Below are 57,671 nucleotides of genomic sequence, written 5' to 3' on the forward strand. Positions count from 1 at the left end.
AAAAAATCACTTGGGAATGGTTTTAGTTTTTTGTGTAACATTTTATTTCCTCCTTTTAAATATACGGTTTTATAGTAATTTAAAACTTAATTATTTTCAATCGGTTTTCCAAAGAAAGAAACAATGTGACATAATTTAAAGAAAATAAGTAAAAAATATGCAACATTGTTGCATATCACTTTAAATATATTTTTTCATATTCGTCATTAAATTGAACAATCGACTGATAATCGTCTGTAAATAACAAAGAAAATAGACAATTAATAATATATTGAGCAGAAACCTGAAAAATCATATCTCTTAATTCAACAAAAGAGCCAATATGAATCGCAGATAAAATTTCATCACAATATCTTGCAATTGGACTATCTTTTCTCCCAGTTATTGCAATAATTTTTATTTCCTTATTTTTATGTAACTCTTGAACAACTTTAAGAATCTTTTCATCTTCTCCCCTACGGCTAATCACAAAAACAACATGCTCCTTTAATTCAGTTAAAGTTAAATAAAGCTGCTGATTTGATGTTGTATAATTGTTAGCTATCTTTCTCTCTAAGAAAAATAAATGACATGCATAATCTGCAATACATGCATTTGCATCACTACTAATAAAATCAATATATGTAGTTTTCTTTAGGAGTTCTGCTATATATTCTATTTGTTGTAATGATAATTGATTTTTTGTTTTTTCAATGACATTTTTTTCTAGTTCACTAATTTTATCAACAATTGAAATACTTTTTTCTTTTTCTGTAATTTTAATATCAGCAGCTTGATATTCTTTTAAATCATGAACAAGATGAATTTTAAAATCATTATAATTTTCATATCCAATCTTTTGCACAAACCGGATAATCGTTGAAGCATTTGTATAAGTTTCTTTTGCTAATGCTCTTGCACTCATCTTAACAACATCTTCACTGTGATTTAAAATATACTGACAAATTATATTTTGCGTTTCATTAAATTGCTTACTGTCATTTAGCAGGTCTACTAAATTCATATTAATCACCCACTCATATTTTACAATAAATTTTCTAAAAACCAAACAATTATAATTCTAACTGTAGTTATTTCATTAAAAATATTTAAATTTAATAAACTATCCTAATCTTGAGTAAAAACAATTCTTTTAATTTTACCATTTGCCTCACGTTGAACGCCTCTAGCATAACGAATTTCAGGATAACCAAACCCAACCATTAAACTAATATAATGATCCTCAGGAATTTGCAATAATTTCATTACATTAGGCATATTACCTAGAACTGCCAATGGATAACTCATACATATTGCGCCCAACCATTTGCATTACATAACAATTCAAAATATGCAGCTGCCATATTAACATCCTGAACAGCACAAGGAATATTTTTTGGTGCATGAGGAATCAAAATATGCGGTGCTCCACAAAAAATAGAGTCTGGCCGAACTGATTTTTCCCATGCCATCATTTGATTATATGAAGTTTTATCAAACCCTTGTGGATATATGCCATTATTAGCTAATTTAATCATTTCATCTCTAACTAATAAGCGAAAATAGTCCATTTCTTTACAATCATCAATAATGGTAAACTCTAACTTTCGCTTATTGCCACCAGTTGGTGCATATTGAATACTCCCCATTAATTCTTTTATAATTTTTTTATCAACATCTTTATTAAGATAACGTCTACAAGCACGACGAGTACGAACCAACGCCGACATCATTTTCCCAGCATCTTGATAATCTGGTAAAGTTACACTATTTTGAGGATCTTTATTAAAAATAGAAATTGCCCCAGTTGGACATACAGCCAAACAATGATCACACTGCCAACATCCACCCCAACCAAAACAATCAATTTCTTTTATTTTTAATTCATTCTTATCATCAAAAATAAACAAATCGCCTGGACAAACCTTCAAACATTTTCCACAATGAATACATTTTCCAAGACTCCATTTAAAATTAGTAATATTCATAAATATTTTCTCCCTTTCAATAGAATTAATTTTATAATTTTTAAGCTACTATTATAATATCAAGTAATTATTGATTAAAAAAGAAGGCACTTTTTTGTTAGAAATGAGATTTATAACACAACTACCGGCTTAGCTCTATCTTGCTTAAATGACTCTAACTATTTATAATAAAATTAACTTATCTAAAGGAGAACAGGACCAATGATAAAAAAAGAAAACTTGCCAGAATGTCCAGTTGCAACAACTGTTGAACTAATTGGAAGCAAATGGAAATTATTAATTCTGAAATATCTTCTTAACAAAACAATGCGTTATAATGAATTGAAAAGAGAAATTGATGGAATATCTCAAAAAGTCTTAACCTCAACCTTAAAGTCAATGGTTGAAGATGGAATCGTGATTAGAACATCCTATCCAGAAGTCCCACCACGTGTTGAATATAGTTTAAGTGAAATTGGTGAAAGTATGCGACCAGTAATCGACGTAATGGCTGATTGGGGAAATACATATAAAAATAAAAAATAAATTTGTGATATATCAAAAATGATTCACATATGCCATTATTTCCACAAGAGTTAATATAAAATACATATATGATTTTAGTATTTAAAACTAATTGACCAATTTCAAAGATGTTAGTATCCTATTTACTTTTATTTAAATTAAAATTACTATTGTAACTTAGCCACAATAATAGTCAATAATTTTATTTAATATGTCTCTCATTTATACAATGACTATCAAAAATAATGAATATTTGTTAAAATCAAATAGTAAGAGGTGATTAACTATTGTAAATCAAACGATTTATAAAAAAATTTATATATAGATATCAAATAACGCCAAAAAGGAGTTTTTCAACTCCAAAAAAATTAATAGTGACAACTATTGATTATTATTTTAATAATTTGGAATCAAAATCCATGCCGTTTTTTCTAGGTAAAAAATGATACGGATAAGTTTTCTAGCAAACGTGAGTCTGTGCAACTCGCCAGTGTTTTCCTTCTTTGATTGATAGTCATATATAACAGGATTGTTTAATGCAAAAGTATCTACAACATTCATGATAATTTGACGAAGATGAGAAGAGCCATGTTTTGCCATGTGACCTTTAAAATTATCTTGTCCAGACTCATTTCTGAATGATTCCCGCTTCAATATCTTTTATTTTAGCATTAATATTTTTGTAGATTTCAAGCAAGGTGCTATGACTGGTTCGAAGTAGGTTTGTAGTCAACGGTCGTAAGATATCAAGGAATCAAAACAGAATCAATCTTATCAGTTTTAGTTTTCCTAAGAGTTGAGGCTTTGGAAAATTGTTTGATTAAAAAAGAATTAATCTCCATAAAGTCAAAATTGTAGGCTTTGAGGAATTGTTTAAGGCTGCTTCCATAATGACCAGTGGCTTCAAAACCTATTTTTATTTTTTGATTCTTATCCAAAAAATTTAAGAATAAGAAGCAATTGATTGAACCCATTCTAGTTATTAACGAAAGTAAAAGAATGACGAATGGCTTCACCATTATGATCATGAATGAAGCAGTCATGCTTGTATTTAGCAATATCGATACCAACTAAATAAGTTATAAAAAACCTCCATAAAATAATTCGCACTGTCAGTAAGACCACAAGTTTTTTCTTCATGTATTCACGTTGTTCATAAAGCATCGAGTGCTAATTAACTTAATCAACAATTTGAAAAAGAACTGTGGCAGGTATAACCTCTAAACAGTCAAGCTGTAGAAAAATAGGGACAAATCCACAGTGCTAATAAAATTATATCATCATTGGCTCTGGATGATATAAATGTATATAAGGGCAGAAAGGAGAATACTCAACTTAGTGACCTAAATTGAGTATACGTGATAAAATGGAAATAACAATGGAAATCTTATATAATATCTTAGATGCTTATGCTTATGAAATAGTCTTCGTTGATCGAAATCATATTGTACGCTATATGAATAAAACCGCAAAGCAAAGATACGGCTCAAGAGTTCAAGTTGGCAATAGTTTATTCAATTGTCATAATGAAAATTCAAAGAAAAGAATTGAAGAATTTCTAGAACGCGCCGATGCTGGTGAAGAAGAAATGTTTGAAGTTCTTAATGGTAAAACTGGAGAAAGAGAGTTTTTCGTTCCTGTTAAAGATGCATCAAAAAAAGTTATTGGCTATTTTGAAAGACATGAAATGTTCTGGTCAAAAGACAAACCAGAGGCTCCTATATTTGAATATTGGAAATCAAAAAATTAAATAAAAAAGACAGCAATATATCTTACTATCTTCTAAATATACATTTTGTATTCTATTAGAAAAGAAATTCATATGACTGTCTTTTTATTTGTTTTAAATGATTAACCCCCTACCATAAATTTCTAATTATTATTTTATAATGGCAAGTCTTTTTTTGAAACTATATAATACCGATTATATATAAAATAATTGCAATTAACAGCATAGCCATTAATCCGCTTTTATATCCACTACCTTCTAAAATACTTTTTGTATCATATAAAGTATTAAATGTAATATATTTCAAAAATTCTAAATTTTCTGACAACTTTATCAACATAATTACTACAAAAAATACAACGGAATACCTACCCCAAACATCAATGAGTTCTTAGAAGTATTAAATATACATGATGAACAAAAACATATACCGCTTATTCCCAGCTGATACAAAAAAGCACCTAAATTTATCAATAAAAATGTATCAATATCAAGACCAGACAGTTTCGCAGCAAGATGTTCTCAAAAAAATATTTTTGATTTCATCAAACGGAGTTTTTAATTCATTAAAACAAGAACTTGATAATTTATATGAAAACAATGATATTTTAACGTGAAAAATCTTATATTCTGCATAATAAAAAGCCTAGTTGAAATTGCTGAATGCATATTCAATCAAGACTTTTTATCAAAAACAATTATTTAGAACATTCTTTAACAAGAAATTCATAATGATCCTCATATAGATCTAAAATAATATATGTTAAGGGCAATGAGAAACGTTTTTTTCCACAACTTCCAGGGTTTAAATATAATGTTCTACCTTTTTGATAACATGCTAATTGATGTGAATGTCCATAAATATAAAAATCAACATCCTTTTTAGTGTCTAATTGATGAACCAAATAAAATGAATAACCTCCAATATTAAAATATTCTTCTTCATTCAGACTCAGCTTGTCATTATTCCCCTTTACAACAAATACCTTTGTAATTGTTTGTAGACGCTCCAATATTTTTATATCAACTATATCACCAGCATGAATAATATAATCACATTGTTTCAGTTCATTTAACACTTCTTCTTTTAATATGTCATGTGTATCAGCAATCACTCCTACTCTAATCATTATCATTTCATCCTTTCCCAAAATAGCAAACGCCTCATCTTCTATATGCTTCTTTTCAAAAATTAATATAACAAAGTTATTCTATATTTACAATCACTCATATCATGAAAAATAAAGTATCCAATATAAATACTTAAAAAATTTAATATTATCATATTTCAATCGGGAGGAATACAAATCAGCTGAATTTATTCTATGAAACCCCTTCCTTTAATGCTATAATCATAACAAACAAGAAATAATAATAGTTATTTTAAATATGAAATGATCACAAAGTACAATAATTTAATAATTAAAATAATAGACTTTATTTCCTGTTTCATAAATTTATTCTAAGGAGTAAGTAAAAATGAGTTTAATCGATAATTTAAGTAATGAGAAACTTTTTACAAAAAGTGAGATCGAAGTCATCAATTTTATTAAAGAAAATCCCAATCTAGTCTTAAATATGACAATTGGAGAATTAGCTAACCAAACATTTTCGTCAAATACAACAATTATAAGAATTTGTAAAAAACTAGGATTTAATGGCTTTAGAGATTTCAAAATAGAATACCTAAGAAATATCGAATCTTTAAAATATCTAAATAACGAAACTGATTTCACTCTACCTTTCCAAGAAAATGAACCAACCTGGCAAATTATTAACAGTATTTCAAATGTCTATAAAGATAGCATTAATCTAATTAACAGTGAATTAAATATTGCTGAATTAGAAGATATTGTAGAAGTTCTTGATACTAGTCCACGAACTTTTGTTTTTGGAATTGGTGATTCTAAAATTACAGCGATGAATTTTATAAATAAGCTAGTTAAAATTGGTAAATTTTTCATTTTGACAACTGAAAATAATGAACAGGAATCTTTTTGTAAAGGAATCACTAAGGATGATTGTTGTTTATTTATCACTTATGATAAAAATGAATCCTATAAAGCCTGTTTAAAAATTCTTTTTCAAAAACGCTGCAAGATCATTGTCATTACTTCTAACTGTGACAATCCATTAGTCAAATATAGCAATTATCATATAATTATTCCTCATAAAGAAAAAGATGAAAAAATTGCTACTTTTTATTCACAACTTGCATTTAATTATATTCTTAGTATTATCTATTCACTGATTTATAAAAGAAATAAACACTAATAACTTACATAACATAAAAACGATAGTCTTTAATCACTATCGTTATCTATGTTATTTTTTAATAAAAAATCATGTAATTCCTTATCCGTTAAATCTTTTATTTTTGTTTGATAATAACGCATTATATCTTTAGTTTTATTGCTGATATAAGCATTATAATCGATTTTTTCATTATAAATACCGTAGAATTCATATACATATGCCATCCCGCCTTGTTCACTGATACTCTTTTTAAATGTTTTAATAATATTTTTTAAATCAAGGCTAGTATCAATATAAAGAAAAACCTTTGGCCCAACGTTTTTAATTTTATAGATTGCTTTAATTCCTTCATAATTACGATTGTTTATCCACTCTAAAAGTTTTTTATATCTTGCTGCAATTAATACAATAACCATAATTTATAATTCTCCATTCCTTATTACTATTACTCTAATCTCAAATATCTTATATTTTACACTATATCAAATTAAAAAACATTATTTTTTCATATATCCAAAAAAACATCTCGGATTGAGATGTCTTTAATAAAATATCTATCATAAATACTGATGTATTTTTATTATTCACTAAATTATAAAATTATTTTACTTTTTAGTAACTAGTTGGTAACTTTCATCTAATAATTTTTCTACTTGTGTTATCTGGACAGTACGATCAAGTAAAATACTGATCCAATGCTTTTTATTCATATGATAAGCAGGAAAATAATGAATATGATCAATTAAGGCATTGATTTTTTCAGGTGTATTTTTAACATTTAAAATATCTACTTTTCCTTCTTTATCAATATTTAAACATCGATATGGGATATTTATAATCAATCCATACCATTTTTTAGTTTCTAATATTTTTAAGGTAGCTGACATTGGATCACGTGTCCACGGATAATCTGCTTCAGTTTGATATTTATCATTTACATAAGCTAATATCTTTTTTCTAATACTAATTGGTTTAAAGCATGATTTTAAGATTTCATCCGTTAAACTTGCAACTTCTTCCTTTATCAGTGCAGTATAGCCCCCAACTACATTTTTTATATAAAAAGGTAAAAATTTTTCACCGTTATTTTCAAACACATCAATGTTGAAGCAACTATTACTTATTTCAAAACGAGCATAAAATTCATTGTTTTTCAAAGTTTTTTCAACAATAAAAAGATTATCAAGACGTTTGAATCCATATTTTACTAGGGCATCTTCTTGCATATAATAATTATTAAGTACCTCATCCCTATCCATGATCTAGTCCCCCTATAATTCATCGTTACTATAACATTATAGCGTATCTAGTCATTGTTTTATAGTCAATCTTATCTTACTTATATTTCTTTAACGGGTACATCTTATTGATAATATTTTTAAACCACTCAATATTTTCTATTACTTGTAAAGATGTAATAGTACCTTGAGGTTTATCTAATAACCGCCAATGACATGGTAATGTTAGTTCTAAAAAAGTATAGCCGTTGGCTTCAAGTTGGTGTCCAATTGCCTCTTTCATATAACGCTTTACTTCAGTAATTCGTTTAATATCTGTAAAACTTCCACGAGCAACTAATGCAGCGTCTTTTGAAATACATAGTATTTCGCAAAGATCTATAGCATATTCATCAGAAGTTGGTTTTAATTTTAAATTAGAAAAATAATTAAGCATGTGAAAAATAGTAATTGGTGTATTATCAAGTTCTTTAAAATCACTGATTGCTTGTTTATGCTGCCATGGCTCTTCATCAGTATAATATACAACAACTATCTTTTCTGGATGATTATGTTTATACTCTAACGCATCTTTAAGATAATTATCACTTCCGTAAATTTCTACGTTTATTTCAAAACGGGCATCTTTTGATTTAAATATAACTAATTTATTCTCAAGTTTCATCGCTTCACAAACCTCTGCCAATAGCCGCTCAATCATCCCTTGATAACAACCTGTATGAAAAGGAATCGTCACTCCCTTTAATAACACGGGAAAAGTACTCTTTTCTTCATTTTTAAACTCAATTGCAAGATATGGGCAAACCTGTTGACAAATTTGACACCTAGTGCATTTATCAAAATCTGTGATTACACAATGACCATTAGAAATTTTTAAAATTTTTTGTGGACAATTAATCGTACAAATTCCACAACCTGTACATCTATTTTGATTATAAACTCGTTTCAACATTATCATTATCCTCCGTGTTTATTAGATTTTTACCCTTACTAGCAATTACTTGTTGATACCAGTAAAAAGATTTTTTCTTAGTTCGAGTTAATGTTCCATTACCAAAATCATCTAAATCAACATAAACAAAACCATATCGCTTTTTCATTTCACCAGTACCCGCCGAAATAATATCGATTGGTCCCCACATTGCATAACCAAAACAATTTACTAAATCAATCTCAATTGCTTCTTTCATTGCTCGAAGATGTTCTTGTAAATATGAAATTCGATAATCATCAATAATTGTGCCATCCTTTTCTATTTGATCAATCGCTCCTAATCCGTTTTCACTAATAAATAAAGGAAGTTGATAGCGATCATACAATTGATTTAAAGAATAACGTAAACCAACAGGATCGATCTGCCAACCCCACTCAGTCGTTGTTAAATATGGATTTTTCCCGCCAGAAGATAAATTTCCCTCTACCATCTCAATATCAGCTACGCCTTCAACAGCAGAAAAATAATAACTAAAACTAATATAATCAACTGTTCCTTGAAGCAAAATTTCTTCATCACCGGCTTCAATTACTAAATGACCATTACATTTTTTTAAATAAGATTTACAAGTATTTGTATAGTAACCTCGCACCTGAACATCACCAAAATAATATGTTGGTAATAGCTTTTCACGGGCAATCACTTGATCTGTGGGATTACAAGTTGCCCCATAGGTACAAGGGTATAATAACATGTTTCCAATCATAAAATTAGGATTAATTTTATGTCCTTCTATGACAGTTAAAGCACTTGCCAGCAGCTGATAATGAGCAACCTGAAACTTAACTTGATTTAAATCTTCATCTTGCTGATAGATAATTCCTGCCATATGCCATGGTCGATCAGTTAAAAAGAGTGCATTGATTTCATTAAAAGTCATCCAATATTTAACTTTATTTCGATATCGTTCCATGACCGTCTTTGCATATCTAACCGATAATTCAACTAATTTTCGATTTCTCCATCCCCCATATTTTTTTACTAATGATAACGGTAATTCAAAATGATGCAAAGTAACAATTGGTTCTATCCCATATTTGATTAATTCATCAAATATTTTATCATAAAATTCTAATCCAGCTTCATTACATTCCAAATCATCTCCATTTGGAAAAATCCGCGACCAGGCAATTGACATTCTAAAACATTTAAATCCCATCTCCGCCATTAAATCAATATCCTCTTGGTAATGATGATAAAAATCTGTAGCTATATGACTTGGATAATAAGTATCTTTATGCACATATTCATGAATTTCCCTGATTTTTCCATGTCCTGCTCCCAACTCAACATCATTAATACTAAGACCTCGACCATCTAAATTATATCCGCCTTCATATTGATTAGCAGCACTTGCGCCACCCCATAAAAAATTACTATCCATGCTTATTTCCTCCTCGACATTATAAATTTTATCAAGTTATTTTAAAAGACTAAAGAATTAAAGGAAATGTTGTATCAAGATTACGCTTTTTAATAAATTGAAATAAAAAAAGCGGAATTACGTTCCGCTTTGAGTATTATCTTCTTTCATTATCTCTAACGTAGACTCCCGTCCCACCTCTGCTTGTTTCGAGATTGCAATTCGTCGAGCTAAATTATCATCATACATTAAATTAAAATAACATGAATACAAAATATCAAGAATTAGTTTAATACTATTTTCATTAGAATATCCAGCAATTTTTGAATATAATTTTTCGCGAGTTGAAATATGAAGGACAACATCAGCATATTTTTTTAGCTCATTATCCCCTAAACTTGTTATTGCAATAATTGGCACGCTTCTTCCTTTTAAAGTCCTAGCCAAACTACATAAATTATGAATTTCTCCTGAATACGAAATAATGATTATGCAATCATTATTTTTAATTACCGCAGGTAAAAATAACTCTTCACCATTAGTGTTACAAATATTAACATTTTTTCCAATTCTAAGCATGTCTAATTTAAAAATTTGTCCCAATAATAAAGAATAAGAAATTGCCGCTAAATGAATTTGATTGGCCTTCTGCATAATTCGAAGAGCTTTTTGTAAATTATCATGCTCTAGCAAAGCTAATGTATCTGATAATGTCTCTTGTGCAAGTAATGTTACTTTACTTGCAATTTTTTGAATATTATCAGTTTTAACAAATGGGAAATTGGGATCAATATTCTTAAAATGAGTATCTAAATAATAAACTTCTTTTAAAAAATCAGCCTTAAAATCTTCATAACCATGATATCCCAATTTTTTGGCTAATCTGATAATCGTTCCCGTTGATGTATATGTTGCTACAGCTAGTTCCTTGATTGTCATATCCTTTATATTACTTCTTTTTTCCAGAAGATAATCAGCAATTAATTGTTGGCTTTGAGATAATCTTGCACGTTCTATTTTTTGTTCAATCAACATATATTTCCACCTCATCTAATTTTATTCTATTATAAGTAATGATAATAAGCAAATATTGAATATAATAAAAATAAAAGAACTAAAAAGTCAACTTAGACCTTTTAATTCTTCTATTATAGCCTATTTTTCAAAATGAGCAGCCACTTCTTGAAGTCCTTCAATAATATTTAAATGTTGTGGACAAACATTCTCACATTGACCGCATGCAATACAGTCACTTGCTTTACCAAACGTTTTTGTCAGATTTGCATAATATTCGCCTTGTGGAGTCCAGCCCTTTTCTGCTACTTCTTGTAAATCTGCATTATATAATGAAAAATATTTTGGAATATTAATATTCATTGGACAACCATCTGTACAGTACGAACATCCCGTACAAGGAATTTTTATAGTAGAATTAATAGCTGCAACTGCTTTATTAATAAGTTTGTATTCCTTGTCATTTAAAGGTTTAAAATTAGCCATATATTCAGTATTATCTAACAATTGTTCCATATTAGACATACCACTTAATACCATGACTACATTATCTAGACTAGCAACAAAACGAATCGCCCAAGATGGAATTGAACTTTGTGGAGCATAGTCCTTAAACATTTTCGTAACTTCCTCAGGTACATTTGCTAATGTTCCACCTTTAACCGGCTCCATTACAATAACTGGCTTATGATGTTTTGTCGCAACTTCATAACATTTACGAGATTGTACTCCTGCACTATCCCAATCTAAGTAATTAATCTGTAATTGAACTAGTTCAAATTCAGGGTGCTCAGTTAAAACTTTATCCAGTAACTCCGGCCCATCATGATAAGAAAAACCTATTTTCTTTACTAACCCTTGTTTTTTCTTTTCAACAATCCAATTAAAACAATCTAATTCATTATAAGTATCAATACTATGGGTATTAATATCATGCAATAAGTAATAATCAAAATATTCTACCCCTGTCTTTTTTAGCTGCTCATTGAAAATGCGATCACGATCTTCTTTTGATTTTAAAAATCCTGCATGTAATTTTGTTGTTAATGTAAAACTATCACGAGGATAGCGGTCCACTAATGCTTCTTTAGCAGCATTCTCACTTGCAAAACCACAGTACATCCAAGCTGTATCAAAGTAAGTAAATCCCCTTTCCAAAAATAGATCAACCATTTGCTTTGTTTGTTCAATATCAATCTTCGCTGGATCATTAGGATCCAATGAAGGTAAACGCATTAAACCAAATCCCAATTTCTTATTATCCATATTTTGCCCTTCCTTTCAAAACTATTATAAGCCTTAAAGCATACTTTAGCGCAAGAATTTTTTTAAAGATAATATAAATTATTTACTAATACAAAGACAGCATTTTTGCTTATTTATCATTTCAAATTTTTTTAGTGCAGCTTCTATTAAATTATATTGATAATCATAAATATTTAGCAATAAAATTGAAAAATCCTGCATAATTTCATAATTATCAAATTTTTTAAAAATAAAATAATCTGCTTCTAATTCCTTAATCAATAAATGACATTGATTAGATGGTACTATAATTGTAATTACTTTCATCTTAATACTCCTCCATAATTGTTCAAATAATACTTTATTTCAATTATAAAACTTATAGTGAACTATAAGTCAATTAGAAATATTCACTATAGCTTCATCCTATAGCCAAACAGCTTTTTTTAGTATTATAAAAGTATGCCATTTTTCTTTATAATATTTATATTAAAATAAAAGGAGAACAAAAATATGTTGAAGATAAAATATGATATTGTTGGTTCTTTTTTAAGACCTGAAAAAATCAAAGAAGCACGAGCAAAATATTTTAATCAAGAGATTGATCTAAAAACACTTAGAAAAATTGAAGATGATGAAATTGCTAAACTTGTCGATAAACAAGTTGCTCATGGACTAAAAATTGTCACTGATGGCGAGTTTAGAAGAAGATGGTGGCATTTGGACTGGTTAAAAGAATTTAATGGCTTTACAACTCAACATCTTGATAAAACGAGAAATGGTGTAACAAATCACATTGAATTAGGAATGATCAACGGTAAAATAACCTATGATAAAGATAAATATCATCCAGAAATCGAGGCTTGGGACTACTTATTCAACCTAGTAACAAAATATCCTGGAATTGAGGCCAAAAAATGTATCTCTGGACCAAATATGATCTTAGTTGATCATTTTCTTCAATTAGGTTTAAAAGAGGTACCATATTATAATGGTGATATTGATGCTCTTATCGATGATATTGGAAAAGCATTTCAAATTGCAATTAAAGATTTATATGATCATGGTTGTCGTTATTTACAAATTGATGATACATCATGGACCTATATGATTGATGATAATTTCCTTTTAAAAGTAAGCTCACTTGGATACAAAAAAGAAGATATTTTAGAATGGTTTAGAAAAGTATCTACAAAAGCATTAGAAAATAAACCTATTGACATGACCATTGCTAACCATTTTTGTAAAGGAAATTTTAAAGGCTATCCTCTTTTTTCTGGTTTATATGATACTGTTGCCCCTATCATTTGTCAAATCCCATATGATGGCTTCTTTGTAGAATATGATGATGAGCGTTCAGGTTCATTTACACCATGGGCACGATTAAAAAATACTAATGTTACTTTTGTAGCTGGCTTAATTTCAACTAAAAATCCTAAACTAGAAACATATGATGAAATAAAAACACGTTATTTTGAAGCAAAAAGAATTATTGGTAAAAATATTGCATTATCACCTCAATGTGGCTTCGCCTCTGTTGAAGAGGGAAACTGTATTGATGAAAAAACTCAATGGGCAAAAATAGACCTTTTAGTTTCATGTCAGGATTTTTTATAAATCTTATTAGAGAAACAATTAGTTTCTCTTTTTTATTTTCTTCATTATATAAAAAAAACAATTGACTTAGAGTCAAGTCGAGGTTGTATTATATGAAAAACGGAGGAATATATATGTTTAAATTTATTGAACCAAAAATACAATTAGATAAAAAACGGCAAATCTTTACAAATAAGCATCTACGAGCTCTAATCATCCCCTTGATCATTGAACAATTATTGATCTTATTAGTTGGGATAGCTGATACTCTAATGGTTAGTTATGCTGGTGAAGCAGCCGTATCTGGTGTCTCACTAGTCAACCAGTTGAATACGGTCTTCATTCTTGTCTTTACTGCATTAGCATCTGGTGGTGCCGTTGTTGCCAGCCAATATATCGGTAATAAAAACAAGGAAAATGGAGTGTTAGCAGCTAGTCAATTAGTTATGATAACAACAATAATTTCAGTTATTTTATTAGTATTATCGGTTATTTTTCGAGAACAATTACTAACATTATTGTTTGGAAAAGTCGCTCCAGATGTAATGGATGCCTGCTTAAAATATTTAGTTATTTCTGCTTTTTCTTTTCCTGCTTTAGCAATCTATAACAGTTGTGCCGGATTGTTTAGAAGTATGTCTAAAACAAATGTTATCATGTATGTATCAATCATCATGAATATTATTAATATTATTGGTAATGCTATTGGAATTTTTATTCTTCATGCAGGTGTTGCAGGAGTCGCATACCCTTCACTAATTTCTCGAGTCGTTGCGGCTTTAATTTTATTAATTATATCTTTTAATCAGAAAAATATTATTTATATTCGCATTAAGGATATTTTTAAATGGAATGCTCAAATGATTAAGCGTATCCTAAATATTGCTATTCCCAACGGCATTGAAAATGGCTTATTTCAATTATCTAAAGTTGCTTTAAGTAGTATTGTCGCAATGTTTGGAACTAGCCAGATTGCTGCAAACGGGGTTGCACAAAGCTTTTGGTCAATGGCCGCTCTTTTTTGTATTGCAATGGGACCAGCTTTTATCACTGTTATCGGTCAATGTATGGGAGCCGGTGATAAAGAAGCGGCGGACTATTATATGAAAAAATTATTAAGAATCACTTATATTGGCGGGATCATTTGGAATATTGTATTTTTCCTATTTACCCCTATCATTCTTAAATTGTATAGTTTATCGAACGAAACGATTAAACTAATTATTATTTTATGTTTTATTCATAACCTATTTAATGCCTTATTATGCCCTATAGCCTCATCATTATCAAATGGCCTTAGAGCAGCTGGTGACGTAAAATACACGATGTATACTTCAATTTTTTCAACTGTTGTGTGTCGTGTCATCTTATCATTTATTTTTGGGGTTTGGATGAACCTTGGTGTAATTGGAATTGCATTAGCAATGGTTGGCGATTGGGCTATTAAATCTGCTCTTATCTTAGTACGTTATTTACAAGGGCAATGGAAAAGTTTTAAAGTCATCTAATTATCTTGACTATTTATTTTTAAACAAACTGATTATTTTTCATTTTTATCTGTGCTATAATTAAACAGAGGAGTCTAGTTATAATGAAAAAAATAATAAAACCTATTCAACCAATAAAACCAAGCCCACCAACAAAAAACAAACCAAAAAATTCTTCAATTAAAAAGCCATCTAAATAAATGGCTTTTTATTATTATAAAAATTCTCTTTTTATTTCAGAAGAAATATTTTTAATTACTTTAGATGTAAAAGGATTACTGAAACCTGAGTCTTTTAATGCATCTAAGTAATCAACATTGAGAGTGTTTTGAGTCATATTGCGATATGCATTTAATGCATCTTCACGATTTTTTGTACCTACTAACCATAATTCTAATGATGAAACTGCACTCGTAGCATAACTAATATAATAAAACGGCGTTTCAAAATGATGATGAATATCGACCCATTCATACTCTAAAGGATAACCCATATATTTTTGATAAATTTGACCATGTAAAGTATTCATTTCTTCTAATGAAATATCTGGATTTTCAAAAACTTTTCGTTGAAATTCATCTTCTATGCATCCTTGTAAGATGCTATTTAACATATCATTAATAACCTTTATCTCCATTAGTTTTGCATCACTACCGTATATTTCATCATAATATTCAAACATCAACAGCTCAAATGCTTGTGAATGAATCTCGGCAATATCGAGATTATTACCATCATTCCAAGATGTTCCTCCCATCAAATAAAAATTGTAATAATGCCCAAATTCATGAAATAAAGTTGAAGGATCTTTGTAGTCTGAAGTATTAATAAATAAAAATGGCTCATTCCCAATAATTGTCGTATACCCAGCATGGAGCATATTTGAATCGTCATCAATTTGGTAAAGGTGATGTTTTTGCATATAATCATAAGCATCTTGCATTGCTTTAGGAAATTCCTGTTTTAATGCTGTTTTTAAATATGAAAAACCAGATTCGACTGTAATTTCACTAGTATCCAATTTTTGTAATTTTTCTTGATATTTTGTATCCATCTTTGCTGCTAGTGGTGCCACATACTCTAAAACTGCTTCCTCAAATTTTTCTGCATCTTCTTTACTAAAATCTCGACCTAACAAATCATAAGCATAATCCGTATAATTTTCATATCCTAATTTTTTCGCAATTTCAACTCTAATACTGACTAATTTTTTATAAATCGTTCCTAACTCTTTATTTTTTTGTTCATAAATATCATAATACCCGTCAATATCTTCTTGTTTATTAAAATCTAAGTCATCAATTGTTTTACTCTGCCCATTGATCATCGTAGTATATTCTTTAGCAGCAGTTTTACTGTATTCATTAATCAGCGCTGTTTCTTGTTCACTTAGTTCCTCAATTTCTGGAGAATTGAGTTTCTTATTCTTCTCATAACGTTCGATAAAATCTTCTCCCATCTTTTTAACAAACGCATCTTTATATGAAGTTGTCAAAATAGCTTCGGTTAATTCGTTCATACGATTATCTAGTTTCACAAAAGCACTAGTAAGAAATTGGCATTCTTCTTCATAATAAGAGTCTGACAAATCAATATTATTTTTTATAGATGCTAATGACTCCATTTGATCAACCTCTTTTAAATCATTTAATATTTCATCATATCCTTTTAAAATTTCTTCTTGATTTCCTTCTAGCACTACCTTCGCTAATAAATCATTTATTTTTTGATTTATTGCATCAATATCTGGTCTCTCATAGCTCATATCTTCAAAATTTAAATCAGAATGTTCAGGAACAACCTCAGCTTGTGGTTGCGGAATATTATAACCATCTGTAGTACATCCAGTTAACCCCAACATAAAAACCAATAAACATGTCAATAATCTATACTTCTTTTTCATCTTTATCCTCCTTATCTATCTTTAATAATTTTTTAGTTATATACAATAAAATATAAAGTATTACCCTAATTTTTAACAAAATATTCTTTTGTAAACATTACTAATAAATCTTTTCATATAATAAAAAAACGTAAAATGCGATAGTTATAATAAACGATTCAACGAATAAACTTAAAGTAATAATCAATAAATATGTCTTTATCAGAGTAACAAAAAAATTAATCTACTAAAAAAATAAATGTATCTAATTAAATATAGACAACAACCCTTTTATTTGAATTAATGCATCCATTTTTAGAGATACTATCTTTTTTACCTTTACAGATTATTTTAACTGTTGTGCCATCCATTGCCAAACTCTAATTCCACAACGATCAAATACTGCCTCATTATTAAAGAAGTAAATCCATGACCAATGACCACTATATCGTAATGGCTCTCCATCTTTATCATTAAAACGCCCAGAAGTATCAATAACATGCTTTGAAACAAAAGTATGAACGTTGCTGGCCCCAGCCCCTAACAAGCGCCTAATCGTTGGCAATTCATGGGTTTCAGGGGCTACGACATCATCATCTCTGGAATAAATAAAGAATATTGGCAATTTTTTTAATTGTTTAATTTCTTCATCAGATATTTTTTCATTTAAAAAAGCTTCACAAATTGGCACATAGGCATTATATTCTTTACCATACTTAAGTGCCATCAACATTGTCATATAGCCACCATTTGAACATCCTGTGATAATAACTTTCTCACTTTTAGTTTCTTTTCGATAAAAATTAATCAATTCATGTAAAGAATCACAATAATATGAAGTCCCATCTGCTTCCGTAAATTTAGTTGCTAAACTATCACCAGTTTTATCCATCCAAAAAGTTGGACACTGAGGTACCAGAATATTAGCCCCACCAATCGTATTTTGGAACTCTTGACCCGCTAATGAACTAACCTTGTTAGCTAATACAGTAATATAAGGATCAGTATTAATTGTTCCTCCCTCACCTAGCCCATGTAACCAAACAACCAAAGTATCACTTGCTTGCACAGGATTATAAGCAGCATATTTATAACTCACTCCATCACAAGATTCATATAACGCTTCTTCAAACAGATCTGCACTAGTAATCTTATCTTTCATTTTTTTAGCAATATTTATTTGTTTAACTTTTTGACCTAATGAGGTCATTTCATGTCCATCAGCTATCATGATGTCCAATTCATATAAATCATTATATGTATTATATTGTGTCTGCATTGAAAACAATAATGGATTTCCTTCTGCTGGACTGATTTTCATTTCTATCATAATAAAATTAGATGGTTCACTAGTTATTTGACCACTATAGTCTACTAAATAAACATTTGTTACAGTTCTATAAATAATACTTTCAATAATCGGATATAGCGTATCACAATAATCTGTAGTCAACTTCTTCTCTTTAACCACAAAACTCAGATTATTAACCTGATCAATTTTATGATCGAGACTTAGCAATATTTTATTGACACCGCATCCCCAGTCATCGCCTTTAATAAAAGCTGTATAACTTCCAGATACAATCAAATCTTTTAAATTATTATTTTTACTTTCCATACATTTTCTCCCTTTAATAACTCCTTTATTATAACATATTTAAGTTATTCATTTAGAGTCTTTAAAATAAAAATCCTACATAACGTAGGACTTTTTAGTCAATTAAACCATATTTTTTCATTGAATTATAAATACCATCATCTTTAATATCGTCTGTCACTTCATCAGCAATTTCTTTTAATGCCTCTTTAGCATTACCTACCGCAATCCCATATTGACAAAATTCCAGCATATCTGCATCATTTAATCCGTCACCAAAAGCATATGTATTTTCTTTAGGGATACCTAACTCATCAATCAAAGCATTAATAGCTGAAGCTTTGTTAACTCCAGGAACCGATAACTCTCCACTGTTATCACCAAAAATAGGAACAGTGCAATGAATTACATTAAACTCTTGCTCAAATTCTTTTTTTATTTTTTCAAAAGGGAAATTATCTTTTTCCAAAAAACAAATCTTATTAACATCATCACGATGAAGATCATAACCTTCTTTTAATGATCCAATAAAATGATTAGGAGTTTCAGCTTTAGTTCTACGTGCAACTGGATCATTTTCCAAATCCCCATACATTATTCTTTCTAATCGTGGAATTAAATTCTTACTTGCATATAATCCACCATTACTTTCAATGTAATAATCAAATTCATTAGCCTCAAAATAATCAACAACATGGTTGATTGCTGTGTGAGAAACTTGTTTGTGATATAACATTCGATCTCCAATTTCAACGAAACCACCACCAGCTCCAATAATTCCATCAAAACCAACATCCATGATATGATCAAAAATCTCAGCTTTACTTCTTCCCGTACACAAAAAACATAAATTTCCTTTAGCTCTTGTCGCTTGGACAGCCTTAACGGTCGAAGCAGGAATATATTCTTGTGATGGTCGAACATCTACTAAAGTTCCATCAACATCAAAAAAAATAATTTTCTTTGTCATAATACCCTCCAATATTTTTATAATTAATACGATTATACTATTAATTAAAATGTATTTAACTTTTTTTCTAAATAAAAAAATTTATGTCTGAATTATCATAATTAACTATGAAAATATCTAAATTATACTAGATTTACTACTAAAAATAGTTTTATGAGGACAAGAAAAGTTTTTCCCATATTCCTCCATCGATTCAAGATCAGGATTTTCTAACCATTCTCTCAATAACACAACAAGCCCTAAAATAAAAATATTTAAAGTTTGTCGAACTTCTTGACTACATGAATACTCTTTTAATAATTGTAAAATAATAACTTTCTTAATATCTTGATAAAAAGAAAATGAAAAATCTTGATTCACTAAAATCTTATATGTTTCATAATCTTTTTTAAGATACTTATTACCTCATTGAGTAATAGATCTATTTTATCATTTAATCCTCGTCCTTTATTTTTTCAGTAAAGCTGCTTGGTTAAGCCAAAAATTCTTTTTGAAAGCTTTCTGACAAATCTATTGTATCTTAATAATGTGCATAAAAAGTCCTACGACTAATACTAGCACTTTTAATATTATCAGTGACTATAATCTTACGTGTAGGTTTCTTCTTCAATAATTCAATAAGCACCTCTTTGTTCAAAGCTTTAGATCTTAGGGTATTTCTATATTTTATTGGCATAATTATTCCTCCCAATTTTATACAATGATTACAAATTTATCTATGATTAAATAAATCTAAAGATATTGAATATTGTTGTTTTATTTTCTTAACAGTATAGTATAAATATACAGTTAAGATAAGCATTTTATAAAAAAGTAGAGGAATGCTTATGCCAAATTGGAAACTTATAAATTATTGATCATAAAATCTTTCTCTTACAGTCTTTAAAAAATATATACTAATCATAACATAAATTTAGCTGATAATGATTTAAAAATTATTCTTGATATTATTAAGAACAACCTTTATTCTATTCTTAATGAAACGTATTTCCCAATTATATTTTTTAAAGACACATGAAAGAATATCTAACTATTTTAAACTCTTAATAGCAAAGCATTAACTGATTCAAAAAATTTCAAAGGCGTATTCTTAGAATATGCCTAAACCTTTTTATATGTTAATTCTCCGGCCCATTCAAAACCTTTTTTTTTGCAAATATTACACCAATCAATTCATTAATCACTGCGGCAGTAGCAATCGTTCTTTGAATAATCTAAGCAGCTGGAGTTGAAACAGCAATTCCAGTAAATACTAAAGATACTCAAGAATGTGGTAATAGTGTAAAACCAAGATATTTAATGACTGTAGCAGGACACCTAATCAAAGTTACCCCTAATCGTGCAATTCATAATATTGGATTAAACTCATGCATTAGTGAAGATAGTTCAGACTCACTAAACATATTTGCAAAAACAGCTGAAAGTATCATTCCAATCAATATAAAATTAAGAATTGGTTTTGGTAAAAAATAGTCATTAATGATCATTCCTAAAACTGTAGCTATAATAATTGTTTTCACCTTAAATAAACATTATCTATTTTTTAGATCAATTGGCATCAAAAACTATATCCATCTTATTCTTAATTCTTAAAAATATCATAATTGACCCTAATGAATGACTGATTAAAATAACTTTTCCAATGCTTTTACAATGACTTGGTGATCTTCATGAGGTCTTAATCCAGTAACAGTAATTGCCCCTGCTGGTACTCCTTTTATAAATATAGGAAAACTTCCCCCACAAAGACCATATTCTTCATCAAAAATCATTTGATTATAATTATGGGTATCTATATTATCAAGAAAAATAAAATACGAGGAATGTTTTGTTTCAAGACATACCCGCTCTTTACGGCCTAACCATTTAATACTTTTTTCATTATAACTATTAACAAAACATCGCCTGATTATTTTATTGTTATAAACTATTCTTGCAGCAAATGGTCGATTATAATATTTAGCTTCATCAATTATTTTATCCATAATCAAAGCAGCAGTCTGGAGATTAAAATATTCAAAAATATATTTATGTTCTTCTTTTAAAATATCTAGTTTATTTGGATGATTTCCTTTATTTACAAAATAGTTATAATAATTTTCTATTTTATTCCTCCTGATAAGAAATCTAATTAATTATATTGTTGAACCCATTTGATAAGCTTCATCATAACTTGGGTGTGTGTAAGCATCACCTTTATTAAATGCTCCTAAACCATAAATAATTCCTCCTTCATCCACCTTTTTGAGCACCTTAATAAACCCTCTAAAGCTTTCAATTGTTCCATGCATTTGTTCACGATCAGTACTTCCACTTGTTAAAATTAAATAAGCTGTTTTTCGTTTAGGGCTATTTCTGATTTCATATTCACGTGCAAACATACGATCAATTAAAATTTTAAGCTGTGCACTCAAACTATAAAAATAAACTGGTGTTGCCATTACAAATACACCAGTATTAACAATTTCCTCAATTACCTTATTCGCATCATCTTTTAAAACACACCTATTGTGATGTCCTCGACAGTATTCACAAGCTAGGCATGGAGCAATTCTATAATTTGCTAAATTGATTTTTATTACTTTGTGTCCCACGCTCGTCGCACCTTTGATAAATTGATCAGCTAAAATTTCACTATTACCATTTTTTCTAGGACTTGATGATATAACGACTATCTTTTTCATATAGGCTTCCTCTTTCATTTTTTATTAATTTTCTTTTTATTATCATAGCCCTTCAACTTTACTTTAAGTCAAGGGGTTTATTAAGTCTAAAATAAAAGATTATGGATAAGTTCATAATCTTTTATTTCTATTAATTATCTAAAACCATATTGATTGTGTGGCACATATGGTTCTTCCAAATATGCTATCTCATCTGGGGTCAGGACGATATCTAGTGCTTGTAAAGCATCTTCTAAATATTTAATTTTAGAGCTACCTACTAACGGCGATGTAATATATGGCTTACTTAAAACCCATGCTAAAGCAATTTGACTAGTTGGTTTTTGATATTTTTTAGCTAATTCATAAACTCTTTTAATGATTTCGCAATCATGAGCTAATTGATAATCATTTTGCAGTTTACCACAGCCATCTGTCCGCGGAGTATCAACCGCCTTATTAAAGACACCGTGAGCAAGTGGTGAAAATGGTGTAAGAGCAATATTTTCGTATTGACACATTGGAATCATTTCTTTTTCTTCTTCACGATACACTAAATTATACATATTCTGCATACTAATAAATTTTGCCCATCCATTCTTTTCTGCAATACTATTAGCTTTCACAAACTGCCAAGCATACATCGCACTAGCTCCAATATAACGAATTTTCCCCATTCTTACTAAATCATTCAACGCTTCCATTGTTTCTTCGATCGGAGTAGTATAATCCCAGCGATGAATAATATACAGATCGATATAATCCGTCTGTAATCTCTTTAGCGAATTTTCAACTTCTGTAAAAACAGCTTTACGTGATAATCCTTTTGCATTAACACCATCAAACATTGGGTAATACAATTTAGTTGCAATTACAACATCTTCTCGATTAGCATAATCTTTTAATGCTTGTCCAAGAATTTCTTCGCTCGCACCAAGACTATAATAATTAGCTGTGTCAAAAAAGTTAATACCATGTTCTAGCGCATATTTAATAATTTCTCGAGCTTCTTTTTCTGCAGTTTTTCCAGGGATTCCCCCACGATCTAATTCACCAAATCCCATACATCCTAAACATATTTTAGAAACTTTTAATCCTGTTTTTCCTAAATTTACATATTCCATACTTTTCTCCTTAAATTAACTTTTATTTTTTGGTTTTAGTGGTCCATAAAAATATGCAGCAGTAGCCCCACCGTCAATTAAAAAATCTGCACCTGTAATAAATGCTCCTTGGGGTCCCATCAATAGTTCTGCTACATTTGCAACTTCATCAGCCGTTCCAGGCCGCCCAGCTGGACACTTTGCAAACATATTTTTATAAAAATCTCCTCTTGGACCATTAAATTCATCAATAGCCAATGGAGTTACAATAATTCCAGGTGAGATGGCATTTATCCGAGCACCCTTTTGTCCCCATTTAATTGCCTCAGCCATTACTCTTTTTTCATTACAGCGTTTAGCAAGCTGATACGCATGAAGTGTATCTTGAATATTATGTGGCTGCAGTACTTCTAAGTCCAATAATTTATTCGTTTCTGTAATAGCCAGCATTTCATCAATTTCAACTCCTAAAGCTGGCATTCGATGACCTGACTGACTTGAAATCGTCACCCCAACTCCACCGTCTTTTATTACTTTACCTATTTCTTCTAATAAAACTGCAGTTCCATATAAATCAACTTTTAAAATTGTTTCAATCGATGCTTGACTAGGTGAAACTCCTGCTCCATTAACAAGCATACTAATTTCCCCATAATTCTGAGCAACCTTAATCATCTTTAAAATAGACTTTCTAGATGATAAGTCCATTTCAACTGGTATTACATCAAAGCCAGCATCATTCATTATCTTTGTAATCCTATTAGCATTATCAATATTTTTATCACCAATAATAATTTTTTTACCATATCCAAGTCTTCTTGCAATAGCCATACTAATCTGACCAGCACCGGTTACGATCATAACTTCCTTATTCACTTTTCCTACCTCCTCATTATTTGTATGGAATCCCATATACTTTTTAAATTATTTTATTACTTCATTAATACAACGTAAAGCATTTAAACTTCTTGGATATCCAAGAAAAGGAATTCCTCTAGAAATCACCTTTATTAAAAAAGCTCTATCGTTCCCTAATCTAATATTTGCTTCAATATGTGATACCAACTGTGGCTCACACCCTCCTTGTGCTGCTAAAAAGCAAAATGTAATCATTTCACGCTGTTTGTAATCTAAGCCTTTTCTAGTATAATAATCTCCAAAACAATTATCTGTTAACCAATAATTGATGTGTTTTATATCTGCTGTTCCACTTTTATAAAATTCACACATATCTTGACCAAAAATATCAACCTGTGCTTGTATTCCTTTTTCTAAACGATTGCTTTGATTAGTCGTAGATTGTCCTTGTAAAGGTAAAGTAATACCATTTTTAGTACAAAAATCGTTAACTACGTGTAAAAAAGGAAATACTCTCCCAATCCCTAAATAAGCTGTTGCTTGATAAATAATTTCTTTCATTTCAATTGGTGTTACACCAAAATTATACGCAGCAGTCAGCATCGCTTTAAATTCATCAATACCTTGGCAGCCTAGAAGCATTGCTAAAATTGCAATCATACTTGTTTTATCATCTAAATCATTTTGATTAACTACTTCGTCAAATGCGAAATTATCAAATAATTCAATAAATTCTGGATCTGTTTTTAATAATTTTGACTCATAGCCTGGAAACATTCGTTCATGATAGTTTTGAGCATTTTTAGTTATTGCCATATTTCAATTCTCCTTTAACCACTTAAATATTTTTTCGTCACTGTCAAATACTTGACTACCAAAAATATCCAATCCCTGATGAATTATTGCATTAGGACAAATTTTATTTAAATCACTAATACTTTTACCTAACCCACTTCCTTCATGAGTACAAAATGGATATATGTGTTTATTGGTGAAATCGTAACTTTCTAAAAAAGTCCAAAGACACATCGGCATCGTTGACCACCAATTTGGATAGCCAAGATAAATATTTTCATATTCCTCAAAATGACTAATAATATTTATTATTTTTGGTCTTGCATTAGTCTCTAGTTCATCTTTAGCTAATTTTGTACACTCATCATATTTAGACGGATATTCATGAAGAGGATGAATTTCAAATAATTCTGCTCCTATTATGGCTTGAACTTTTTTAGCAATCACTTCCGTATTCCCTATTTTTAAATCTTTAATAGCACCTGCTACATAATTTTCTTTCCGATGCGAAAAGTATACAATCAAACTTTTTTTCATCTTACTCACCCTTTCTTTTACAGTTATATTTTAAAATATTAATAAAACTATAACAATTTTAATTGCTAATCATTCTCATAAGTAAAACTTATATGAAAAAAGAACTCCAAAGAGTTCTAAAAATATAATAAGCCATATTTAATCATTATTTAATAAATTACGTAGTAATTCAGCAAATTCTTCAATATAATAATTAGTCTTTTCCTTATGCCAAAAGGCACAATAATTACGTTGTAATGGCTTGTGATGGTGATAAAGTGGAATTCGTGTAATTCCAGTCGCAGGTGGTGGTAATGTTCCAACTGCTTCAATTGGCATAAATCCTCGATTACTTACAACCATTAAACGTCCCTCTTCTAAAGTATCAGCAAATAAAAATTGATTAGCAAAACCAAGTGTATTTTGATAAAAATCTTTTTCAACCTCTTGTTGTTCTTTAGTTGAAATTAAAATACAGGTATTTCTCTTTAAATCAGTAATTGTTAGAATATCCCGCTGATTTAATGGATGCCGACTTGAAATCTCAATATAACAATCACTATACAATAACTCATAATTGTAATAATCATCATTAAATGCTCGTCGTTGATCACTGATTACCAAATCAACTTGTCCAGAGCGTAAAAGATCATATAACTCCTCATGAGTTCCATTAACAATTGATAGTGATACCTCGGAATATGTTTTGCTAAATTTAGCGATTGCATGATGTAATTCTTGAGCTCCATAACATCTTAAATATCCTATCTTTAAAGATAACTCCTGATCTTGTCCGCGACGTACAGTTTCTCTCTTTAAATTATCTATTTCGCTTACCAGCTCCACTCCATGACGATAAAAATACTCACCAGCAGGAGTCAAGGTAAATTGTCGATTATTACGTTTGATCAAATCAACACCTAATTCCTGCTCTAATGCTTTAATTTGTTGGGAAATTGCAGATTGAGATATATAACATTGTTCAGCTGCTTCTGTAAAACTATTACACTCGACTACACTAATAAAATATTTCATTTGTTTCAACAACATATATTATCCTCCCAAAAAACTTGTATAAAAATTATATCATATTTTTTACAATTAAAGCTAGCTTAAGCTTTCGCCATTACTTTTAATTACTTTTTGATACCAATAAAATGACTCTTTGCAGCTTCTTTTTAATGTTCCTTTACCATTATCATCCATATCAACATAAATAAAACCATATCGTTTTTTCATTTCTCCAGTTCCCGCTGAAACTAAATCAATACATCCCCATGGTGTATACCCAATTAATTCTACTCCATCTTCATCTACAGCTTTTTTCATTTCAATAATATGTTCTCTTAAATAATCAATGCGATATTCATCATGGATTTTTCCATCTTCAGCAATTTGATCATTTGCACCTAAACCATTTTCAACGATAAATAATGGTTTTTGATAACGATCCCATAATAAATTTAAGGAAATTCTTAATCCTATCGGGTCAATTGGCCATTTCCACTCACTTTCTTTTAAGTAAGGATTTGCTGCCATTTTAATACCATTGCCTAATGTCATTTCGGCATCCTTGCGAGTTGTTACTACTCCAGAATTATAATAGCTAAAACCAATATAATCAACACAACCATTTTTTAAAAGGTTATCATCATCTTCTAAACTGTTAATCGTTATCCCTTGCTGTTTTAAAGAATTTACAATATAAGAAGGATAATATCCTCGACATTGAACATCACTGTAAAAATATTTTAATTTACGCGAAACATCTAATTCTAAAGCAACATCTCTAGGATTGCAAGTTTCACTATATGTAAGAATATTTGCCAACATCATCCCAATTTGATTATTTGAATCTATTTTATGTCCTAAAATAACTGCTTTTGCACTAGCAACGAAAATATGATGTAAGGCTTGATAGTAGCGAGCGGGGGTCATTTCATGTACTCCCAATGTATCATATCCCCTTAACAAATTAATTTCATTAAAAGTCATCCAATATTTTACTTTGCCCCGATAATATTTAAAAACAGTTTTGCAATATTGTATAAAATATTCAACAGTTTGCCGATTTAACCAGCCATTTTGATGATCAGCCAAATAAATTGGCATATCAAAATGATTAAGAGTAACAATTGGTTCTATTCCATATTTCAAACACTCGTCAAAAATATGATCATAGAAATCTAGACCTGCTTGATTAGGTGAGCTTTCATTTCCCCTAGGATAAATACGTGTCCATGATATTGACATTCTAAAACACTTAAAACCCATTTGAGCAAGTAAAGCAATATCATCTTCATAACGATGATAAAAATCCACTGCTCTATGACTTGGATAATACATTTTCTCATCAATAACACTTTGATAAGCTTGGGGAATTTTTTCACTACCATGTAAATAAACAATCTTACCATTAGAATCTAAAAAACTATGTTTTCGTTTTTTATTCATTGACCCATTTGTTTTAGTATCCGATGTCGCAAGGCCACGTCCTCCTAAATTATAACCACCTTCAAACTGGTTAGCAGCAGTAGCTCCACCCCATAAAAAATTATTTTTAAACATTTTTTATCCTCTTTTCTTAAAATTTTATATCTTCTAAAAACAAATCATTATACAATAATATTGAAAGGATGATTTTATGATTCAAACGAAACAAGAATTAATCAATCTACTTCCCACTATTTATCAAAATTTAAATACTCCACTATTTTTAATTTCTCCTGATTTAAAGATCATTGCTTCTCCAAAAAAATTTTTAAAATTAGAAATAAATTATTTTCAACAAATTTTCAATTTTACAATTATGAAACAGCATGAAATATATATTCACTTTCATCAAAATGCCACATATTTCTTTTTTTGTACTAAGCTAGATGAAATTCCTTATATTTGTGTAGGACCTATTTTTAATCGAAAAATAACAACCCAAGATTCACCTGCTGAGTACGAGTTATTTCAACATGTAATCTCATCGTATACGCTAGATGATTTCTTTAATCTCCCCAGCATTACTGTAGAAACAAAAAATCATTTTATTTTTATTTATCAAATAATTACTGGTAAAATTCTTGATTCTAAATTACTAAAAATTACTTTTAAAGGTTCTAAGGATAATCCTTTAAAACAAGAAAATTCTCTTGAAAAAGAAATCTTTCAAATTCGCGAAACACCTTTGCATGAATTTAGTTATACTTATGAACAAAAAATTCTAAATTATATTCAAAATGAGGATAGTACCAGTGCTAGAATCTTAATGATTGAACTGCTTCAAATCAAAGATGAACGTCATTTATCTAAAAATCAGCTTCAGTCAGCTAAATATAAAGTTGTTGCAGCTATCGCGGTATTTACTCGTGGAGTAATCAGTATCGGTGTTCCTGTCGATAAAGCTTATTCGTTAAGTGATGTGTATATTGTTAAAGTCGACCAGTCTAATACTATTAATCAACTTCACAAACTTATTTCTGACGCAATCATTGATTTTACACAATTAGTTAAACGTTATCGAAATATTCAAAATCCCTATTGGGTAAAAATTTGCAAAAACTATATTTCTCATAATTTACATAAGAATATTACTTTATTAGATTTAGCCAAGGTAACAGAGATGAATACTACTTACTTATCAACCCAATTCAAAAAAACAACCGGTCAATCAATTAAACAATACATTAATCATAAAAAAATCCAAGAAGCTCAATTTTTAATTAAAAACTCTCAATACTCTTTAGCTCAAATTGCTGATATTTTACAATTCTCAAGTCAAAGTCACTTTAATAAAGTTTTTAAACAAATTGTTGGAAAAAGCCCTATTCAATATAAAAATAGTTAAACGATGAAAGTTTATCTCTCATCGTTTTTTCTTAAATAGTGAAGATAAGCGCCTACCATATTAGCATCATTACAGTACTTGCACTTAACGATCTCTGGCTGAGGAAATGGAATAGGCAATGATTGATAAAATCGTTTTACTGCCGTCTTAATTCCATCAATAAAAATTTGATTTTCACTAACTCCACCCCCTATACAAATGCGTTGTGGATCTAGGATACATTGAATATTATGAAGCTGCCAAATCACATCATCACAATAGTCATCAAAAAGCTCACAGCTAATCAAATCACCTGTTTTGATCCAATCAAAGATCAATCTGCCATCATCCGTTTTAACACCTTTAGCAGCTGCTATTTTATCAATTAGGTTTTTAATACTACCCAATGCTCCAAAAAGATGATGATTAGTTACATCACTGATTCTATGTGCAAAAATCATACTAACTTCGCCGCTAATCAAATGACTTCCTTTAAAAATATCACCATTAATAATAATTCCACCACCTACCCCAGTTCCAAAAGTAAGTACTAAACCATTTTGAATGCCTTGCATATTTCCTTGTTCAAGTTCTGCAATGGCTGCACACCGAGCATCGTTTTCAGCCTGAATAGGCAAATTAAAATAATTTTCCCATTCTTTCAAATCACAGTGATCGTTATATCTTAGACTCCCACCCGCATAAATATACTGCCGATAAACATCGATGACCCCTGGCAACGAAAAGGCAATTCCTTCAATATTGCTCATTTTATCTAAAACTGCTTTAATTGCTTTTAAGAAACTTTCTTGACTATCTTGAGGAGTTGGTATTTTGCCAGCTTGCGTTATTTTACCATCAATCATCAGGCAATGTTTAATAAATGTACCACCGACATCAAAAACTGCTATATTCATAAATCTTCTCCATCAGTAGCAATAACTTTCTTATACCAGGCAAATGATTTTTTCTTACTACGTTTTAATGTTCCATTTCCCTGATCATCACGATCAACATAGATAAAACCATAACGTTTTTTCATTTCTCCAGTCCCTGCAGAGACAAGATCAATACATCCCCAGGGTGTATAGCCAATTACGTCAACACCATCTTCAAGAATAGCACTTTTCATTTCTTTAATATGTTCTTTTAAATAAGTAATCCGATAATCATCTTCAACATAGCCATTCTCATCCACCTGGTCATCATATCCGAGGCCATTTTCAACAATAAATAACGGGATTTCATAACGCTCATAAAATCGATTTAAGATATATCGTAATCCTTTGGCATCAATTTGCCAGCCCCATTCACTAGTCGGTAAATATGGATTTTTAACCCCGGAAACTATATTTCCAGCTGTTGTTTCAACATTAGTATCCGTTGATGCAGCCGATGAAGAATAATATGAAAATCCAACAAAGTCAACACAACCTTCTTTCAAACTTTTTAAATCATCCGGCTTTACTTCAATTTTTAAATCTATTTTTTGTATTAGTTTTTTTACATAATTAGGATAATGTCCACGAACTTGTATATCGCTAAACGCAAATGTTCCATAACGCATTTTTTCTTCAGCTAATAGCACATCTTCAGGTTTTGCTGTAAGAGGATACTTGATCAAAGTTAATACCATGCATCCAATCATATTTTTTGAATCAATTTGATGTCCCAATTTAACAGCTTTCGCACTAGCAACAAACTGGTGATGTGCAGCCTGAAAACTTCGTTGTTTAAAATCTGCTTGTTCACGGCCAATAATTCCTGCGACTTCCGGCATAAAAATAACTGAATTAATTTCATTAAAAGTCATCCAATATTTAACTTTACCACTATATCGTTTATAAATTACTTCACAAAAATTCAAATAAAAATCAATTAACTTACGATTAGCCCAGCCACCATATTGCTTAGCTAAATATAACGGCATTTCATAATGAGAAATAGTTACAACCGGCTCCATTCCTCGTTTAATCATCTCATCAAATAAATCATCATAATATTTTAAACCTAATTCATTAGGAAGCTTTTCATCACCATTAGGGAAAATACGGCTCCAAGCGATTGAGGTCCTAAAACATTTGAAACCCATTTCTTCAAATAAAGCTAAGTCTTCTTTATATTTATGGTAAAAATCTATCCCCTCATGATTAGGATAATAAATTCCTTTTTTAATCCCATCTGTAAACTGTCGTGAAACATCTTTGCTGGCACTAGTCGCAATATCCATTAAAGATAACCCCTTACCATCGGCATCATATGCTCCTTCAGCCTGATTTGCAGCAATTGCACCTCCCCATAAAAAATCTTTACTTAACTTACTCAATTTTTCCACCAACTTTCGCTAATTGCTCTTCTTCGTAGGCTTTCTTATCAGCAATTCTAAAAAATGGATAATACATTAAAGTATTTACTACCAATAAAATTAGTACCATGATCAATAATGAAATTCCTCCTGCTAAAAATGCTTTTACAAAAAATGGAGTTGTCCATGGTAATAATGACATAGCCGGATTGTATGTAAATGTAAAAATTTGGGTTGCAAACAAACCAATAAAGCCCATTACAACATTACAGAAAACCATTGGAATAAAGAAAACAGGATTCAACATTACTGGCATCCCAAAAATCAATGGTTCATTGATATTAAACAAATTAGGAATAAAAGCTAATTTTAGCATCTTCTTATATCTCTCACTTCTCGCTGTAAACATCGATAAACATAATCCAAGTGTATTACCATTACCGCCAAAAGATGCAAACAGTGAAACTAAAGTGATTGTTAAATAAGTTAATGGTTTTCCTGCTTGAGCATCAGCAATATTTGTCATAATTAGTGTCATTTGTAATGGTACAAATGCACTATATACCGTATTTGGATGAATTCCAAAGAACCATAATAAATTAGCAACAAAATATAATAAGAAGATTGTCGGTAATGATAATCCAATTTTAATAATGAAGGCTCCAATTGTTTGATCGAAAAAACTTAAGAAATTTCCAAATGGAGTATAACCAAAACCAACTCGAACTACGAAAGCAAAAGTAACTATGATCATTGATATAAAAATTGGTTCAAAAGATTCACTAACCATTGGTGGAACCCCTTCTGGCATTTTAAATTTTAATCCTTTACCAGCTAAATAATGAAACAAATGTCCTACGATAATAGCAAAAATCAAAGCCACTAAAATCCCTGTACCGCTTAAATAGGTTATATCAAAAGCTGTTATATCCCCTTCAACTCCAGCTACTGTTTGAGGAATTATAATCAGGAAACTTAATAATGATAAAATTCCACAAGATAAAGCATTATCGCCTTTTCTTTTGGCAAAAGAATGAGCAACTGTAAATGAAACATATAAAGCTAAAATATTTAAACTAGCATTTGAAATAGCATCAAAATGTACTTTAAGACCAACGTTTGTTAACCAATCCGAATAACCAGTAAAGGGTAAATTCCCCAAAATAACAAATATACATACTCCAAAAGTGACAGGCCCAGTTCTCATAAACCCCTCTGCTACAGACTGAATTGTATCATTCTCACTCATCTTCTTAGCGATTGGTCCAATAAATCTATTCAATAATTTCTCTAACTTTTCCATATATTCTCCTTATTTTTTTTGAAATACGTATTTCATTCTATCGACAATTATCATTATAGAGATTAAAAAATATTGATTTAATAAATATTTTTGTTTTTTTATATTTTTTATCACTTGATTATTATACTTTTCAATAAATACAAAAATAAAAGAGTTTCTTGTTAAGGAAACTCTTTTAAATCCTATTCACTTCTTAAAGCTGTTACAGGATCTTCTAATGCTGCTTTCTTAGACGGAATCAAACCACCTAGCAAAGTCAACAAGACACTTAATACAATTAGAATAATTGCTCCCATGATTGGTAATGTTGCACTAACACTAGTATTACCAGCTATTTCATGAATTAATGCATTCCCCGGAATAAGTAGAATCAAAGTTATCCCTATTCCTAATACTCCAGCTAGTAATCCAATAATAAAAGTTTCTGCATTAAAGACTTGTGAAATATTTTTCTTAGAAGCACCAATCGCTCTTAAAATTCCAATTTCTTTTTTTCGCTCTAGAACACTAATATAAGTGATAACTCCTATCATAATAGAAGATACTACTAATGAAATAGCGACAAAAGCAATTAATACATAACTAATCACATTTATAATATCTGTAACTGAAGACATTAATGTCCCAACATAATCAGTATATGAAATTACTTTATCCTCATCAATCTTTTTAATATTTTCATTATAACTATCTAAAATATTGATTACTTCCTGTTTCGTTTCAAAATCCTTAGGATAAATATTTATTGCACTAGGCTTATCAAAATCAGCATATCCTAGATTTTTAAGATTCCCCTCATATGAAGAAGACTCAGTGGTCATTAATGACATCATTAATTCTGAGAGCTCTTCTTCATTCATATTCATTTTTATCGCTTGGGCAAAAACACTTGTATCAATCTTTATCGCATCTTGCATACTATTAGCAAGATTTCCCATTTGCTCAGTTATTTGTGTACTTATTTGTTGTTGTAATGATTTAGTGATCGTTTCGGTATATTGAGTCATTACTGTTTGCATTTGCCTTTCCAACTGAGCTTGAAACTGTTCAGTTGCCCCACTTGACTGGAGAAGTTTGATCATCTCATCCTGCATTAATTTTTGAGCCTGATCAGTTTGTAAAAATGCCATAAAGTATTCATTCATTTTAGTTGGATCGATTAATCCATTATCTTTTAAATATTGTTGAAACTGTGTCATAACTGCCTGCGTAAAACTCTCAATATTCTCTTTAGGAATATCGACTTTCATATTAGCAAAAATGTTATCCATATTAATACTCGGTAAAGAAGCTGAATCCAGTTTAATCTGACTTAAATCTAAATCTCCCATATCAAAAGAAAGTTTATTTTGATCAAATGAAAAAGCTTTCTTCATCATCTCTCCATCGACAGTAAATAAAGAGTTCATATCTAATTGATTGCTATTTTTATCACTGAATTCTTTTCCTGTAAAAACATCAATATTAGGATTACTTATTTGTTTATTAACAATCTCACTTGAAGCTGCCTGCTCAATTACATGATTAGTTAACGCTGCAGGATATCCAATTCCAGATTGTAACATCGTTGCGCTGGCAGAATCTTTAGGCTGTACAATTCCAACGATTTTAATATTCTCGCCATTTTGAATCAGATTTTTCATATAATTTTCATCATCAGTTTTATCTTTATAAACATTATATTTACTATCATATTGATAATAATCTGAGGCATTAACAAGTTTAAACTCTATTCCTAAAATATCTTTATAAGAATATGACTTAATATCTGTAGGCACATTAACGGTTTCTTCTTTTGAAAACTGTTCAATCATTTTATCAAGTTCTGAATAATCACGTAAGCCTAAAGTATAAAGCATAAAATCGTTAATATTTCCATTTTTAGTTAACACTAGAACACATTCATTATAATTCTTTGGCCAATTTCCAGCTTTAATATCATATTGATCTTCATAAAGGCTTGTATTACTTGGCATTTGATAAAATACATCCGTACTCATCATCGAAGACATTAGGCTATTTGAATTGGCTGATGAGCCTAGTCCTAATGATGAAAATGACTTATCAGGATTTACTTGACGAATTAAATCAGTATTAGTACTGTAAATTTGTGGCGCAACATTATAAGTATATTCAATTGAATTAGTATTCTCTTTGATATTACTTTTTCCACTATCAAGATACTTCTTTAATGAAGTCAAATCATTAGAACCTATTTTCGAGAACATATTTGTAATCATTTGTGATACATGTATTTTAGTATCATCTTTTTCCTCATTATTCTGATTAGGCTGTGTATCAGTCATCATTGACGTTATATCAAAACCTGTACTTTGAATCTGTAATGGATACTCTGAAAGAGTTTCTTCTTCAATTGACTGTATATATTGATTAACCCCATTTGAAAGTGAAAGAATTAAGGCAATTCCAATAATTCCAATTGAACCTGCAAATGAAGTTAAAATCGTTCGTGCCTTTTTTGTACGAAGATTGTTAAAACTTAACAACAGTGATGTTAAAAAAGACATTGATGATTTCCCCATATTTTCATGTCTTGGAACTTCTAGTTTATCTGAACTAACTTCATAAGGATTAGAATCACTGCGAATGATTCCATCTCGTAATTCTACAATTCTAGTTGCATAAGCTTCGGCTAGTTCAGGATTATGAGTAACCATAACTACCAAACGATCCCGGGCAACTTCTTTGAGTAATTCCATTACTTGAATACTGGTTTCACTATCAAGCGCCCCTGTTGGTTCATCTGCTAAAAGTATATCCGGATCATTTACTAATGCTCGAGCAATCGCGACTCGCTGCATTTGTCCCCCAGACATCTGATTAGGTCGTTTATGAAGATGTTCTCCGAGTCCAACTTCCTTTAAAGCATCAATTGCTCGTTTACGTCGCTCATTCTTGGAAATTCCTGAAATTGTTAATGCTAATTCAACATTAGCTAAAACTGTTTGATGGGGAATTAGGTTATAACTTTGAAAAACAAAGCCAATTGTATGATTACGATATGAATCCCAATCACGATCTTTATATCGCTTTGTTGAAATACCATTAATAATTAAATCTCCACTGTCATAACGATCTAAACCGCCAATTATATTTAAAAGTGTTGTTTTTCCAGAACCACTAGGTCCAAGAATTGCAACAAATTCATTATCACGAAGATTTAACGAAATACCATTTAATGCTATTTGATGTAAATCTCCAGTAATATATTCCTTAGTTATCTTCTGTATTTGAAGCATATGATTTTCTCCTTTTTCAATAATAAGTAAATTCTACTCCTCTTAAATAAACTGAAGATTAACAAAAATATTTTCAATAAAAAGTTTATATCAACATAATTACTAAAGTTAATTAAAAGAAAAAAGAATCCAAATAAATTAATCCTAAATCATTAATACTATATATTTCTATAATTATACCACTTAGAGTCGTTATAAAGTTAAAGAAATAATATTTTTTCTTTAACATATATTAAAAATACTATTGTCATTCCAATTTAATTTATTTTATAAAAAAAGATCATATCTTAATGATATAATCTTTATTGATAATATTTTTGATAATAACGAATCCGCAAAATATCAAAAATCATCATAATTTGATAATTAAATTGCAAACCATCAAATTTACCAAGAACATGCGCAAAATAATCAGCACAAACATTCTCATAATCACGATATGCCAGATTTTGTGTAATTAGAACCAAATAAGCATCACAAATATTTTGTGGCTTTAATTTTTTTACATTTCTTTCCATCATTCTACCAGTTGCTGTAATAAAGAAGACAACATCGTCATCACTAAACTCAAAATTCAAATCAAAATGATGATACTCAACAACTTCTTTTCCCAATGAAATTAAATCTGTCTGGAAATCAACTGCTACACTACTTGGATATAGCGCTCCAAGAATAACAATTCTCTGCTTATTAAAAATCAATTCACAAAGTTCATCAATCCACTGTATAAATTCTTCCTTAGAATAATCAGTATTTACATGCTCAAGGAAATCATTTATATCAGTGTTTAACATCCGCGCATGAATTTGTTCAAGACGTCCCTGATGATCGGCTAAAAGACGTTCTTTAAATTCATCAAAACTATGTATTCCAAAATGTTGACAAAAGTCCAAGAGTTCTTCTTGACTGCATTTTGCTGCATCAATAAATGATACCATAGTATGATTTTCTATCAATGTATAATTTTTAATTATAAAATTACCAATCCTATACATATGATCATCATCTAAACACCCATTTAAATATTTTAAAATCCGTGAAATCATTAATTCCATTATTATTCCTACCTCCTTTTATCAAACATTAAATAATCCATTACCTATATTATATAATAATTAAGTTAAAAATTAAATTAATACATCTTTTCTAACTAATTTTTTTGCCTTTATAGCCTATCTTCTTAACCATGCCATCATTGCTCAATTGATAATCTAAACGATTAATAATTAATAACAAATACGACTTTAATATTAAAGAAACTCACTATAATATACAGTGAGTCATAAATATTCAAAATTTAGTCTTTATAAAAATACTTCCTGCACACGAGAAACAATATTATTACAATTATATTGTGCAAAATCAACAGGATTCATTATTAAAAAACGTTTGTGATACTTCGCTGCCATACTTTTAGTATAGTGTTGAACTTGTGGTGCCATCAACACTAAATCATATTCTTTCGATAGCGTATCATCATCATAGATAATAGTGGCTGAAAAATGGTATGGTAAATGATTATTATTACTAAAATCTTGTAACATTTGAGCAAACATTGCTGTTGTTAACCCACTAGAACAACACAGTAAAATATTTCGTTCACCATCATCTTCACTCACTTCATACTCTTTCTGGCAAACACAAAACATTCTTCGCTTAAAACTTTTAATTAATTCTTTAATCTGATTACGATCTTCCATCTCATAATGAAGATAAAAAATTTGTTCATTATTTGTACGATCAGTGATGATTTCTTCTACAACCGAATTATTCCATACGACAATTTGTCCAAAAAGATTATCTTTAAGATAATTATATGTCTCTTTTTGATCATCCTCTTTGATACAAAATTCAGTTCCCGGCTGTTCTTCGTGTAAAGTGGATAGCCATGCTTTAAATTCATCAGTATTAAAATTTCTTCTACAACATCCCATTTTTAGCCCTCCTATCTACTTATATCTATAAATAAATAATATCATCATCAAACTAAACTTTCAATTTAGTTAATTTAATTTCGAATCTTAAAAGTATTCCCAGCCCACTTAAGTACTAAAATACAAGCAATGACACAATAGCCAATACAAAATAGAATACAAACAATTCCAAAGGAAAGAATTGGTAACTCAAGTTTAGTAAAAGCATAACAAATAATATAGGTCAATGAAATAATTGTTGAATAAATAGGACTTTTTACTTCAGTATGCGCATTATATGGCTGCAATAAATAATATAAGATTAAATAGTGTGTTGAAAAAAATATGCTCATTGAAATTATTGAGATAAAAGATATAAATGCCAGAAATGCTTGATCAATTCCTCCACAAATAAATAAAATAGCCATATATCCTAATGCTAAAACAACTGCTGGCAATAAATTGATTTTAACTATTTCTCTTAAACGAATTTTAAATAATATTAAAATATTTTTAGGAATTCGATAAAAAGAATAAGTCAACATTGAATGATCGCAGTTTACAAACATTGCTTGTGTAATATTTTTAGCAGTATTTAATAAATACATAATAAAAACAAAAAAAGGTAAAATACTTGTCATAGCATTATTTGCATCTTTTTGAGTTTCAACATCATAAAATAAGATACCAATTATCACAACTATTATAAATGCAATCATATAAGTTTGTCGTTTAGCTGTTTTCCATAAAATTTTCTTATGTCTTTGCATAAATAATTCATTAAAATACTCAAAACCAGTTTTATTACTTTTAGTATCAGCCTCTAAAGTAATCATTTTATGATATGAATCATTAATAATATCTTGAGTATCTGTATTTAATAACGAATCGATATTTTTTAATAATTTATGACTAAGCTGATGATAATCATCATACTTTAATACATAACTCATCAAAATAACCGCTAATATACTAAGGATTATTAAAACAATCAGCATCATCTTAATCGGAATAATCAGATTAGAAAAAATAAGTGCATAACCCACTAATAAACATCCGATACTAAATCCAATTATTGCTGGTGAATTATTATTTTCACTTCGTACCTTTCGATTCCTTTTAAAATCTTTAAGATAAGCACTAACAGCCATTAGCTTTAAACCAATAATAAATAACGGTAATATATAACTTAACCAAAAAGGGTATTGTAATGTAAAAGATAAAATCATGAATGCTGTCATATATCCAACATAATGTCGGAACAGAGTATATAAGTATTGTGATAGTACAAACTCTCGTCCATCCATTTTCATTAAAATAACTGCATAATATTTATCTTTCGAGGGATCAAACATTCCTGTATTAAAAAATGCTCCGCCTAAACTTAGAAAAAATAATAATTGTAACATTGCACGAAAGTTAAATACATTCATAAAATTCAAAGGTATTATGAGCATAATTGCAAAATATATTATTTTTCCTAAAAAAACTGATATAATTTCCCAAATAGTATTTAAGATAGTAACAAATATTTTTAGACTTTGATTTTTATAAAGTGACATAGGTAACACTCTTCTAATAATTGGAATTTGTTTAAACATATAAATAATGCTATTAACACGATAAGTATTTTTCAAACGAAATGAAATTAGAAAGGTATCAAGCATGATCTTCATCCTTTAAAATCTTGATTATCTTTTCTTGAAAAGCATCATCATCCAGATCCTCTTTATTAATTAATGATAATTGTCCTTTATTAAGGATAACTATCTCGTCACATAAATCAACTGCCAACTCCATTATATGAGTTGAAAAAATAATAATATGCTCTTTTTTTATACTTTTTAAAAGCTTTTTCATCTCATCTGCAACAACAACATCTAATGATGTTAACGGCTCATCTAACAATAGAACATCAGGGTGTGCAATGAACTGAATCAACATCTGCATCTTATTTTTCATTCCGTGTGAAAAATCTTTTAATAAACGATCACGATCTTCTTCCAATAAATTAACCATATCAAAATATTGATCAATAGTTTTTAAATTTTTTATATTCTTAATATTGATCTCAATAAAAAACTTTAAAAATTCTCGTGCCGTTAGAAATTCCGGTACTGTTGGAGTTGATAAAACATAACCAATATCACTCATCGTTAATGGCTTACGGCCATTATCTTCAAGATAAAAATCGCCTTTATCTATTTCTAAATCTTGGTTCAAACAATTAAACAAAGTTGTTTTGCCAGCTCCATTACGACCTAATAAACCATAGATTTTTCCTTTCTCAAAGCAAAAACTGATATCTTCTAAAACTTTTTTATCTTCAAAATTCTTTTGTAGATGTTCAATAATTAGTTTCATAACTTCCCTCCCTATTTTTACTAAGTATATCATCGTTAAACTGTCATCACAATAATAAGCATAATAAAACACCTTCATGCACTTTACAAAATATTATTTATAAAACAAAAATAAGAATAAACTAACTAATAGTTTATTCTTACTTAAATTTCTTTATTTAAAAAATTGTGGTAAATACTTCTTGTGTGCTTCTAACATTTCATCGAGTATTTGTCGAGCTGTTATTTCACTTTGAACTAATGGATTAATTGCCATAGCAACTAGGGCATCATCATAATTGCCACTAACTGCCACATTGGTAGTTAAGATTTCAAATGCCTTTAATTGCTGAATTAATCCAACTACTTGAACTGGTAATTCTCCTACTGGGATAGGAACAGGTCCATCTTTAGTTATAATACTACTAACTTCAACGACTACATCATTAGGTAAGTTAGTAATTGCACCATTATTTAGTGTGTCAACTACTTGAATATCTCCTTTATCATTGTATAATGAAGAAATTAAATTGCAAGCTGCATCACTATAATAAGCTCCACCACGTTGTTCTAATTCCTTAGGCTTCACATCCAAATTTTCATCTTTATATTTCTCAAATAGTTCTTTTTCAACCTTCTTCACAACTTGAGCACGACATTGATGTTTAGCTGCATCCTCTTGACAATGTTCCAGCATTTGCTGTTTTTGTAAATAATAGCGTAAATATCCAATCCCTAAATAACCATAGCTATTTAAAAATTCATTGCTCCATGGTAAATCAACAATATTTTTTAAAGATTCTTTATTTCCATCATTTATCATCGTATCAATCAAATTACGATTAGCATTTTTACCGTTTAATTGAATATCTAATGCATAGATCATATGATTAATTCCACCAATTTTAACATCTAAATGGTCTTCTTCTTTAACTTTTAAAATTTTTTCAATGTCTTTGATCATATTTACAGGTCCATTACATAACCCAATAAATTTTTTCCAGCCAGTATGTCTAAACACTGCTTCAGCATTGATTCCAGAAGGATTTGTAAAAGAAATGATCCAAGCATTTGGACACAATTCTTCACAGTCTTTAATAATTTCAAAAATAACCGGAATAGTTCTTAATGCTTTGAACATTCCACCTGGACCATTTGTCTCTTGACCAATCACTCCATATTTTAGGGGAATCAACTCATCTTTTTCTCTAGCATCTAATTGTCCGACTCTAAACTGAGTTGTTACAAAATCAGCATCTTTTAGTGCTTCACGACGATTTAAAGTCAAATGCACTTCCATATCAAGTCCAGCTTTTTTTATCATTCGTTTAGCCAGATTACCAACAATTTCTAATTTTTCTTTTCCCTCTTCAATATCTACTAACCATAATTCTTTAACTGGTAATTCTGCATATCTTTTAATAAATCCTTCTACTAATTCTGGAGTATAACTGCTGCCTCCTCCAATTGTAACGATTTTAACGCCTTTCATAAGTTTCCTCCTTCAAATTGGCTGCTGCACATTGATCTAATACTACAATTACATTATTGTGTGTTTGAATTATAGAGCTAGGAAAGTCTTCACTAACTGGACCATATAACATTCTTTCCACTAATTTAGCTTTTTTATTTCCTTTGGCAATCATAATTAGTTGTCTTGCCTTCATAATCGTTTTGATTCCTTGCGTAACTCCTTGCGTTGGAACATCTTCAATTTTTGTAAAACCATAATCCAATGAACTTTGAATTGACTCGGGGTGTAAATCAACAACATGACTTTCACTATCAAATGAACTACCTGGTTCATTATAAGCAATATGACCATCCATTCCTATTCCCAATATTTGAATATCGATAGGATTATTAATGATCAATTGATCGTATTCTTTACATTCTTTTGTCATATCTTTAGCATTTCCATTTAAAGAATAAATATTTTCTTCTTTAATATTAATTTTACTGAAAAGATAATCTTTCATTGCTCTTGCAAAGCTTTGAGGATGATCTTTTTCAATCCCAACATATTCATCAAGATTAAAGGCTCTAACTTTTGAAAAATCTGTTTTTCCACTTTGGTATGAATCAATTAAATAGTCGTATGCTCCTAATGGTGTAGACCCCGTGGCAAAACCAATCACTGGAGCATCATTATCTTGAATAAATGTACTAATTTGCTGTCCAACATATGTATCAACATCTTGTTCGGTTTTAAATACATAAACTTGCATAAAGTCCTCCTATTCTTGTAGCAATTCTTTTTTCTTAGCATTTTTTAATAAATCACGATCTAACACTTTTACAAATGGGAAATAAATAGCAGTAGCAACAGCAAAATTGACAATTTGAAGAATCAATGCGTTCCATCCCCCTGCTATCCAGCCAGAAATAAATACTGGTGTTGTCCAAGGAATCTCAATCCCCTGTAATAATGGTACAAGACCTAAACTCATTGCCAGATATGTCGTAACACATAAAACTATTGGTACTATTACAAATGGTATCATCATTATAGGGTTTAAGACAATAGGTATCCCAAAAATAACCGGTTCATTAATATTAAATATAGCAGCTGGTCCAGATAACTTAGCAACTGTCTTTAATTCTGGACTCTTTGCCCCAAACCAAATAGAAACAAGCAATGATAATGTTGCTCCAGTTCCTCCTGCAATTAAATATACATCTCTAAATTGTTGACAAATAATATTAATTGGCTCTTTACCAGCTTGGACTAGAGCTAGATTTTCTGCTGATAAACCGCGCCAAATTGGACCCATAATAGCACTAACGACGTTATCACCATGAACTCCGAAGCACCAAAATAAACCAATTAGCCCCTCACTGATCATCTGTGATGGCAATGAATTTCCTAGTGCAGATAACGGCTGTTGTAAACATTGATAAATTAAATCAAATACAGTTGCATATGGTGTATATTCAAAAATAACTTTAATTAAAAATACTACTGTTAAGATAATTGCCGCAGGAATTAATGAAGAAAATGAGCGACTTACAGCCGGCGGAACAGAATCAGGCATTTTAATTACCCATCCTCTTTCTTTGATCCAATGATAACTCTCAACTGTCAAAATAGTACAAATCATTGCAACAAACAAACCTGCAGCTCCAAGATATCCCATAGGAATAACTCCCCCTGAAGTGACTGTTTCACCAGCTTCAGTTGTCAATGTAATTGTAAAATTATTTAACAATAAAAACGTAATAATTGGTAAAATCAATGCACTTGTATCTTTAATATGATGATATTCTAACAATGATTTAGCAATTCCAATAATTACAAGCAGTGCCATAATATTAAAAGTCGGTTCTAACAAATAACCCAACTTAGCAATATTTTCAGCACCAAAAATACTTCCTAAAAAATTATTTAAAGCTTCCGAAGGTAAATTTGATAACAACAAGAATATTGAACCAATGATTAAAAAAGGCATGATGCTCGTGAAGCCCTCACGAATTGCACTTAAATAACGGTTTTGTTCAACCTTCTCAGCAATTGGCATTAGAGTTTTCTCTAACATTTGTGTAAATCTATCCATAATAGTTTCCTCCCTTTCTTTACAATTACATTATATTATTTATAAATGAAAGTTACCTTACACATAATTTCGCTATACTTAGAGCAATTCTATGCAAACTCTGGCTCTAATGCTTGATTTTCATAAATAATTCTTTTGCTTGATTATAAATTTTTTGGCCATCCAACTTCCCATATGCTTTCATATCGATTAGTCCTACTATTTGTGTACGCAGCGTCATCATTCGTTCAATTACAGGCATTCGATAACGGATCTGTGGACTCACCAAAACAACATCATAATCACCTATCACACCTACTAGTTCTTCAAATGATGATGATTCAATATAATCCCCTTCATCAGCATATAAATACATTGTTTGTACTAACAAACTTGTTGACATCCCCTGTCCGCATACAAGCAATACTCGCATATTTTTTTGTTTTTGAAAATTTTCTATACCTAAATATGTTTTTATTTCTTGAACTTGCTCATAAAGACTAATAATTTCTTTTGCCATTTCTAATTGTGTTTGTGCCCCACAAAGATGATCTTGAGCATGAACTAAAAGCATATTTGGATTAAAATGGTCTACTTTTGCACTTTTAGCTAACAATTTTGATTGAATTTTATGCGCTAATAATAACTCTTCTTGAGCCTCGTTCATTTTAAAATCTGCTTCTTGAATATTCCCCTGACGAGCATATTCAATTGCTTCCATCGAAGATGATTTAGAATTTCCAGAATGTAAAATTAATTCAAAACTTGTTTCATTCATCTTTTCTCTCCCCCTTATCCAATCAGTTTTCCTAAATTTTTTGTAAAAGTTTGATAATCACCTCTACAAATAACATCTTGAACACTTTGCTGATCCATCATAAATTTTGAAATACACTCAAATAATACTCTTAAATCTTTTTGATTTCCTTTTTCAACACAAATCAAAAAAATCAATTGTGTCTTTTGCTTCGACCATACGATCGGTTTATCTAAAATAGCGGTAATAACAATCGTTTTTTGAGAAATCAAATGATCAGGATGCGGTAAAGCAATCAGCTGTCCATATGCCGTACTGCCTAATTCCTCGCGACGAATACATGATTGAAACAAGTCTTCTTCAAACTCATTATATTTATTTGCAACTTCACACATCAATTGAATAACTTCTTTTTGATTTTTGGCATCAATCATGCCCATAAAATACTCCTCTTTAAAATACTTTAATAATTCACCTGCTTCACTTTGACCTTGTAAAGAATTTTTTATTCTTTGAATATCTTTTTGATCAATAAAAAAATTTATTCTTAAAGCTCGTTTAGGAATCAGTGGATGATTCAAAAATGTTGCAAAAATACAGTCATAATCATCTAAATTATATTGTGGTATCTCTAACGCATTGATAATCTCTAAATCACTGATCATTTCATTAAACTCTTTTAAAAAAGTATGTTGAATCATTAAATAATCGCCTCTACGAGCATTACAAATTATTAAGACTTTTTTAGGATTAATTTTATTTTCTTTTTTTGAAAGCGATAAAGAAAAATGCACTGCTAAATAACCTACCTCATCACTGCTTAGTTGATAATGTTTTTGTTCACTGATATACGATGCCGCAATAACTGCCACATCATACGCTAAAGGATAATTCGCCTGAATATCTTGAATCATTGTATTTTGTAATTGCATTTGGCTTTCTAGCCGAACTAATAAGGGCACCAGATGTAAAGCCAATGAAATCTTCAATTCAACATCACCATAAAAATCAATATCAGTTTTAATCTTAATTTCCTCCAACATGCCATTAACAAAATAATCGATTTCTTTGCTGATTAAATCATTTTCTTCATAACTACGCTTTCCAAGTAGATGAATTGCTAAAAAAGATATTTCATTTTCAGTAACAATAAAATGATATATTGAAGCTAATTCATCCAAAATTTTTTTGGCAATTACATGCTCATGCCCATATTGCCTTGCCATTTGTGGATTATCAATGTATATTCCATGCTGCATTCGTTGAATTGAAACACATATGTGTAAAACCAAGTTTTGTAAGACCACATCGCTAATCCGATATTTTGCTTTCATCAGACTATCAACAACTATATCACTTATAGTAGCTAGCCATTCCTTTTTAATTGTTGAATGTCCTAATTGCAATTCTAATTGCTCTTTAATAATACAATCTCTTTTATCCTTCTCTAAGCCAACAACAATCATGCCATAATTAGGCTTATGTTCTATTTTTAATTGATATTTTTCGAGAACTCTCTTGACTATCTTTAAATCACTTGAAACACTGGATCGTGAAACATACATTTGACTAGCCAAATCATCCGCTTTAACAAAATGATTATCAGATAATAATGTACTTAAAATATATGTAATTCGATAACCCTGATTATTAAAATCTTTTTTATCATCACTTTCTAATAATAACTGTTTAAAATCATTATATTCTTGTTGATCATGGATAATCAGATTATATCCTTTGCTTGTCATTGAAATAATTTCTAGTTGATATTTTTCTAAAATTATTTTCATCTCTTTTACTGTATTTTGTAATGTTTTCAAACTACAATTTACTTTATTAGCTAATTCAATCCCTTTAATAAAACTATTTTTATTCTCATCTAAGCATAAAAATAGTTGTTTCTGTCGTTCATTTAGCATCATAATCTCTCCTTATCCATAATAAATATACTCTATTAATAATTATTTGTCCTTGCAGTCTTTTCGCCAAGCTTAGAGTAATTTTCTGTAAGGATATTTTAAAAGAATTGTCTATACTAAAATTATAAGAAGATTCTTAAGGAGCGTCAATCATGAAAAGAATATTTAACCATTCATCAGTACATAATCACCAAGCACCATTTGTTAAACGACTAATTGCATATTTTATTGACTGGTATATCATCAGTGTCATGACAATTTTACCTATAAACTTAATTTATAGCATTATCTATCATCAAAAGAATTTTACTAGTTCAATTGTCAATCTTCCTCTAATTCCCGCAATTAGTGCATTTTTAATAGGCTTACTGCTCTCTTTACTATATTTAGTTTATTTTCCTTACAAATATAATGGTCAAACAATTGGTAAAAAAATCTTTGGTTTAAAAATTGTTAAGAATAATGAAATTAATATTGATTTAAAAACTTTATTAATTAGAAATGGAGTTGGATTAATTTTAATTGAAGGTACATTTTATAGCTGCTCAATCTATTTTTGGGAACTGATAAACATTATCTTTGAAGCATCAATAGCTTCATTTGCATTATCAATTTTAGGAATAGTATCGTTTATTTCAATGTTTATGAGCCTCCTTAATTCTAATCATCGTATGTTGCATGATTATCTTTCAAAAACTAGTGTGGTCACGGTTCATAAATAACAAAAATGGTAGCAAGTTTATTTACAAACTTGCTACCATTTCTTATTTTGAAAATGATTAAAAATCAAATTCATCCGCCCATGCAAAATAAGCCGATTCTTCAAGATTTGGTGTATATGGATTGATATCAATATAAGGGATACTAACTATCTCTGTTTGATAATCTATTGCGATGACTTCTACAACACTTAAAGCAATTGGATCTTGAAATCTTATACTGAGAATTTTTTGTAACCAATTTACTAATGATAAATAAGTATCAGCAATATTAGAAAAATCTCCATATATCACCATACAAGCCATTATTTCAACAGCTGAGGTGTATCGAAATTTAAAAAGCTTCTCGATAGTGACAGCTTTTCTAATTGATACTCACAATTCTACATCAACATCATATTCACGGTAATCTTCATCATAATAAATTGAAAAATATTTTGCTGAAACATCTCTTCTATGCTCAGCAGTAAAGTTTAATAATTCTTCCTACAACTTACTTTCAGCATAATAATCAGAAATTATTTTTCTAAATGAAAGTACAAAATAACTTGGAGTTTATTTTATTAGAACATTATAATTCATCCCATTTTTATTACCTAATAATTCTTTTTTTGCTAATTCGATTTTTTAATTTTACTTGTTCCTCCAATATATTTTTGCTCCAGTTATTCAATAATAAACTGATTTCCTTGGTTATTTAAAACAAGTGCTATCTCTGTTAATTAAATCCACTACCTTACAAATATATAATTTTATTTAAGCGAAGAATTTGTTCACTTGAATACATGGCGCGATATCCAGTTGTTTAATCAACTGCAGCCAGTTTTAAAAGTCCCATTTCATCATAATATCTTAACATTCTAACAGTAGCCTATGTTAATTTAGAAAACGCTCCAATTTTAAACATGATTTCATCCATCTTTACAATATTTTCTTCTGTGTATTTATCAATAAAATCAAAATATTCTATTTCATGATCAGCATAATACTGTTCATCAATTTGATCTAATTGATTACTGATTTCTTGATTTGAGTACATCTCGATTCGTTTATTTGGATAGATATTAATTGCAGCTTGTAAATAATCTTTACTTATCGTTAGTTCCAAATCTCTAAAAGCTTCAAGCGTAAAATCAGAATGATGATAATAATTTGAAATAAACTGCTCAACTCCCCCCACATTCTACTTCCATATGAAAATTATAGAGAAACCAAAAATTTTGCTCTACCAGAGTACAATCATTAAACCGTTCACCATAATTAGATTTTTCGTCAATTAATGTAAAGAGATTAAATAATCTTTCTTCCCCCTCTTGAACTATAATTTCTGTGATTGACAAATCAGGATTATAACCATTAAGTAGATAATTAAATAATTCTCCATCTTCATTAGATAATCAAGGCTTATTTAATAAAAAATAACCAATCCCTAATAGACATATGACTATTCCCATAATAATTGTTTTCTTCTGCATTATTTCTTCCCTTCCAGCCTTTATATCACTATTCTATTCATAGTCTCATCAAGAAACAAAAAATGACCTCTGCCTTGACACAAATGGAGTTCTACAAATGAAAACTGTGATAAGATTTGCGCAGTTTTTCGAATATTTTTAAAACTGGCTTGACTATAAATTATATTAACTGGGCAGTTGATTTGTTGACATCGCTTAATATGATTTTGTTTTTCATACTCATTCATAAGCTTTAAATAAAATGAATTAACAGTACGATTCCATTCCCTTGACGATATTCTTATTCGTTCTGATGAACTAATGTTTTTGAATTTCGTACAACATTCTAATATTTTAAATAACTTAATCTGCTTTTGAAATATTCGATAGCCGCTGCAGTATCCTGGCAACAGTGTCAACCATAACCATTTCGGTAAATAAATCATTGTTTCTATCAAAATTAAACGCTCAATAAAATATGGATTACGAATCGCAAAATCAAGTGCAAATGCACCCCCTAAACAATATCCAACAATAGTACAAGATTTGATATTTTCGCACTTCACTAATTTTAATACCAGCTGATTAAATACTACCATATTAAAATTCTTTGTTTCTATCGAAGAATCCCCATATCCGCATAAATCAACTAAAACCAAAGAATAATTTTTTAATAAATGTTGCAGTTGATCTGTTTTATACATTTCTCTAGTCATATTCATTCCATGAAAACAAATACAGACTGGTTTATTTAAATTTTCAATTTCATAGCAAAGAATATTTCCTAAATAAGTCACTTGCTTTCTCATTTTTTATAACCTCGCATTAGTTTATAAAATCGAGGTAATTGTTTACAAATATCACAATTTTTAGCAATACATTGACAATGCGGGCCATTTATTGCTTTTGACATTTTTACCCAAATATATTGAATATTTTCATTCAACACATTTCCAAATGTCGGCTCAATAAAGTCACAGGGACCAAAATTACCATGTCCATCAATATATGAATGCTGTACTCCAGCTCCACAGCCAAATTGTTCTGCACTTTCAAAATATGGAAAGACACTGGCTTTAGGATATCGAGAATCTCTATTTAATGTAATATGCAATTGCTTTAATTGTTCTTTTTCGTTATCAGTTAGAACTTCTTCCAATTTGTTTTTTAAAGCACCACAAGGTAAGGGCTCCATGATTCGCATTTCATCTATTTCTAATTTTTTTAAATACAGTGCCAGCTTTAAAATTCCTCCATTAATCAGTAATTCTCGTGTACATACCGTTTGACTCATTGTATAAAGCCCTGCCTTTTTAGCATTTTTAATAGCTTCAACAGCATAATCGTAAGCATGATCATTATGGCGCATTCCATTATGTCTTTGGGCATCTAAAGAATCGAGACTTATTGCAATACCAAATAACCCCGCTTCTTTTAAAGCCAGAGCACGTTGATAAGTTAATTTATATCCGGTTGTAAAAATATAACTAACACTACGTTCATCAATACTTGCAATAAGCTCCTCTAAATCTTCACGCAATAAAGGTTCACCACCTGTAAAACCAATAATTGCTACACCTAATCTTTGTAATTGGGCAATGATTTTTTTTAATTCTAAAGTCGAAAATTGACTATTTGATGTGGCATCTTTCATAAACTTAGATGCACTGCAATGCCAGCAATGGTACATACATTTATCTGTAACAGCAATATATGTAGAAATCGGAGCCAGCCGAATCCCTTCAGTGTGATTAACAAAAAAATTTTTTCCTTTACCAGGAACCATCTTAACTACTGTCCTAAAAGCTTCAGTATTAATCGGTGGAATAAATGAATTCACTAAATAATAACCATCATGCTGGACTAAATGATCATTTATAATTATATTTAATCCACATTTTACCATATTTCTAACCTTATAATCTTCATGCTTGCGAAATTGGCAATGCAAATTTAAAAATGTTTTAATAATGTGAGGATTGATACACATTTTAATAATCATCCGTTTGTTCACTCAGGTCACCCCTTCTTAAATATTCCCATCACGAAATGATGAGTAATGCATGGTTTAGTAAAAAACTTCTGCAGCTGCTCAACAAGAGTATTAAAAATTTTTTCATTTTTCAAATCCAACATTGCATCATAACCAGCCAAAGCACCTGTTGAGGTAACAAATTTTGCGGCCCGATTCCAATCTGTGAAATAAAATTCTTGTTTTTTTGAAGTTACTCGACAATTTTTTAATCCCGCTTTTTTAGCCCAACGTTCCAATTGCTGCGCATTGTTTGGCATTGGTAAATCAAACATTAATTTATTAATTGAGCCTACATATTCAATTAATAATTTTGGATAAATTTTTCGAATTTGTGGCAATGTTTGCTGATCATTTACTAAGATATACAAATATCCCCCATTTTTTAATAACCGCTGACATTGATTTAATACTTTTTGTAGTTGTTCGTACATCAATGCCCAAGTACATACGATTGCATCATAGCAACAACTTTCTTGTACTGTTAAAAATTCAAGCATTCCTTTACACACTTTATTAATGCTTGAATTCTGACATTGTTTTAACATTTGCTTTGAAATATCCACAAGATCAATTGAATAATCATTATATTCTTGGATAAAATTTGAATTATAACCAGTTCCTCCAGCCAAGTCTAGAATACGGCCTTTAGAAATATGTTTGATTAGATGATTTAAAAGAATATCATTATATGTATGCATTATTTTTAAATATTCTTGCTGATAAGTTTTACTAACCAGATCATAAGAATTGCCAATATCACTTCTAGTCACAATTTTTCTTGTTATAAATAAATATCCTACCTTTATTCCTAAATGGAATAAACTAATTATTTTTCTTTTTTTAACATGCATATATAGTCCCACTTTCCTTGATGTAGAAATACTATATTCAGCTTATTTTGAAGCGAAAAATCAACCAATTGTTCAGGTTTGACTGGTTTTATTTTTTCAAAACAACAACGTTCAAAAAGAAAAAGTAATTTTATTCTAAATGCTCTTTGATTAAAATCATGAATCAAAATAAAACCGTTATTATTTAGATAATTTAGCATCAATTTAAGACATTTTTCTTGATTCATTAAATGATGTAAACAATCTCGACAAATGATAACATCGACTTTATTTATTGGAAGACCTTTTTGTATCGATGCATGAATTAATTTTACATTAGTGTTTTTCTTTTTAGCTTCTTTAAGCATTGATAAACTAGAATCCACAATTGTGACTTGATGACCAGCAGCTTGTAAATCAGCGGCTAGTGTTCCACTTCCTCCGCCAACATCCAAAATATGATATTGCCCCTTCGATAATTTGTGTTCAATAACACTTGTATCATCTAAATGAAACAAGCGCATAAAATGATCATATATCTTTGCATAACTATCAAATAAATAGCTCATAATTATCACCCTTTATTTCATTATATTATATATAATTAGTTATAGCTAATAAAAAAGATACCTAGTAAAGTGAACCCAAGTATTTTATCCAATTATCAGATCATGATAACAGAGCAGCTTTCAAAGCATAATTAAACTTCTTCCAATATAAACTGCTAATTTGGAGATTTTCTCTTTGAGCATTAGTTAATTTCATCAATAACTAAAAATCTCTCTAAAACTTTTATTTTATATGCGGTAACCCATCTTTATTTCTTTCTATAGCTTAAATTATTTAGATTATCACCATTATTTTAAAATAAAATTAATATAAAAATGGACTATTAAAAATCCATTTTCTACAATTTATGAAAAATTGGTTTCATTTGTTTAAAAGTACAAAATTCTTTAAAGCCAATCTTTTTTAAATCCTTTTTCATCGTTTCAATATGAGCACCTAGATGAACTTTTTCGTGACTATCACTACCTATTGTAATAATTCTTCCCCCAAGATCGTAATATAGCTGAAAAATATCACGTGATGGCATTAAATCATCAAGACCATATCTAACTGAAGATGTATTTAATTCAATTCCCTTTCCATCTTCAATAATATATTTAAGTATCCTAGTGATTATCTCCTTGTGTTCATTGAAGGCATCATAACCATCTTTATCATCATAACGTTTAATTAAATCCATATGTCCCAAAACACTGTAATCATGATAGTTTCTTACAACATCATACATTTCTTGGTAGTATCTTTGATAATATTCAGCCTCACTTAGTCCAGCTTGAAAATCATTAGTCCAAAACTCTTTATTTTCAACTTGATGAATTGAAAGAATAATAAAATCAAATGGATATTTATTAAAAAGTTTTTGAAATTTATCAATAGTATGCATTTGTATTCCAAATTCCATTCCTTTTTTTATCGTAATTTGGTTACAATATTTCTCTGTTAAAGAATCAATTTTTTGAAAATACTGTGGATAATTGACATTGGCAATAGTCTTTTCATTCTCTTTAATTATTAAATTTGGATCATCCCAATCTAATTTGATTCCATAATCAACATGATCTGTAAAACATATTTCTTTAATACCTAAAACGATTGCATCCCTAATAACATCCTCCATTAGATAGCAAGAATCATCGCTATACTCTGTATGTACATGATAATCACAAAACATTTTCAAGCTCCCTTCTATTAATGACTAAATTATAACAGTTATCCTATCTTTTTTGTTACTATACCAAATTTTGAAAAAATTTTTTCTATTCTTCTAACTACTTTAATCAAAAAGCTGCAAAAATATTCCATAATGTTTAAAGAGTCTATAATCTGTTCCCATTTTTTGTATAATAAGCACAATGATAGATAAAGGAGTGAGATAATATGAATAACTTTTTAAAACAAGTAAACTATTTGGTTATGTATCAGTGGGCAAAAGATAAATTTCCAAATGAATATTATGAAAACAATGAAAGATTTTAGATGTATTGATAATACTTGAAAAAAGTTTTAATTTATTGCAGCTAGGGATTTACTTCTTCTTTTTTGCTTACAACATACAAAAATTCCTTGATTTAAATCAAGGAAAACTAAAAATAGAATCTGTTGATATTAACACTCTAAATAAAAATATTAATAACAAAGATGATTTGATTCTTTTATTACCACTTATCAATCGCTGTAAAGCTAACTTAAAAATAAATTTATTACTAACATAATTTCCATTCTAAACAGTGAGCATACTTGCAATAAATATCCCAACGTTTTATCTATCATTAATAAAGATACTTAAGATGAAAATATTGTTGGTTAGCAATACAGGAATGACAGTTAACCTACTTGCTGTGCAAATGAAAAAATATCCACTTCATAATGAAGTGGATATTTTTAATTATATTTGTGTCTAATTACTTCTTCCAACTTAAATACTCCATCATTAAATTGATAAACAAAAATACAGCAATTTCCAAACCCTTTATTTAATTCTTCAGTTGGATCTTGAATTGCTCTTAAAAAGTTAAAGCAAGCTCCACTATGGCTAACAGCTAAAACATTAAAATGATCATCTCGTTCCATAATATTTGTCAATGTCTGCATCATTCGATCTCTAACTGTATTTGAAGACTCTCCACCATATTGTAAATAGAAAGTTTCGCAATCCTTTGGTGTCAAGTGACAATTTAACCTTTCACTCTCACCTTCTAATTGACCATAAAAATTTTCTTTTAACCCTTTTAAACGCGTATACGGCATATCTGTAACTAATTCTAAGGTATCACTACATCTCTCACTAGTAGAACAATAGGCATGATCAAAAGTAATTTGATGATCTTTAAAATATTGTCCGGCTACTTTAGCTTGATACTGCCCCAACTCTGTTAATGGCGAATCACACCAGCCTTGAATTTTATTTTGAAGATTAAATAGTGTTTGTCCATGACGCATTAAATATAATTTTTTCACCATTTTTTCATCCTTTCTAATTATGTCCCATAATTACATGAGGCTGATAGCATTCTTCTAAATATTCTATATCTTCTTGTGTTAGTTTAACTGTTAAAGCACCCGCAAAATCGTCTAAATATTTTTCTTTTGTAATCCCTACAATTGGTGCAGTCACGCCTTTAGCCCATAACCATGCAACAGCAACTTGAGATTTAGTGACTTGATATTTATCTGCAATTTCAGCAACTCTTTCAACAATTTTTCGATCTGTATCTACAGTACTATCATATTTTCGTTTTGCAACCAAATCTTCTTGAGCTCTTTTTGAATCTGAATTCCAATCACGAGTTAATCGTCCTGCCGCTAGTGGACTATAAGGCACCAAAGCTACTTTCATATCTTTGCATAAAGGAATCATTTCTCGCTCTTCTTCACGATATAATAAATTATAATGACCCTGCATTACAGAAAATTTAGTCCATCCATTTTTTTCTGCAAGATACTGTGCTTTTTGAAATTGCCAGGCATACATCGATGAAGCACCTAAATAATGAACCTTTCCTGCTCTAACCAAATCATTTAGAGCACACATCGTTTCTTCAATTGGAGTATTATAATCCCAGCGATGAATATAAAGTAAATCAATATAATCGGTTCCCAATCTTTTTAAACATTGTTCAACTTCATGCAAAATTGCTTTTCGCGATAATCCTTTCCCATTTGGTCCTTCATGCATTTGACCGCTTACTTTTGTAGCGATTACAATTTCTTCCCGTTTAGCATACTCCTGAAGCGCTCGTCCTAAAATTTCTTCACTGGCCCCTAATCCATAAACATTAGCAGTATCAAAAAAATTGATTCCTAAATCTAATGCTTTTTTTATAATCTTACGAGAATCAGTTTCATTCAGTACCCAACTATGGATCCAACGTTGAGGATCCCCGAAACTCATACAACCTAAACATATTTTAGATACTTCTAAACCTGTATTTCCTAATTTTACATATTCCATTGTCTTATCTCCTTTTATAATTTTTCATATTCTTCATCTGTAACTAGTTCACACCACTCATTAGAAGCATCCTTAGCCGGCACTTCAACAGCTAAATGACTAAACCAGCTATCCTTTACTGCTCCATGCCAATGTTTTATCTCAGGTGGAATATTTACAATATCACCTGGTTTTAAACATTGTACTGGTTTTCCCCACTCTTGATAATAACCTTTTCCACCAGTAACGATTAAGATTTGACCACCTTTATGATGAATATGCCAATTATTACGACAACCGGGTTCAAATGTGACATTGACAACACCAACTCCTTCTGTTGTTAGATGTTTCAAATAACTTTGACCAATAAAATATTTTGCATACGCATCATTAGGTTCTCCTAATTCAAATACTGCAGATGGTCCTAAACTTTCTTCACGATTCATTTTACATTCCTCCATTTTTATTTCTTAGTTATTTCATTAATAATTGCAATTGCATTTAATGTTCTTGGAAATCCTATATACGGTTGACATTGAGTGATTGTTTCAATTAAAGTATCACGATTATTTCCAACTGTTAGATTTGCCCCAACATGAGCTCGCAATTGATTCTCACAACCTCCTAAAGTAGCTAACATCACCATTGTAATCAATTCTCTTGTTGGTAAATCCAAACCATTTCTTGTATAAAAATCTCCAAAACAGTATTCAGATAAATAATTTTGAATGTGCTTTAATTCCTTTGGAGCATGGTCGTGACCTGCTTGAATATGCTCTTGTCCAAATGCAGCACTTTGAACTGCAAATCCCTTTTCAAATCTATTATCACCTTGTACCGTTGCTTGTGGTAATAGTGGTAAACTAATATTTTTCTCTTCAAAAACAAGATTAACTATTTCTAATGCTTCTTCTACTTTGCCTAATCCTATATAGGGAGTGCATTGATATACTGCTTCTTTAATTTCTACAGGTGTTACTCCGACACTCAAGCCACTTGTCACATGTTCCTTTAAAGCCTTTAAAGTATGATTGGTAGTATTAACGACAATTAAAATAAGCTCTCTTAATTTAAAATCAAGGTTACCATGGTGATAGACATCCCCATAAAGATAATTAATCATAATTTCCCGAAGTTCTGGATCCTTTACTAAAAAATCCTTTCCATCATTTAAATCACTAAATAACTGTTCTGCTTTCTTATTCATAATCTTTCCTCCTCTATTCTTTTGTTTTGGCAGTTAATGTTAAAGTAATTACACAAACTGCAATCATTGCTAGAGCAATGATAAATGCATATAAATAAGAGCCAAAGAAATCATATATATACCCTACCATAGATAAAGAAATTGCTGCTCCTAAATTAGAAGCAAAAGAAATCTTTGGGAAAACCCTTGCATAATTATCTATTCCAAAGAAGTATTTGGTTAATAAAGGCAATGCCACTGCTCCAATTGAATAACATGAACCAAACAAAAATGCTCCAATAATTAATAGCCACGCTGTTGAACCCCACATTAATAAAATAATTCCTACAGTATTAGCTATGATCATTGTAACAGTTGCTTTAATTGCCCCTAAATGATCACTTAAAACTCCAATAATCAATTTGGAAATAATATTTCCTACCATTCCCGATGACAAAAGCATTGCTCCTAATGCAGCACTATAGCCCAATGATTGACCATATCCAGGTAAATGCTGAGTA

61 protein-coding genes (1 of these 61 running past the window's edge) are annotated in these 57,671 nt (G+C 29.8%); 9 read left to right on the forward strand and 52 right to left on the reverse strand.

Annotated elements, in window-relative coordinates; all coding sequences use genetic code 11:
- Positions 1-175: 175 nt before the first annotated feature.
- The 3 genes from KTF99_RS07675 to KTF99_RS07680 all read right to left on the reverse strand — a co-directional run bounded on the left by KTF99_RS07675 (position 176) and on the right by KTF99_RS07680 (position 1,967).
- Positions 176-1,003 carry a MurR/RpiR family transcriptional regulator gene (locus KTF99_RS07675; RefSeq protein ID WP_008791559.1) on the reverse strand — a complete coding sequence of 276 codons (828 nt, stop codon included), beginning with the start codon at positions 1,001-1,003 and terminating at the stop codon, positions 176-178.
- 104 nt (positions 1,004-1,107) lie between these two features.
- Positions 1,108-1,287, reverse strand: coding sequence for a hypothetical protein (locus KTF99_RS17105; protein WP_022007822.1), 180 nt, complete (start codon positions 1,285-1,287; stop codon positions 1,108-1,110).
- Positions 1,284-1,967 carry a nitroreductase family protein gene (locus tag KTF99_RS07680; protein WP_254210109.1) on the reverse strand — a complete coding sequence of 228 codons (684 nt, stop codon included), beginning with the start codon at positions 1,965-1,967 and terminating at the stop codon, positions 1,284-1,286. The genes KTF99_RS17105 and KTF99_RS07680 overlap by 4 nt, the downstream gene beginning before the upstream one ends.
- Before the next feature lie 201 nt (positions 1,968-2,168).
- On the opposite strand from KTF99_RS07680, the gene KTF99_RS07685 reads away from it, so the two are divergent.
- Positions 2,169-2,492, forward strand: a complete 324-nt coding sequence (locus tag KTF99_RS07685; RefSeq protein ID WP_003537566.1) for a winged helix-turn-helix transcriptional regulator — start codon at positions 2,169-2,171, stop codon at positions 2,490-2,492.
- A 375-nt stretch (positions 2,493-2,867) separates the two neighbouring features.
- On the opposite strand, the gene KTF99_RS07690 is transcribed toward KTF99_RS07685, so the two are convergent.
- The 3 genes from KTF99_RS07690 to KTF99_RS07700 form a co-directional block, all read right to left on the reverse strand.
- Positions 2,868-3,071 carry a hypothetical protein gene (locus KTF99_RS07690; RefSeq protein ID WP_147322384.1) on the reverse strand — a complete coding sequence of 68 codons (204 nt, stop codon included), beginning with the start codon at positions 3,069-3,071 and terminating at the stop codon, positions 2,868-2,870.
- Between the two features lie 146 nt (positions 3,072-3,217).
- A complete protein-coding gene (locus tag KTF99_RS17630; RefSeq protein ID WP_003537564.1) occupies positions 3,218-3,514 on the reverse strand; it encodes an IS110 family transposase in 297 nt (98 codons plus the stop codon).
- Positions 3,447-3,635, reverse strand: coding sequence for a hypothetical protein (locus KTF99_RS07700; protein WP_009009649.1), 189 nt, complete (start codon positions 3,633-3,635; stop codon positions 3,447-3,449). The genes KTF99_RS17630 and KTF99_RS07700 overlap by 68 nt, the downstream gene beginning before the upstream one ends.
- A 184-nt stretch (positions 3,636-3,819) precedes the next feature.
- Here KTF99_RS07700 and KTF99_RS07705 point away from each other — a divergent pair, with 184 nt between their 5' ends.
- Positions 3,820-4,221 carry a PAS domain-containing protein gene (locus KTF99_RS07705; RefSeq protein WP_227174176.1) on the forward strand — a complete coding sequence of 134 codons (402 nt, stop codon included), beginning with the start codon at positions 3,820-3,822 and terminating at the stop codon, positions 4,219-4,221.
- A 160-nt stretch (positions 4,222-4,381) separates the two neighbouring features.
- Here KTF99_RS07705 and KTF99_RS07710 read toward each other — a convergent pair whose 3' ends face one another.
- Positions 4,382-4,540, reverse strand: coding sequence for a hypothetical protein (locus KTF99_RS07710; RefSeq protein WP_155854211.1), 159 nt, complete (start codon positions 4,538-4,540; stop codon positions 4,382-4,384).
- Positions 4,541-4,679: 139 nt separating this feature from the next.
- On the opposite strand from KTF99_RS07710, the gene KTF99_RS07715 reads away from it, so the two are divergent.
- Positions 4,680-4,817: a hypothetical protein gene (locus KTF99_RS07715; protein ID WP_155854212.1), complete on the forward strand. Its 138-nt coding sequence runs from the start codon at positions 4,680-4,682 to the stop codon at positions 4,815-4,817.
- 81 nt (positions 4,818-4,898) lie between these two features.
- Here KTF99_RS07715 and KTF99_RS07720 read toward each other — a convergent pair whose 3' ends face one another.
- Positions 4,899-5,330 carry a metallophosphoesterase family protein gene (locus KTF99_RS07720; protein WP_009300227.1) on the reverse strand — a complete coding sequence of 144 codons (432 nt, stop codon included), beginning with the start codon at positions 5,328-5,330 and terminating at the stop codon, positions 4,899-4,901.
- Positions 5,331-5,679: 349 nt separating this feature from the next.
- On the opposite strand from KTF99_RS07720, the gene KTF99_RS07725 reads away from it, so the two are divergent.
- Positions 5,680-6,474, forward strand: coding sequence for a MurR/RpiR family transcriptional regulator (locus tag KTF99_RS07725; RefSeq protein WP_003537556.1), 795 nt, complete (start codon positions 5,680-5,682; stop codon positions 6,472-6,474).
- A gap of 29 nt (positions 6,475-6,503) precedes the next feature.
- Here KTF99_RS07725 and KTF99_RS07730 read toward each other — a convergent pair whose 3' ends face one another.
- The 7 genes from KTF99_RS07730 to KTF99_RS07760 all read right to left on the reverse strand — a co-directional run bounded on the left by KTF99_RS07730 (position 6,504) and on the right by KTF99_RS07760 (position 12,637).
- Positions 6,504-6,872: a hypothetical protein gene (locus KTF99_RS07730; protein WP_029480159.1), complete on the reverse strand. Its 369-nt coding sequence runs from the start codon at positions 6,870-6,872 to the stop codon at positions 6,504-6,506.
- Between the two features lie 189 nt (positions 6,873-7,061).
- On the reverse strand, positions 7,062-7,715 hold the full coding sequence (locus KTF99_RS07735; RefSeq protein ID WP_003537552.1) for an MmcQ/YjbR family DNA-binding protein: 654 nt from the start codon (positions 7,713-7,715) through the stop codon (positions 7,062-7,064).
- Between the two features lie 76 nt (positions 7,716-7,791).
- Complete coding sequence (locus KTF99_RS07740; protein ID WP_008791555.1) at positions 7,792-8,646, reverse strand: 4Fe-4S binding protein; 855 nt, start codon at positions 8,644-8,646, stop codon at positions 7,792-7,794.
- A complete protein-coding gene (locus KTF99_RS07745; protein ID WP_003537548.1) occupies positions 8,627-10,072 on the reverse strand; it encodes a family 1 glycosylhydrolase in 1,446 nt (481 codons plus the stop codon). Before KTF99_RS07745 ends, KTF99_RS07740 begins: the two co-directional genes overlap by 20 nt.
- A gap of 117 nt (positions 10,073-10,189) precedes the next feature.
- Positions 10,190-11,086, reverse strand: coding sequence for a MurR/RpiR family transcriptional regulator (locus KTF99_RS07750; protein ID WP_008791554.1), 897 nt, complete (start codon positions 11,084-11,086; stop codon positions 10,190-10,192).
- Between the two features lie 120 nt (positions 11,087-11,206).
- Positions 11,207-12,331 carry an aldo/keto reductase gene (locus KTF99_RS07755; RefSeq protein ID WP_003537544.1) on the reverse strand — a complete coding sequence of 375 codons (1,125 nt, stop codon included), beginning with the start codon at positions 12,329-12,331 and terminating at the stop codon, positions 11,207-11,209.
- A gap of 78 nt (positions 12,332-12,409) precedes the next feature.
- Positions 12,410-12,637 carry a hypothetical protein gene (locus tag KTF99_RS07760; protein WP_009300224.1) on the reverse strand — a complete coding sequence of 76 codons (228 nt, stop codon included), beginning with the start codon at positions 12,635-12,637 and terminating at the stop codon, positions 12,410-12,412.
- Positions 12,638-12,823: 186 nt separating this feature from the next.
- Between KTF99_RS07760 and KTF99_RS07765 the strand changes: the two genes are divergently transcribed.
- Positions 12,824-13,927, forward strand: coding sequence for a methionine synthase (locus KTF99_RS07765; protein ID WP_008791552.1), 1,104 nt, complete (start codon positions 12,824-12,826; stop codon positions 13,925-13,927).
- A 113-nt stretch (positions 13,928-14,040) separates the two neighbouring features.
- Complete coding sequence (locus KTF99_RS07770; protein ID WP_156635518.1) at positions 14,041-15,414, forward strand: MATE family efflux transporter; 1,374 nt, start codon at positions 14,041-14,043, stop codon at positions 15,412-15,414.
- 193 nt (positions 15,415-15,607) lie between these two features.
- Here the strand turns inward: KTF99_RS07770 and KTF99_RS07775 are convergent, their stop codons facing one another.
- The 4 genes from KTF99_RS07775 to KTF99_RS07790 all read right to left on the reverse strand — a co-directional run bounded on the left by KTF99_RS07775 (position 15,608) and on the right by KTF99_RS07790 (position 20,202).
- Positions 15,608-17,296, reverse strand: a complete 1,689-nt coding sequence (locus tag KTF99_RS07775; RefSeq protein WP_029480166.1) for a peptidase M3 — start codon at positions 17,294-17,296, stop codon at positions 15,608-15,610.
- Positions 17,297-17,621: 325 nt separating this feature from the next.
- A complete protein-coding gene (locus KTF99_RS07780; RefSeq protein ID WP_029480168.1) occupies positions 17,622-18,893 on the reverse strand; it encodes a hypothetical protein in 1,272 nt (423 codons plus the stop codon).
- A gap of 94 nt (positions 18,894-18,987) precedes the next feature.
- Positions 18,988-19,842 carry a Cof-type HAD-IIB family hydrolase gene (locus tag KTF99_RS07785; protein ID WP_029480170.1) on the reverse strand — a complete coding sequence of 285 codons (855 nt, stop codon included), beginning with the start codon at positions 19,840-19,842 and terminating at the stop codon, positions 18,988-18,990.
- A 117-nt stretch (positions 19,843-19,959) separates the two neighbouring features.
- Positions 19,960-20,202: a hypothetical protein gene (locus tag KTF99_RS07790; RefSeq protein WP_003537537.1), complete on the reverse strand. Its 243-nt coding sequence runs from the start codon at positions 20,200-20,202 to the stop codon at positions 19,960-19,962.
- 939 nt (positions 20,203-21,141) lie between these two features.
- Between KTF99_RS07790 and KTF99_RS07795 the strand changes: the two genes are divergently transcribed.
- Positions 21,142-21,315: a hypothetical protein gene (locus KTF99_RS07795; protein WP_155854213.1), complete on the forward strand. Its 174-nt coding sequence runs from the start codon at positions 21,142-21,144 to the stop codon at positions 21,313-21,315.
- A 152-nt stretch (positions 21,316-21,467) separates the two neighbouring features.
- On the opposite strand, the gene KTF99_RS07800 is transcribed toward KTF99_RS07795, so the two are convergent.
- From KTF99_RS07800 to KTF99_RS07835, 8 genes are all read right to left on the reverse strand, one after another.
- The gene (locus KTF99_RS07800; RefSeq protein ID WP_335673719.1) at positions 21,468-21,974 is read right to left on the reverse strand and encodes a heme-binding protein; all 507 of its coding nucleotides are present in this window, start codon (positions 21,972-21,974) and stop codon (positions 21,468-21,470) included.
- A 3-nt stretch (positions 21,975-21,977) separates the two neighbouring features.
- Positions 21,978-22,526 carry a flavodoxin family protein gene (locus KTF99_RS07805; RefSeq protein WP_029480173.1) on the reverse strand — a complete coding sequence of 183 codons (549 nt, stop codon included), beginning with the start codon at positions 22,524-22,526 and terminating at the stop codon, positions 21,978-21,980.
- Between the two features lie 134 nt (positions 22,527-22,660).
- Positions 22,661-23,629: an aldo/keto reductase gene (locus tag KTF99_RS07810; RefSeq protein WP_009010024.1), complete on the reverse strand. Its 969-nt coding sequence runs from the start codon at positions 23,627-23,629 to the stop codon at positions 22,661-22,663.
- 15 nt (positions 23,630-23,644) lie between these two features.
- A complete protein-coding gene (locus KTF99_RS07815; protein WP_009300219.1) occupies positions 23,645-24,484 on the reverse strand; it encodes an SDR family oxidoreductase in 840 nt (279 codons plus the stop codon).
- Positions 24,485-24,532: 48 nt separating this feature from the next.
- On the reverse strand, positions 24,533-25,282 hold the full coding sequence (locus tag KTF99_RS07820) for a carboxymuconolactone decarboxylase family protein (protein WP_003537529.1): 750 nt from the start codon (positions 25,280-25,282) through the stop codon (positions 24,533-24,535).
- 3 nt (positions 25,283-25,285) lie between these two features.
- Positions 25,286-25,798 carry a flavodoxin gene (locus tag KTF99_RS07825; protein WP_003537528.1) on the reverse strand — a complete coding sequence of 171 codons (513 nt, stop codon included), beginning with the start codon at positions 25,796-25,798 and terminating at the stop codon, positions 25,286-25,288.
- A gap of 138 nt (positions 25,799-25,936) precedes the next feature.
- Positions 25,937-26,827: a LysR family transcriptional regulator gene (locus tag KTF99_RS07830; RefSeq protein WP_029480177.1), complete on the reverse strand. Its 891-nt coding sequence runs from the start codon at positions 26,825-26,827 to the stop codon at positions 25,937-25,939.
- 57 nt (positions 26,828-26,884) lie between these two features.
- Complete coding sequence (locus tag KTF99_RS07835) at positions 26,885-28,345, reverse strand: glycoside hydrolase family 1 protein (protein ID WP_009010020.1); 1,461 nt, start codon at positions 28,343-28,345, stop codon at positions 26,885-26,887.
- Between the two features lie 76 nt (positions 28,346-28,421).
- Here KTF99_RS07835 and KTF99_RS07840 point away from each other — a divergent pair, with 76 nt between their 5' ends.
- The gene (locus KTF99_RS07840) at positions 28,422-29,615 is read left to right on the forward strand and encodes an AraC family transcriptional regulator (protein ID WP_003537525.1); all 1,194 of its coding nucleotides are present in this window, start codon (positions 28,422-28,424) and stop codon (positions 29,613-29,615) included.
- Between the two features lie 11 nt (positions 29,616-29,626).
- Here KTF99_RS07840 and KTF99_RS07845 read toward each other — a convergent pair whose 3' ends face one another.
- From KTF99_RS07845 to KTF99_RS07905, 13 genes are all read right to left on the reverse strand, one after another.
- Positions 29,627-30,511, reverse strand: a complete 885-nt coding sequence (locus KTF99_RS07845; RefSeq protein ID WP_003537524.1) for an ROK family protein — start codon at positions 30,509-30,511, stop codon at positions 29,627-29,629.
- Positions 30,508-31,920 carry a 6-phospho-beta-glucosidase gene (locus tag KTF99_RS07850; protein ID WP_008791544.1) on the reverse strand — a complete coding sequence of 471 codons (1,413 nt, stop codon included), beginning with the start codon at positions 31,918-31,920 and terminating at the stop codon, positions 30,508-30,510. Before KTF99_RS07850 ends, KTF99_RS07845 begins: the two co-directional genes overlap by 4 nt.
- A complete protein-coding gene (locus KTF99_RS07855) occupies positions 31,913-33,202 on the reverse strand; it encodes a PTS sugar transporter subunit IIC (protein ID WP_003537522.1) in 1,290 nt (429 codons plus the stop codon). Before KTF99_RS07855 ends, KTF99_RS07850 begins: the two co-directional genes overlap by 8 nt.
- Before the next feature lie 182 nt (positions 33,203-33,384).
- Positions 33,385-36,462 carry an ABC transporter ATP-binding protein/permease gene (locus KTF99_RS07860; protein WP_029480181.1) on the reverse strand — a complete coding sequence of 1,026 codons (3,078 nt, stop codon included), beginning with the start codon at positions 36,460-36,462 and terminating at the stop codon, positions 33,385-33,387.
- Between the two features lie 302 nt (positions 36,463-36,764).
- Positions 36,765-37,517 carry a MurR/RpiR family transcriptional regulator gene (locus KTF99_RS07865; protein WP_003537520.1) on the reverse strand — a complete coding sequence of 251 codons (753 nt, stop codon included), beginning with the start codon at positions 37,515-37,517 and terminating at the stop codon, positions 36,765-36,767.
- A 249-nt stretch (positions 37,518-37,766) separates the two neighbouring features.
- Entirely contained in the window at positions 37,767-38,396 is a 630-nt protein-coding gene (locus KTF99_RS07870; protein ID WP_029480183.1) for a PTS sugar transporter subunit IIB, read from the reverse strand.
- Positions 38,397-38,470: 74 nt separating this feature from the next.
- Positions 38,471-39,808 carry a hypothetical protein gene (locus KTF99_RS07875; protein ID WP_226825664.1) on the reverse strand — a complete coding sequence of 446 codons (1,338 nt, stop codon included), beginning with the start codon at positions 39,806-39,808 and terminating at the stop codon, positions 38,471-38,473.
- A gap of 226 nt (positions 39,809-40,034) precedes the next feature.
- Positions 40,035-40,739 (reverse strand): ABC transporter ATP-binding protein, encoded by a 705-nt coding sequence (locus tag KTF99_RS07880; protein ID WP_008791541.1) that lies wholly within the window; start codon positions 40,737-40,739, stop codon positions 40,035-40,037.
- A gap of 153 nt (positions 40,740-40,892) precedes the next feature.
- Positions 40,893-42,209, reverse strand: a complete 1,317-nt coding sequence (locus KTF99_RS07885) for a 6-phospho-beta-glucosidase (protein WP_008791540.1) — start codon at positions 42,207-42,209, stop codon at positions 40,893-40,895.
- Positions 42,196-42,945: a glucosamine-6-phosphate deaminase gene (gene nagB / locus KTF99_RS07890; RefSeq protein WP_003537514.1), complete on the reverse strand. Its 750-nt coding sequence runs from the start codon at positions 42,943-42,945 to the stop codon at positions 42,196-42,198. Before nagB ends, KTF99_RS07885 begins: the two co-directional genes overlap by 14 nt.
- Positions 42,946-42,954: 9 nt before the next feature.
- Positions 42,955-44,271: a PTS sugar transporter subunit IIC gene (locus tag KTF99_RS07895; RefSeq protein ID WP_003537512.1), complete on the reverse strand. Its 1,317-nt coding sequence runs from the start codon at positions 44,269-44,271 to the stop codon at positions 42,955-42,957.
- A gap of 106 nt (positions 44,272-44,377) precedes the next feature.
- Positions 44,378-45,028, reverse strand: a complete 651-nt coding sequence (locus tag KTF99_RS07900) for a PTS lactose/cellobiose transporter subunit IIA (RefSeq protein ID WP_029480186.1) — start codon at positions 45,026-45,028, stop codon at positions 44,378-44,380.
- A gap of 14 nt (positions 45,029-45,042) precedes the next feature.
- On the reverse strand, positions 45,043-46,926 hold the full coding sequence (locus tag KTF99_RS07905; protein ID WP_254210110.1) for a BglG family transcription antiterminator: 1,884 nt from the start codon (positions 46,924-46,926) through the stop codon (positions 45,043-45,045).
- Between the two features lie 152 nt (positions 46,927-47,078).
- On the opposite strand from KTF99_RS07905, the gene KTF99_RS07910 reads away from it, so the two are divergent.
- Positions 47,079-47,648 (forward strand): RDD family protein, encoded by a 570-nt coding sequence (locus KTF99_RS07910; RefSeq protein WP_003537507.1) that lies wholly within the window; start codon positions 47,079-47,081, stop codon positions 47,646-47,648.
- Positions 47,649-47,705: 57 nt separating this feature from the next.
- Here KTF99_RS07910 and KTF99_RS07915 read toward each other — a convergent pair whose 3' ends face one another.
- From KTF99_RS07915 to KTF99_RS07970, 12 genes are all read right to left on the reverse strand, one after another.
- Entirely contained in the window at positions 47,706-47,942 is a 237-nt protein-coding gene (locus KTF99_RS07915; RefSeq protein ID WP_254210111.1) for a hypothetical protein, read from the reverse strand.
- Positions 47,943-48,516: 574 nt separating this feature from the next.
- Positions 48,517-48,825, reverse strand: a complete 309-nt coding sequence (locus KTF99_RS07920; protein WP_029480190.1) for a DMP19 family protein — start codon at positions 48,823-48,825, stop codon at positions 48,517-48,519.
- A gap of 315 nt (positions 48,826-49,140) precedes the next feature.
- Complete coding sequence (locus tag KTF99_RS07925) at positions 49,141-49,908, reverse strand: alpha/beta fold hydrolase (protein ID WP_009300198.1); 768 nt, start codon at positions 49,906-49,908, stop codon at positions 49,141-49,143.
- Entirely contained in the window at positions 49,905-51,113 is a 1,209-nt protein-coding gene (locus KTF99_RS07930) for a radical SAM/SPASM domain-containing protein (RefSeq protein ID WP_008791535.1), read from the reverse strand. The genes KTF99_RS07925 and KTF99_RS07930 overlap by 4 nt, the downstream gene beginning before the upstream one ends.
- A 5-nt stretch (positions 51,114-51,118) precedes the next feature.
- Positions 51,119-51,985, reverse strand: a complete 867-nt coding sequence (locus KTF99_RS07935) for a class I SAM-dependent methyltransferase (RefSeq protein ID WP_029480192.1) — start codon at positions 51,983-51,985, stop codon at positions 51,119-51,121.
- On the reverse strand, positions 51,961-52,533 hold the full coding sequence (locus KTF99_RS07940; protein ID WP_003537500.1) for a class I SAM-dependent methyltransferase: 573 nt from the start codon (positions 52,531-52,533) through the stop codon (positions 51,961-51,963). Before KTF99_RS07940 ends, KTF99_RS07935 begins: the two co-directional genes overlap by 25 nt.
- Positions 52,534-52,871: 338 nt before the next feature.
- Entirely contained in the window at positions 52,872-53,705 is an 834-nt protein-coding gene (locus KTF99_RS07945; RefSeq protein ID WP_003537499.1) for a histidinol-phosphatase HisJ family protein, read from the reverse strand.
- Between the two features lie 710 nt (positions 53,706-54,415).
- Positions 54,416-54,994, reverse strand: coding sequence for a histidine phosphatase family protein (locus KTF99_RS07950; RefSeq protein ID WP_003537497.1), 579 nt, complete (start codon positions 54,992-54,994; stop codon positions 54,416-54,418).
- Between the two features lie 13 nt (positions 54,995-55,007).
- Complete coding sequence (locus tag KTF99_RS07955; protein ID WP_003537496.1) at positions 55,008-55,985, reverse strand: aldo/keto reductase; 978 nt, start codon at positions 55,983-55,985, stop codon at positions 55,008-55,010.
- A 14-nt stretch (positions 55,986-55,999) separates the two neighbouring features.
- Entirely contained in the window at positions 56,000-56,410 is a 411-nt protein-coding gene (locus KTF99_RS07960) for a cupin domain-containing protein (RefSeq protein ID WP_029480194.1), read from the reverse strand.
- A 17-nt stretch (positions 56,411-56,427) separates the two neighbouring features.
- Positions 56,428-57,171 carry a carboxymuconolactone decarboxylase family protein gene (locus tag KTF99_RS07965; RefSeq protein WP_003537493.1) on the reverse strand — a complete coding sequence of 248 codons (744 nt, stop codon included), beginning with the start codon at positions 57,169-57,171 and terminating at the stop codon, positions 56,428-56,430.
- 13 nt (positions 57,172-57,184) lie between these two features.
- Positions 57,185-57,671, reverse strand: partial view of an MFS transporter gene (locus KTF99_RS07970; protein WP_003537490.1) — the final stretch only. 716 nt of this gene lie beyond the right edge of the window; the window shows 487 of its 1,203 coding nt (coding positions 717-1,203); the start codon falls outside the window, past its right edge — the gene reads right to left on this strand; the stop codon is at positions 57,185-57,187.

The sequence above is a fragment of the Erysipelatoclostridium sp. MSK.7.34 genome (genome assembly GCF_019041935.1).
GTDB lineage: Bacteria > Bacillota_I > Bacilli_A > Erysipelotrichales > Coprobacillaceae > Thomasclavelia > Thomasclavelia ramosa.

What these genes read in the sequence shown, in the direction of transcription:
- KTF99_RS07685 (WP_003537566.1), top strand. Translation starts at nt 2,169, where the DNA reads ATGATAAAAAAAGAAAACTTGCCAGAATGTCCAGTTGCAACAACTGTT.
- KTF99_RS07955 (WP_003537496.1), bottom strand. Translation starts at nt 55,985, where the DNA reads ATGGAATATGTAAAATTAGGAAATACAGGTTTAGAAGTATCTAAAATA.
- KTF99_RS07720 (WP_009300227.1), bottom strand. Translation starts at nt 5,330, where the DNA reads ATGATTAGAGTAGGAGTGATTGCTGATACACATGACATATTAAAAGAA.
- KTF99_RS07895 (WP_003537512.1), bottom strand. Translation starts at nt 44,271, where the DNA reads ATGGATAGATTTACACAAATGTTAGAGAAAACTCTAATGCCAATTGCT.
- KTF99_RS07770 (WP_156635518.1), top strand. Translation starts at nt 14,041, where the DNA reads ATGTTTAAATTTATTGAACCAAAAATACAATTAGATAAAAAACGGCAA.
- KTF99_RS07755 (WP_003537544.1), bottom strand. Translation starts at nt 12,331, where the DNA reads ATGGATAATAAGAAATTGGGATTTGGTTTAATGCGTTTACCTTCATTG.
- KTF99_RS07730 (WP_029480159.1), bottom strand. Translation starts at nt 6,872, where the DNA reads ATGGTTATTGTATTAATTGCAGCAAGATATAAAAAACTTTTAGAGTGG.
- KTF99_RS07950 (WP_003537497.1), bottom strand. Translation starts at nt 54,994, where the DNA reads ATGGTGAAAAAATTATATTTAATGCGTCATGGACAAACACTATTTAAT.
- KTF99_RS17105 (WP_022007822.1), bottom strand. Translation starts at nt 1,287, where the DNA reads ATGAGTTATCCATTGGCAGTTCTAGGTAATATGCCTAATGTAATGAAA.
- KTF99_RS07675 (WP_008791559.1), bottom strand. Translation starts at nt 1,003, where the DNA reads ATGAATTTAGTAGACCTGCTAAATGACAGTAAGCAATTTAATGAAACG.
- KTF99_RS07840 (WP_003537525.1), top strand. Translation starts at nt 28,422, where the DNA reads ATGATTCAAACGAAACAAGAATTAATCAATCTACTTCCCACTATTTAT.
- KTF99_RS07870 (WP_029480183.1), bottom strand. Translation starts at nt 38,396, where the DNA reads ATGGGATGTTGTAGAAGAAATTTTAATACTGATGAATTTAAAGCATGG.
- KTF99_RS07860 (WP_029480181.1), bottom strand. Translation starts at nt 36,462, where the DNA reads ATGCTTCAAATACAGAAGATAACTAAGGAATATATTACTGGAGATTTA.
- KTF99_RS07940 (WP_003537500.1), bottom strand. Translation starts at nt 52,533, where the DNA reads ATGAGCTATTTATTTGATAGTTATGCAAAGATATATGATCATTTTATG.
- KTF99_RS07750 (WP_008791554.1), bottom strand. Translation starts at nt 11,086, where the DNA reads ATGTTGATTGAACAAAAAATAGAACGTGCAAGATTATCTCAAAGCCAA.
- KTF99_RS07785 (WP_029480170.1), bottom strand. Translation starts at nt 19,842, where the DNA reads ATGACAAAGAAAATTATTTTTTTTGATGTTGATGGAACTTTAGTAGAT.
- KTF99_RS07780 (WP_029480168.1), bottom strand. Translation starts at nt 18,893, where the DNA reads ATGGAAAGTAAAAATAATAATTTAAAAGATTTGATTGTATCTGGAAGT.
- KTF99_RS07825 (WP_003537528.1), bottom strand. Translation starts at nt 25,798, where the DNA reads ATGAAAAAAAGTTTGATTGTATACTTTTCGCATCGGAAAGAAAATTAT.
- KTF99_RS07965 (WP_003537493.1), bottom strand. Translation starts at nt 57,171, where the DNA reads ATGAATAAGAAAGCAGAACAGTTATTTAGTGATTTAAATGATGGAAAG.
- KTF99_RS07740 (WP_008791555.1), bottom strand. Translation starts at nt 8,646, where the DNA reads ATGTTGAAACGAGTTTATAATCAAAATAGATGTACAGGTTGTGGAATT.
- KTF99_RS07710 (WP_155854211.1), bottom strand. Translation starts at nt 4,540, where the DNA reads ATGTTGATAAAGTTGTCAGAAAATTTAGAATTTTTGAAATATATTACA.
- KTF99_RS07735 (WP_003537552.1), bottom strand. Translation starts at nt 7,715, where the DNA reads ATGGATAGGGATGAGGTACTTAATAATTATTATATGCAAGAAGATGCC.
- KTF99_RS07905 (WP_254210110.1), bottom strand. Translation starts at nt 46,926, where the DNA reads ATGCTAAATGAACGACAGAAACAACTATTTTTATGCTTAGATGAGAAT.
- KTF99_RS07795 (WP_155854213.1), top strand. Translation starts at nt 21,142, where the DNA reads ATGACTGTAGCAGGACACCTAATCAAAGTTACCCCTAATCGTGCAATT.
- KTF99_RS07725 (WP_003537556.1), top strand. Translation starts at nt 5,680, where the DNA reads ATGAGTTTAATCGATAATTTAAGTAATGAGAAACTTTTTACAAAAAGT.
- KTF99_RS07875 (WP_226825664.1), bottom strand. Translation starts at nt 39,808, where the DNA reads ATGAATGTATTTAACTTTCGTGCAATGTTACAATTATTATTTTTTCTA.
- KTF99_RS07715 (WP_155854212.1), top strand. Translation starts at nt 4,680, where the DNA reads ATGTATCAATATCAAGACCAGACAGTTTCGCAGCAAGATGTTCTCAAA.
- KTF99_RS07925 (WP_009300198.1), bottom strand. Translation starts at nt 49,908, where the DNA reads ATGAGAAAGCAAGTGACTTATTTAGGAAATATTCTTTGCTATGAAATT.
- KTF99_RS07680 (WP_254210109.1), bottom strand. Translation starts at nt 1,967, where the DNA reads ATGAATATTACTAATTTTAAATGGAGTCTTGGAAAATGTATTCATTGT.
- KTF99_RS07945 (WP_003537499.1), bottom strand. Translation starts at nt 53,705, where the DNA reads ATGTTTTGTGATTATCATGTACATACAGAGTATAGCGATGATTCTTGC.
- KTF99_RS07855 (WP_003537522.1), bottom strand. Translation starts at nt 33,202, where the DNA reads ATGGAAAAGTTAGAGAAATTATTGAATAGATTTATTGGACCAATCGCT.
- KTF99_RS07845 (WP_003537524.1), bottom strand. Translation starts at nt 30,511, where the DNA reads ATGAATATAGCAGTTTTTGATGTCGGTGGTACATTTATTAAACATTGC.
- KTF99_RS07910 (WP_003537507.1), top strand. Translation starts at nt 47,079, where the DNA reads ATGAAAAGAATATTTAACCATTCATCAGTACATAATCACCAAGCACCA.
- KTF99_RS07700 (WP_009009649.1), bottom strand. Translation starts at nt 3,635, where the DNA reads ATGCTTTATGAACAACGTGAATACATGAAGAAAAAACTTGTGGTCTTA.
- KTF99_RS07885 (WP_008791540.1), bottom strand. Translation starts at nt 42,209, where the DNA reads ATGAAAGGCGTTAAAATCGTTACAATTGGAGGAGGCAGCAGTTATACT.
- KTF99_RS07805 (WP_029480173.1), bottom strand. Translation starts at nt 22,526, where the DNA reads ATGAAAAAGATAGTCGTTATATCATCAAGTCCTAGAAAAAATGGTAAT.
- KTF99_RS07915 (WP_254210111.1), bottom strand. Translation starts at nt 47,942, where the DNA reads ATGGTGATATATGGAGATTTTTCTAATATTGCTGATACTTATTTATCA.
- KTF99_RS07865 (WP_003537520.1), bottom strand. Translation starts at nt 37,517, where the DNA reads ATGGAATTAATGATTTCACGGATTTTAAAATATTTAAATGGGTGTTTA.
- KTF99_RS07765 (WP_008791552.1), top strand. Translation starts at nt 12,824, where the DNA reads ATGTTGAAGATAAAATATGATATTGTTGGTTCTTTTTTAAGACCTGAA.
- KTF99_RS07745 (WP_003537548.1), bottom strand. Translation starts at nt 10,072, where the DNA reads ATGGATAGTAATTTTTTATGGGGTGGCGCAAGTGCTGCTAATCAATAT.
- KTF99_RS07820 (WP_003537529.1), bottom strand. Translation starts at nt 25,282, where the DNA reads ATGGCAATAACTAAAAATGCTCAAAACTATCATGAACGAATGTTTCCA.
- KTF99_RS07830 (WP_029480177.1), bottom strand. Translation starts at nt 26,827, where the DNA reads ATGTTGTTGAAACAAATGAAATATTTTATTAGTGTAGTCGAGTGTAAT.
- KTF99_RS07835 (WP_009010020.1), bottom strand. Translation starts at nt 28,345, where the DNA reads ATGTTTAAAAATAATTTTTTATGGGGTGGAGCTACTGCTGCTAACCAG.
- KTF99_RS07935 (WP_029480192.1), bottom strand. Translation starts at nt 51,985, where the DNA reads ATGCATGTTAAAAAAAGAAAAATAATTAGTTTATTCCATTTAGGAATA.
- nagB (WP_003537514.1), bottom strand. Translation starts at nt 42,945, where the DNA reads ATGCAAGTTTATGTATTTAAAACCGAACAAGATGTTGATACATATGTT.
- KTF99_RS07880 (WP_008791541.1), bottom strand. Translation starts at nt 40,739, where the DNA reads ATGAAACTAATTATTGAACATCTACAAAAGAATTTTGAAGATAAAAAA.
- KTF99_RS17630 (WP_003537564.1), bottom strand. Translation starts at nt 3,514, where the DNA reads ATGACTGCTTCATTCATGATCATAATGGTGAAGCCATTCGTCATTCTT.
- KTF99_RS07775 (WP_029480166.1), bottom strand. Translation starts at nt 17,296, where the DNA reads ATGAAAAAGAAGTATAGATTATTGACATGTTTATTGGTTTTTATGTTG.
- KTF99_RS07810 (WP_009010024.1), bottom strand. Translation starts at nt 23,629, where the DNA reads ATGGAATATGTAAATTTAGGAAAAACAGGATTAAAAGTTTCTAAAATA.
- KTF99_RS07690 (WP_147322384.1), bottom strand. Translation starts at nt 3,071, where the DNA reads ATGGCAAAACATGGCTCTTCTCATCTTCGTCAAATTATCATGAATGTT.
- KTF99_RS07900 (WP_029480186.1), bottom strand. Translation starts at nt 45,028, where the DNA reads ATGAATGAAACAAGTTTTGAATTAATTTTACATTCTGGAAATTCTAAA.
- KTF99_RS07760 (WP_009300224.1), bottom strand. Translation starts at nt 12,637, where the DNA reads ATGAAAGTAATTACAATTATAGTACCATCTAATCAATGTCATTTATTG.
- KTF99_RS07960 (WP_029480194.1), bottom strand. Translation starts at nt 56,410, where the DNA reads ATGAATCGTGAAGAAAGTTTAGGACCATCTGCAGTATTTGAATTAGGA.